The 55,439-nt window shown below is 38.2% G+C and carries 60 protein-coding genes and 2 pseudogenes; 9 read left to right on the forward strand and 53 right to left on the reverse strand.

Going from position 1 to position 55,439, the window contains the following annotated elements; genetic code table 11:
- From EHW90_RS13940 to EHW90_RS09030, 5 genes and pseudogenes are all read right to left on the reverse strand, one after another.
- Positions 1-110 (reverse strand): annotated as a pseudogene (locus tag EHW90_RS13940) (transposase); the annotation flags it as partial.
- Positions 111-256: 146 nt separating this feature from the next.
- Positions 257-1,372 (reverse strand): polyamine ABC transporter substrate-binding protein, encoded by a 1,116-nt coding sequence (locus tag EHW90_RS09015; protein ID WP_124952430.1) that lies wholly within the window; start codon positions 1,370-1,372, stop codon positions 257-259.
- 32 nt (positions 1,373-1,404) lie between these two features.
- Entirely contained in the window at positions 1,405-2,172 is a 768-nt protein-coding gene (locus tag EHW90_RS09020) for an ABC transporter permease (RefSeq protein WP_124952431.1), read from the reverse strand.
- A complete protein-coding gene (locus EHW90_RS09025; RefSeq protein WP_124952432.1) occupies positions 2,169-3,023 on the reverse strand; it encodes an ABC transporter permease in 855 nt (284 codons plus the stop codon). The genes EHW90_RS09020 and EHW90_RS09025 overlap by 4 nt, the downstream gene beginning before the upstream one ends.
- Complete coding sequence (locus EHW90_RS09030; RefSeq protein WP_124952433.1) at positions 3,013-3,981, reverse strand: ABC transporter ATP-binding protein; 969 nt, start codon at positions 3,979-3,981, stop codon at positions 3,013-3,015. Before EHW90_RS09030 ends, EHW90_RS09025 begins: the two co-directional genes overlap by 11 nt.
- 158 nt (positions 3,982-4,139) lie before the next feature.
- On the opposite strand from EHW90_RS09030, the gene EHW90_RS09035 reads away from it, so the two are divergent.
- Entirely contained in the window at positions 4,140-4,448 is a 309-nt protein-coding gene (locus tag EHW90_RS09035) for a YerC/YecD family TrpR-related protein (protein ID WP_124952434.1), read from the forward strand.
- 24 nt (positions 4,449-4,472) lie between these two features.
- On the opposite strand, the gene EHW90_RS09040 is transcribed toward EHW90_RS09035, so the two are convergent.
- Genes EHW90_RS09040 through EHW90_RS09050 form a run of 3 tightly spaced genes read right to left on the reverse strand, consistent with a single transcriptional unit; the run spans position 4,473 to position 7,048 of the window.
- Positions 4,473-5,075: a ribonuclease H1 domain-containing protein gene (locus EHW90_RS09040; protein WP_207667039.1), complete on the reverse strand. Its 603-nt coding sequence runs from the start codon at positions 5,073-5,075 to the stop codon at positions 4,473-4,475.
- Positions 5,076-5,083: 8 nt separating this feature from the next.
- Complete coding sequence (locus tag EHW90_RS09045) at positions 5,084-6,073, reverse strand: aromatic acid exporter family protein (RefSeq protein WP_124952436.1); 990 nt, start codon at positions 6,071-6,073, stop codon at positions 5,084-5,086.
- Between the two features lie 12 nt (positions 6,074-6,085).
- On the reverse strand, positions 6,086-7,048 hold the full coding sequence (locus EHW90_RS09050; protein WP_124952437.1) for a glycosyltransferase: 963 nt from the start codon (positions 7,046-7,048) through the stop codon (positions 6,086-6,088).
- A 187-nt stretch (positions 7,049-7,235) separates the two neighbouring features.
- Here EHW90_RS09050 and EHW90_RS09055 point away from each other — a divergent pair, with 187 nt between their 5' ends.
- On the forward strand, positions 7,236-8,183 hold the full coding sequence (locus EHW90_RS09055; RefSeq protein WP_124952438.1) for a putative ABC transporter permease: 948 nt from the start codon (positions 7,236-7,238) through the stop codon (positions 8,181-8,183).
- A gap of 26 nt (positions 8,184-8,209) precedes the next feature.
- Here EHW90_RS09055 and EHW90_RS09060 read toward each other — a convergent pair whose 3' ends face one another.
- The 26 genes from EHW90_RS09060 to pyrF form a co-directional block, all read right to left on the reverse strand.
- Positions 8,210-9,418, reverse strand: a complete 1,209-nt coding sequence (locus EHW90_RS09060; protein WP_124952439.1) for a CCA tRNA nucleotidyltransferase — start codon at positions 9,416-9,418, stop codon at positions 8,210-8,212.
- A 2-nt stretch (positions 9,419-9,420) separates the two neighbouring features.
- Positions 9,421-10,860: a proline--tRNA ligase gene (gene proS, locus EHW90_RS09065; protein WP_124952440.1), complete on the reverse strand. Its 1,440-nt coding sequence runs from the start codon at positions 10,858-10,860 to the stop codon at positions 9,421-9,423.
- 6 nt (positions 10,861-10,866) lie between these two features.
- A complete protein-coding gene (locus EHW90_RS13280) occupies positions 10,867-11,022 on the reverse strand; it encodes a hypothetical protein (protein WP_167345161.1) in 156 nt (51 codons plus the stop codon).
- Positions 11,000-12,031: a hypothetical protein gene (locus tag EHW90_RS09070; RefSeq protein WP_124952441.1), complete on the reverse strand. Its 1,032-nt coding sequence runs from the start codon at positions 12,029-12,031 to the stop codon at positions 11,000-11,002. The genes EHW90_RS13280 and EHW90_RS09070 overlap by 23 nt, the downstream gene beginning before the upstream one ends.
- Before the next feature lie 4 nt (positions 12,032-12,035).
- Positions 12,036-12,749, reverse strand: a complete 714-nt coding sequence (locus EHW90_RS09075; protein ID WP_124952442.1) for a LytR/AlgR family response regulator transcription factor — start codon at positions 12,747-12,749, stop codon at positions 12,036-12,038.
- An 18-nt stretch (positions 12,750-12,767) separates the two neighbouring features.
- Positions 12,768-13,940, reverse strand: a complete 1,173-nt coding sequence (locus EHW90_RS09080; RefSeq protein WP_124952443.1) for a ribose-phosphate pyrophosphokinase — start codon at positions 13,938-13,940, stop codon at positions 12,768-12,770.
- A gap of 10 nt (positions 13,941-13,950) precedes the next feature.
- The gene (locus tag EHW90_RS09085) at positions 13,951-14,976 is read right to left on the reverse strand and encodes an ATP-binding protein (protein ID WP_009444610.1); all 1,026 of its coding nucleotides are present in this window, start codon (positions 14,974-14,976) and stop codon (positions 13,951-13,953) included.
- A gap of 20 nt (positions 14,977-14,996) precedes the next feature.
- Positions 14,997-16,208 carry a DnaD domain protein gene (locus tag EHW90_RS09090; protein WP_124952444.1) on the reverse strand — a complete coding sequence of 404 codons (1,212 nt, stop codon included), beginning with the start codon at positions 16,206-16,208 and terminating at the stop codon, positions 14,997-14,999.
- Positions 16,209-16,244: 36 nt separating this feature from the next.
- A complete protein-coding gene (gene murC, locus EHW90_RS09095) occupies positions 16,245-17,627 on the reverse strand; it encodes a UDP-N-acetylmuramate--L-alanine ligase (RefSeq protein ID WP_124952445.1) in 1,383 nt (460 codons plus the stop codon).
- Positions 17,628-17,643: 16 nt separating this feature from the next.
- Positions 17,644-18,213, reverse strand: coding sequence for a flavin reductase family protein (locus EHW90_RS09100; RefSeq protein WP_009444613.1), 570 nt, complete (start codon positions 18,211-18,213; stop codon positions 17,644-17,646).
- Positions 18,203-18,964, reverse strand: coding sequence for a shikimate kinase (locus tag EHW90_RS09105; protein WP_009444614.1), 762 nt, complete (start codon positions 18,962-18,964; stop codon positions 18,203-18,205). Before EHW90_RS09105 ends, EHW90_RS09100 begins: the two co-directional genes overlap by 11 nt.
- A gap of 7 nt (positions 18,965-18,971) precedes the next feature.
- Complete coding sequence (locus EHW90_RS09110; RefSeq protein ID WP_060930150.1) at positions 18,972-20,633, reverse strand: putative manganese-dependent inorganic diphosphatase; 1,662 nt, start codon at positions 20,631-20,633, stop codon at positions 18,972-18,974.
- A 9-nt stretch (positions 20,634-20,642) separates the two neighbouring features.
- Entirely contained in the window at positions 20,643-21,560 is a 918-nt protein-coding gene (locus EHW90_RS09115) for a nucleotidyltransferase family protein (RefSeq protein ID WP_124952446.1), read from the reverse strand.
- Between the two features lie 3 nt (positions 21,561-21,563).
- The gene (gene guaB / locus EHW90_RS09120; RefSeq protein ID WP_124952447.1) at positions 21,564-23,018 is read right to left on the reverse strand and encodes an IMP dehydrogenase; all 1,455 of its coding nucleotides are present in this window, start codon (positions 23,016-23,018) and stop codon (positions 21,564-21,566) included.
- Between the two features lie 118 nt (positions 23,019-23,136).
- Entirely contained in the window at positions 23,137-24,411 is a 1,275-nt protein-coding gene (gene purD, locus EHW90_RS09125) for a phosphoribosylamine--glycine ligase (protein ID WP_124952448.1), read from the reverse strand.
- Positions 24,408-25,004 carry a phosphoribosylglycinamide formyltransferase gene (gene purN / locus EHW90_RS09130; protein ID WP_124952449.1) on the reverse strand — a complete coding sequence of 199 codons (597 nt, stop codon included), beginning with the start codon at positions 25,002-25,004 and terminating at the stop codon, positions 24,408-24,410. Before purN ends, purD begins: the two co-directional genes overlap by 4 nt.
- A gap of 8 nt (positions 25,005-25,012) precedes the next feature.
- Positions 25,013-26,038, reverse strand: coding sequence for a phosphoribosylformylglycinamidine cyclo-ligase (gene purM, locus EHW90_RS09135; RefSeq protein ID WP_124952450.1), 1,026 nt, complete (start codon positions 26,036-26,038; stop codon positions 25,013-25,015).
- A gap of 55 nt (positions 26,039-26,093) precedes the next feature.
- Positions 26,094-26,603, reverse strand: a complete 510-nt coding sequence (gene purE, locus EHW90_RS09140; protein ID WP_124952451.1) for a 5-(carboxyamino)imidazole ribonucleotide mutase — start codon at positions 26,601-26,603, stop codon at positions 26,094-26,096.
- A 10-nt stretch (positions 26,604-26,613) separates the two neighbouring features.
- On the reverse strand, positions 26,614-28,671 hold the full coding sequence (locus EHW90_RS09145) for an aminopeptidase (protein ID WP_124952452.1): 2,058 nt from the start codon (positions 28,669-28,671) through the stop codon (positions 26,614-26,616).
- Positions 28,635-29,060, reverse strand: coding sequence for a hypothetical protein (locus EHW90_RS09150; RefSeq protein ID WP_060930157.1), 426 nt, complete (start codon positions 29,058-29,060; stop codon positions 28,635-28,637). The genes EHW90_RS09145 and EHW90_RS09150 overlap by 37 nt, the downstream gene beginning before the upstream one ends.
- A complete protein-coding gene (locus tag EHW90_RS09155) occupies positions 29,057-29,509 on the reverse strand; it encodes a VanZ family protein (protein WP_124952453.1) in 453 nt (150 codons plus the stop codon). Before EHW90_RS09155 ends, EHW90_RS09150 begins: the two co-directional genes overlap by 4 nt.
- A 1-nt stretch (position 29,510) precedes the next feature.
- Positions 29,511-29,660 (reverse strand): hypothetical protein, encoded by a 150-nt coding sequence (locus EHW90_RS13285; RefSeq protein WP_009444628.1) that lies wholly within the window; start codon positions 29,658-29,660, stop codon positions 29,511-29,513.
- A 14-nt stretch (positions 29,661-29,674) separates the two neighbouring features.
- Positions 29,675-30,346 carry an orotate phosphoribosyltransferase gene (gene pyrE, locus EHW90_RS09160; protein WP_060930159.1) on the reverse strand — a complete coding sequence of 224 codons (672 nt, stop codon included), beginning with the start codon at positions 30,344-30,346 and terminating at the stop codon, positions 29,675-29,677.
- Between the two features lie 15 nt (positions 30,347-30,361).
- Positions 30,362-31,267 (reverse strand): dihydroorotate dehydrogenase, encoded by a 906-nt coding sequence (locus tag EHW90_RS09165; protein WP_124952454.1) that lies wholly within the window; start codon positions 31,265-31,267, stop codon positions 30,362-30,364.
- Positions 31,264-32,028, reverse strand: coding sequence for a dihydroorotate dehydrogenase electron transfer subunit (locus tag EHW90_RS09170; RefSeq protein WP_124952455.1), 765 nt, complete (start codon positions 32,026-32,028; stop codon positions 31,264-31,266). The genes EHW90_RS09165 and EHW90_RS09170 overlap by 4 nt, the downstream gene beginning before the upstream one ends.
- Positions 32,029-32,038: 10 nt before the next feature.
- Positions 32,039-32,947, reverse strand: coding sequence for an orotidine-5'-phosphate decarboxylase (gene pyrF / locus EHW90_RS09175; RefSeq protein ID WP_124952456.1), 909 nt, complete (start codon positions 32,945-32,947; stop codon positions 32,039-32,041).
- Between the two features lie 93 nt (positions 32,948-33,040).
- Between pyrF and EHW90_RS09180 the strand changes: the two genes are divergently transcribed.
- Together EHW90_RS09180 and EHW90_RS09185 are read left to right on the forward strand one after the other, a co-directional pair.
- Positions 33,041-33,781, forward strand: a complete 741-nt coding sequence (locus EHW90_RS09180; RefSeq protein WP_243113951.1) for a GNAT family N-acetyltransferase — start codon at positions 33,041-33,043, stop codon at positions 33,779-33,781.
- Between the two features lie 129 nt (positions 33,782-33,910).
- Positions 33,911-34,450, forward strand: a pseudogene (locus EHW90_RS09185) (ZIP family metal transporter); the annotation flags it as partial.
- Between the two features lie 33 nt (positions 34,451-34,483).
- On the opposite strand, the gene EHW90_RS09190 reads toward EHW90_RS09185, so the two are convergent.
- Positions 34,484-34,837, reverse strand: a complete 354-nt coding sequence (locus tag EHW90_RS09190) for a DUF3796 domain-containing protein (RefSeq protein ID WP_124952458.1) — start codon at positions 34,835-34,837, stop codon at positions 34,484-34,486.
- A gap of 294 nt (positions 34,838-35,131) precedes the next feature.
- Here EHW90_RS09190 and EHW90_RS09195 point away from each other — a divergent pair, with 294 nt between their 5' ends.
- On the forward strand, positions 35,132-35,701 hold the full coding sequence (locus tag EHW90_RS09195; protein ID WP_124952459.1) for a nitroreductase family protein: 570 nt from the start codon (positions 35,132-35,134) through the stop codon (positions 35,699-35,701).
- Between the two features lie 67 nt (positions 35,702-35,768).
- On the opposite strand, the gene EHW90_RS09200 is transcribed toward EHW90_RS09195, so the two are convergent.
- The 7 genes from EHW90_RS09200 to EHW90_RS09230 form a co-directional block, all read right to left on the reverse strand.
- The gene (locus EHW90_RS09200; protein WP_124952460.1) at positions 35,769-36,092 is read right to left on the reverse strand and encodes a type II toxin-antitoxin system RelE/ParE family toxin; all 324 of its coding nucleotides are present in this window, start codon (positions 36,090-36,092) and stop codon (positions 35,769-35,771) included.
- A complete protein-coding gene (locus EHW90_RS09205) occupies positions 36,079-36,333 on the reverse strand; it encodes a type II toxin-antitoxin system Phd/YefM family antitoxin (protein WP_124952461.1) in 255 nt (84 codons plus the stop codon). The genes EHW90_RS09200 and EHW90_RS09205 overlap by 14 nt, the downstream gene beginning before the upstream one ends.
- A gap of 98 nt (positions 36,334-36,431) precedes the next feature.
- Positions 36,432-37,523 (reverse strand): ABC transporter substrate-binding protein, encoded by a 1,092-nt coding sequence (locus EHW90_RS09210; protein ID WP_124952462.1) that lies wholly within the window; start codon positions 37,521-37,523, stop codon positions 36,432-36,434.
- Between the two features lie 12 nt (positions 37,524-37,535).
- A complete protein-coding gene (locus EHW90_RS09215) occupies positions 37,536-38,327 on the reverse strand; it encodes an ABC transporter permease (RefSeq protein ID WP_124952463.1) in 792 nt (263 codons plus the stop codon).
- On the reverse strand, positions 38,324-39,145 hold the full coding sequence (locus tag EHW90_RS09220; protein WP_124952464.1) for an ABC transporter permease: 822 nt from the start codon (positions 39,143-39,145) through the stop codon (positions 38,324-38,326). Before EHW90_RS09220 ends, EHW90_RS09215 begins: the two co-directional genes overlap by 4 nt.
- Positions 39,138-40,214 (reverse strand): spermidine/putrescine ABC transporter ATP-binding protein, encoded by a 1,077-nt coding sequence (gene potA, locus EHW90_RS09225; protein WP_124952465.1) that lies wholly within the window; start codon positions 40,212-40,214, stop codon positions 39,138-39,140. Before potA ends, EHW90_RS09220 begins: the two co-directional genes overlap by 8 nt.
- A 17-nt stretch (positions 40,215-40,231) precedes the next feature.
- Positions 40,232-40,765, reverse strand: a complete 534-nt coding sequence (locus EHW90_RS09230; RefSeq protein WP_124952466.1) for a helix-turn-helix domain-containing protein — start codon at positions 40,763-40,765, stop codon at positions 40,232-40,234.
- Positions 40,766-41,076: 311 nt separating this feature from the next.
- On the opposite strand from EHW90_RS09230, the gene EHW90_RS09235 reads away from it, so the two are divergent.
- The 3 genes from EHW90_RS09235 to EHW90_RS09245 all read left to right on the forward strand — a co-directional run bounded on the left by EHW90_RS09235 (position 41,077) and on the right by EHW90_RS09245 (position 42,327).
- Positions 41,077-41,328 carry a hypothetical protein gene (locus EHW90_RS09235; RefSeq protein WP_243113952.1) on the forward strand — a complete coding sequence of 84 codons (252 nt, stop codon included), beginning with the start codon at positions 41,077-41,079 and terminating at the stop codon, positions 41,326-41,328.
- A gap of 132 nt (positions 41,329-41,460) precedes the next feature.
- Complete coding sequence (locus EHW90_RS09240; RefSeq protein ID WP_124952467.1) at positions 41,461-41,877, forward strand: hypothetical protein; 417 nt, start codon at positions 41,461-41,463, stop codon at positions 41,875-41,877.
- 30 nt (positions 41,878-41,907) lie between these two features.
- The gene (locus tag EHW90_RS09245; protein WP_124952468.1) at positions 41,908-42,327 is read left to right on the forward strand and encodes a hypothetical protein; all 420 of its coding nucleotides are present in this window, start codon (positions 41,908-41,910) and stop codon (positions 42,325-42,327) included.
- A gap of 75 nt (positions 42,328-42,402) precedes the next feature.
- Here EHW90_RS09245 and EHW90_RS09250 read toward each other — a convergent pair whose 3' ends face one another.
- The 10 genes from EHW90_RS09250 to EHW90_RS09295 form a co-directional block, all read right to left on the reverse strand.
- On the reverse strand, positions 42,403-43,311 hold the full coding sequence (locus tag EHW90_RS09250) for an alpha/beta hydrolase (protein ID WP_124952469.1): 909 nt from the start codon (positions 43,309-43,311) through the stop codon (positions 42,403-42,405).
- A gap of 20 nt (positions 43,312-43,331) precedes the next feature.
- The gene (locus EHW90_RS09255) at positions 43,332-44,666 is read right to left on the reverse strand and encodes an alpha-amylase family glycosyl hydrolase (protein ID WP_124952470.1); all 1,335 of its coding nucleotides are present in this window, start codon (positions 44,664-44,666) and stop codon (positions 43,332-43,334) included.
- A gap of 103 nt (positions 44,667-44,769) precedes the next feature.
- Positions 44,770-45,876, reverse strand: a complete 1,107-nt coding sequence (gene aroC / locus EHW90_RS09260) for a chorismate synthase (protein ID WP_124952471.1) — start codon at positions 45,874-45,876, stop codon at positions 44,770-44,772.
- Positions 45,876-46,934, reverse strand: coding sequence for a lactonase family protein (locus EHW90_RS09265; protein WP_040458270.1), 1,059 nt, complete (start codon positions 46,932-46,934; stop codon positions 45,876-45,878). The genes aroC and EHW90_RS09265 overlap by 1 nt, the downstream gene beginning before the upstream one ends.
- A 123-nt stretch (positions 46,935-47,057) precedes the next feature.
- Entirely contained in the window at positions 47,058-47,993 is a 936-nt protein-coding gene (gene metA / locus EHW90_RS09270; RefSeq protein WP_009446847.1) for a homoserine O-acetyltransferase MetA, read from the reverse strand.
- Between the two features lie 39 nt (positions 47,994-48,032).
- Entirely contained in the window at positions 48,033-49,982 is a 1,950-nt protein-coding gene (gene ligA, locus EHW90_RS09275) for an NAD-dependent DNA ligase LigA (RefSeq protein ID WP_124952472.1), read from the reverse strand.
- The gene (locus EHW90_RS09280; protein WP_124952473.1) at positions 49,975-50,703 is read right to left on the reverse strand and encodes a pseudouridine synthase; all 729 of its coding nucleotides are present in this window, start codon (positions 50,701-50,703) and stop codon (positions 49,975-49,977) included. Before EHW90_RS09280 ends, ligA begins: the two co-directional genes overlap by 8 nt.
- Positions 50,690-51,547, reverse strand: a complete 858-nt coding sequence (gene lgt / locus EHW90_RS09285; protein WP_124952474.1) for a prolipoprotein diacylglyceryl transferase — start codon at positions 51,545-51,547, stop codon at positions 50,690-50,692. The genes EHW90_RS09280 and lgt overlap by 14 nt, the downstream gene beginning before the upstream one ends.
- A 152-nt stretch (positions 51,548-51,699) precedes the next feature.
- A complete protein-coding gene (locus EHW90_RS09290) occupies positions 51,700-52,746 on the reverse strand; it encodes an exonuclease/endonuclease/phosphatase family protein (protein WP_124952475.1) in 1,047 nt (348 codons plus the stop codon).
- A 200-nt stretch (positions 52,747-52,946) separates the two neighbouring features.
- Positions 52,947-53,462: a nitroreductase family protein gene (locus tag EHW90_RS09295; RefSeq protein ID WP_124952476.1), complete on the reverse strand. Its 516-nt coding sequence runs from the start codon at positions 53,460-53,462 to the stop codon at positions 52,947-52,949.
- Between the two features lie 425 nt (positions 53,463-53,887).
- On the opposite strand from EHW90_RS09295, the gene EHW90_RS09300 reads away from it, so the two are divergent.
- Positions 53,888-54,220 (forward strand): winged helix-turn-helix transcriptional regulator, encoded by a 333-nt coding sequence (locus tag EHW90_RS09300; RefSeq protein ID WP_124952477.1) that lies wholly within the window; start codon positions 53,888-53,890, stop codon positions 54,218-54,220.
- 670 nt (positions 54,221-54,890) lie between these two features.
- Here the strand turns inward: EHW90_RS09300 and EHW90_RS09310 are convergent.
- Positions 54,891-55,415 carry a GNAT family N-acetyltransferase gene (locus tag EHW90_RS09310; RefSeq protein ID WP_124952478.1) on the reverse strand — a complete coding sequence of 175 codons (525 nt, stop codon included), beginning with the start codon at positions 55,413-55,415 and terminating at the stop codon, positions 54,891-54,893.
- Positions 55,416-55,439: the final 24 nt, after the last annotated feature.

Genomic DNA, 55,439 nt, shown 5'->3' on the forward strand with positions numbered 1-55,439 from the left:
TTTAGGGTATAGACAGGATCGTCATCAGGTAAACTCAATTCATAGAAGCTAAAGTTGATTTTCTGTTGACCTATTTCAAAAAAGTCGTTATAATAATTAACTGTAAGCATAGTTACATTATAACATGTAACGAAGAAAGATGGTTGTCGTTAGCCATCTTTTTTTATGTAAAAACTTAGGGTGGTGTGACTCAAAATGAGTCACACCACCCTTTCTTATAGCTGTCATTTCCCGACAGCCCCTAATTTATTTGAATTTAGTTTGTTTTTTGTCTGAACTCTTCCCAAATCTTGTTGTGAAGCTCATTTGCCTCATCGCTGATATTTTCAATAAGTTCTCCGTTTTCAATAAGTGAAACCTTATCCTCAGGGAATACTATAAGATCCTTCCAGTCATCGGATACATACTGCTCTGCAGCCTTGTTTGTAACAAAATAGCCGATATACTCAAAGCACTTTGCCGCAACTTCAGGCTCATTGATATAGTCAAGGAATGCATAAGCCGCTGCCGAGTTCGGTGCCTTTGAAGGTATGAAGCTTGCCATTACACCGAATCCCAGTCCCTCTTTTGGGTAAACCGTTTTAAGCTCAGGGTTTGCCTTAAGTGCCTGAGTTACCTGTGAAGTATACATAAATGCGGCTCCTACCTCACCGCTTAACAAATAGTCCTGAAGATTGTTGTCATTGATAAGACGAATATTAGGAGCAAGATTCATAAGCTTATCTCCCGCCTGCTGTATCTGTGTCAAATCGTTTGTATTGAAAGAATATCCTAAAGTCTTCAGTGCAATACCGTCTATTACACGATAATTTCCTACAATACCTACATTTCCTGCCAACTCAGGTTTCCAAAGATCCTCATAACCTGTAATCTCCGTCTTTACAGTCTCAGGATTGTATACAATAAGCGGAATTCCTGCACCGTAAGGCAGAGTATACTTGTTATCAGGGTCATAGAACTTGCTTTGGAACAGCGGATTGATATTGCCGTATGTGGAAATCTTTGACTTGTCAAGCTCGGTTACAAGACCGTCCTTTATAGCAAGCTGTACTATATAATCATCTGCCACAACTATATCGTAGTCACCTCCCTTGGTCTCTTCAAGCTTTGCAAGCATTGTCTCATCCAAGTCGAAGTTGGTGTAATTTATCTTTACACCCGTCTTTTTTGTGAAGCCGTCCAACACTTCCTGTGGGAACATACCGTCCCAAGTATACAGATTAAGTGTAGTTCCCTTAAGACTCTCATCAGCCTTACCCGCTTCGCTGCTTTGAGCCTGTGAAGAAGCCCCGGCACCGTTACCGCTCTGTCCGCAACCTGTAAGTGCAAGTATCGCACCAAGGCCCAATAAACCTAATACCTTAGATCTCATTTAATTACCTCCAAATAAATGTTGTTGAAAAGTTATTCTTTCCTTGTTTTTTCTGAAATAAATATGATCAGCACGGTAATCACTAAGATAACAGTAGCAAGAGCATTTATTTCAGGGGTAATACCGGTTTTCATCTTTGTGTATATCTTGATGGCAAGAGTATTCACAGAAGGACCGGTAGTAAATATAGATATTACCACATCATCAAACGACATTGCAAACGATAATAACAATCCGGATGCAATTCCCGGCAATATATATGGTAATGTCACATCTCTGAAAGTTTCAAATTCACTTGCGCCAAGGTCTCTTGCCGCCTCCTCAAGCGATAAGTCCATTCCCATAAGTCTGGCTCTTACAATAAGGAAGACATAGGGCACACAGAATGAGGCGTGTGCAATAGTCATTGTCACAAAGCCGAAAGGCAAGTTCATATATGAAAATATAGCCATAAAAACCATTCCGAGTATAATCTCAGGAATCATTATAGGCAGAGATGCAAAATTACTGATAAAATCGTCAAAAAACAGTTTCTTTCCTCGCATTGCAAGTGCCGCACTTACACCTATTATAAGTGCAAGCACACATGCAAGAAATGCAAGTATTATACTGTTTAAAAGTGCTTTCTTTATATCTCCGTCTCCTAAAAGCATCTTATACCAGTCAAGTGAGAAGCCTTCCCAAACACTTGAAAGCTTTGACTTGTTAAAAGAATATACCACAGTCAAAATAATAGGGAGATAATTTAAAACAGTTATTACCGCCAGAAATATAACGGCAGCTTTTGATACCTTTTTCAAAATAACCCCTCCAATTCTCCTGTACCTGAAATTCTTTTATATATCCTAAGGAATAATGTGGTGAGCAACATCAGTATCACACTGAGCGCCGCCGCAAAAGGAATATTTCTAAGCTTTGTCAGCTGCTCCACTATAACACTGCCTATCAGCACTATCTTGTTTCCGCCGAGAATATCTGAGATATAGAAAAGTCCCATACTCGGCACAAATGTAAGCACCACTCCGCTTAATAAGCCCGGCATTGTAAGTCTTAGCGTAACTGTAAGGAATGCCTCCATTTTGCTCGCACCCAAGTCTCTTGAAGCCTCTATCAGACTCCAGTCCATCTTCTCCACACTTGAGTACACCGACAGTATCATAAATGGCAGCAAAAAGTATACCATACCTACAAGTACGGCCGGATATGTATATAAAAGCTTTAGAGGCGACTTGGTTATTCCAAGAAACATCAAAACTTTGTCAAGTACACCGTTGCTTCTGAAGATAATAATCCATCCGTTCAGCCTTATCAGTCCGCTTGTCCAAAACGGAATCATAAGAAGCATCATCATCCTTCTCTTCCACTTCATATCAAGTCTGCCCATAAAATATCCGAAAGGATACCCTATCAGTATAACAAGCAGTGTAGAAGCCAGTGCAAGTTTTAAGGACTGCAAAAATATATTCAAATAAAAAGGTTCAAATACCTTCTTATAATTGTCAAGTGTAGGTGTAAGGTCAAATCCCCATGTACTTGCCTTGGTTAAAAAGCTGATTACCACCATATATACAAGCGGCAACACTACAAAAAGCAGTGTGAAAGCGTATATAGGTATTCTAAGCAGATATTCTTTTATCTTTTTATTTTTCACCTTCTACCTCCACCATATCATTCTTATTCCAGCCGATACTTATCTCATCTCCGATTTTCAGATTTATATTCATACCCATATGCGATGAGGTGATTTCCTGTCCGTCTTTTAATCTTACCTTTACTTTGGAAAGTCCTGCCGTAAAACTGTTTTCTACAACCACTCCGTCATAGTCTCCCACTCCGAGTCTTACATGCTCGGATCTTATTGCAAACAGTCTTTTACCGTCATTATACAGATTCGCTCCGCCTACAAACTCGGCTACAAAGGCGGTCTTCGGAGTGTCATATACTTCACTCGGAGTACCTATCTGCTCAATATTGCCGTTTCTCATTACCACTATCCTTGACGACATATTAAGAGCTTCTTCCTGATCATGTGTGATGTATATAAAGGTTATTCCAAGTGCCTTTTGGAGCTTTTTAAGTTCAGTCTGCATCTGTCTTCTGAGCATAAGGTCAAGGGCTCCCAAAGGCTCATCCAGTAAAAGTACACTCGGCTTATTTACAATGGCTCTGGCTATTGCCACTCTTTGTTTTTGTCCGCCTGAAAGCTGTGACGGATTTCTCTTTTCAAATCCTTCAAGCTGTACAAGTGAAAGAGCCTTTTCCACTTCAGCCTTTATCTCGTTTGCAGGCAGCTTCTTCAATTTCAATCCGTATCCGATATTCTTTTCCACATTCATATGCGGAAAAAGCGCATAGTTTTGAAATACCGTGTTTACATCTCTTTTTTCAGGTGCAAGCATTGTGATATCTTTGCCGTTTAATACCACCTTACCGCTGTCAGGTGTCAAAAGACCTGCAACTATTCTTATTGTGGTGGTCTTTCCGCAACCGCTTGAGCCCAAAAGAGTGACGAACTCTCCTCTGCCTATATCAAGAGAGATGTTTTTTAAAACCTTTTCTCCGTCAAAACTTTTTTCGATATTTTCCAAACTCAATATAGTATCTGTCATTTTTATAAATTCCCTCCGGGGTTATTCGATTTTAAACAATATTATATTATGATACCATTTTTTCAACTGTAAATCACTAAAAATATTATTTTGTCCAAACTTTACTTTTACAAGTTAAAATGCTAAAATATAAGTATTATTTGATTGGAGCATTAGTTATGAATAACAAGATTAGGACAGACGCGGTAGACCATCTATTTGACGCCATCCTTACATTAAACGATAAAGAAGAATTATATACCTTCTTTGAGGATGTTTGCACCGTAAATGAGTTGCTCTCACTCTCTCAAAGGTATGAAGTAGCAAAGATGTTGCGTGAGAAAAAGACTTATCTTGAGATTGCTGAAGAAACAGGTGCTTCTACAGCCACTATCTCCAGAGTAAATCGTTCTTTAAATTACGGCAACGACGGTTATGACATGGTCTTTAAAAGACTCGGTCTTTTTGAAAAGAATACTGTAAAATAAATCGGAGTTTTTTCTCCGATTTTTTTATATCAGTCCAAGCGCTCTCTTTGCCAGCTCATCCGCCAAATCGTTGTACTTATCTCCCGAATGCCCCTTTACCTTTATAAAATCCACATCTACATGCCTGCTTGCATCTTCATAAAACTTTACATACCTCTTTGTACCTTCTTTTTTTGCTTTCCAGTCGCCGTTGCACCACTTTTCTATTCCCTCGTAGTCATAGAAAATACTGATACTCTTTATATTATGATCAATACAATACTTCATAGCCGCCATAGAGCCTTCTATCTCACCTGCAACATTTCTCATATCGCTCATATCATCTTGTTCAAACTTTTTAAAAAAGTGAAGCTCCTCTTCTCCGTGCATCATCACCATTCCGTAGGAATATGACTTTGTGGTATCGTCATAGCTGCCGTCCACATATGCAAAGGCCTCCGACTGTTTTTCATCTTCTTTATCAGCTTTCTTTACGCCGCCGTTTACAAAATCAAGCGCATCATCTTTATTTGTAAAGCTTTTATATGCGGCACCTGAAAATCCGCTCACGGCACTTTTACACTCATCCCAGGTTGTAAATACTCCCGTCTTTCTTCCCGCTCTCACCGCATAATATTTTTTTGCCATAGTATCTCCTACTTCCAAAACATCTTCTTTTCTTCTTCGCTTATATTCTCTACAAACTCTCTTTTTATCTCCAAAAACTGCTCTATATTTACCAATACGGAACGCAATGTGGCTCTGTCTTCAAACTCCGTACCTGTTTTCGGTAATTCACTTGATCTGTGCTTTTCTTTAACAAAGTATAAGTCAAGCAGTGCATTCACGGCATTGTTAGACTCATGAAGCTTAGGTATCAAATTCTGTAGAAAATCTGCTATATCTCTTGCCTGCGCAGGTCTTGATTTCATTGTACTTCCCTGCATAAAGATATATCTTAACACCATTATCTGTGATTTTCTCATCTCCATATAGTTGATAAAATACTTCAAGTCATAGCTGAGTATATTGTCTTTATCCGTATATGACTTTGCAACGGCATCAGCTATTATCTTTTCCAATGCATCAAAATCATACTCAAGCTTTTCCTTCTCATCCTTTAAGAATACTACAAGCTTATCAAGTATAATCCTTATCTCATCTTCTATCCTTGCCTGATACTCTCTTATATGTGCAAGGTTTCTCGGCATATACATATTTAAGATTATACCTACTGAAGCGCCTATAAGCATCAGAAGTGCTTCATTTCTTACAACGCCTATATTCATATACTTTTCGGACATTATATGTGTGACCAATACCGCACATGGGGAAAGGCTCTCATACATTCCGAAAGCTATACATATAGATACAAATACCAAAAGATAACAGATAAACGCAGGCACATTATAGCCTATCAGATTAAATGCAACAAAGGCTATAAACATTGATACTACAAATCCCGCTATTCTCTTTAATGCAATCTTGATAGTGGATTTCTTTGTATCCTGTATACTGAGCAGCGTTATGATTCCTGCCGAGCTTACATATTTTAATCCCAAAAATTCGGCAATTATTATGGCAATACCTGTACCGATTGCAATCTTTAATACTTTTATAAAATTTATCTTTTTAAAAAAATCCATATACCTCCGAAATTATTTTTTCAAACTTAATGCCGTCTTTCTTACCAGATTGTATACATCCGGCAAAAAATACTCAAACTTTATAAAAAATCTCTCTCTGAAATCAAGCTCCTTATACTCATTTTTGTACCGCTTTGAAAGAATATTTTTGAAATCTCTCACATTTACATAGGTAAGGAAACGCAGTCTCTTTTTGGCAGCCTCCACCTCACTGTGAAAGCGGTAGTCGGAGTCCTTATCATATGCCTCATACATCTGTTTCATATTTTGATAGTAATCTTCCTGCTTTTTCTTATAATCTCCGCTAAACTGTGAAGCCGTCCAAGATGTAGGCACTCCCATTCTGTATACACTCATCACTCTGTCAATGTAATAAGCGTCACCGTATTTTGCAGAGATTATCTGCATAGGAATATCGCCCACCTTACAGTCAAAATAGTACTGCGGCAGGCTCTTCATATACTCACTTCTAAGCAGCAGCGATGCTGTAGGATAGTGTGTTCTTTTATTTATCACTTCCTTGGCAGTGATTCGCATACTTTTCTCATACGGTCTGATAAGATTCGGCGAAAAAGTGTTGTCCAGATTTTCAACCTTGGCCGCATGAAAACAAAAGCTTATATCCTTATTCTTATCAAGGATTTCCACCTGCATCCTAAGCTTCTCATCATCACACCAGTAGTCATCCCCCTCACACATGGCTATATACTCACCGCTTGCCCTCGGGAAGTTATATACTCCGCTCGGATTGGTCACCCCTTTTGAATACATATTTTCATCATGATAAATTGGCTTTATAATATCAGGATATTTTTTTTCATATTCTCTTATAATATCCGCAGTATCATCTGTTGATGCATCGTCATTTATCAAAATCTCTATATCAAAATCCCTTTTCTGTGCCAGAAAGGAATCTATAGCCTTTTTTATATACTTACCGTGGTTGTAGGTAATACAGCATATACTTACTTTCATATACTCACTTTCTCTTTAAAGGCAATCATGCCTGTTATAATATTCTCTCAATTTCAAGGCTTTAAACCCCGATATCATACTATAGCATAAAATAATGTCTTATAGTTAATTTTTAAAATATTTTATGAATTTTGATAACTTGTAGATATATCCCCTCTATGATATCATTACTACATTGGAGGCGGACATGACAAAATATACTTTACTGCAATGGATTGCATTTTTTTACATATACTGTTTTTTCGGCTGGTGCTTTGAAAGCGGCTATGCAAGTATCAAAAACAAAAGACTTGAAAACAGAGGATTTCTTAGAGGACCTTATATACCGATATATGCTTTCGGTGCCATATTTGTACTTATAATTACAGACTCATTTCAGGGAAATATCTTTGAGGTATATTTTTCCGGAATGATTGCCGCAACCGTACTTGAATATGTCACAGGTTATGTGATGGAAAAACTTTTTAAAGTAAAATATTGGGACTACAGTGACCATAAGATTAATTTAAACGGCTATATATCACTTTCCACCTCTATAGCCTGGGGCTTTTTATCCGTTGCACTTACAGATTTTTTGCAGGTAAATGTATACAAATTTGTCTCCTCATTGGCTGAAACCACACTGAAAACATCCGTAATTATTGTAAGTATTATCTTTTTTTCAGATTTGCTTCTGTCTGTCAAGGCGGCGTTCAGCCTTGCAAGAGCATACGCAACTCTTATGAAAGCAAAAGCTGAATTTGGCGAAGTCGGAGCGAAACTATCAGGTATGGCTGAGGGCTTTGTCAGCGAAACTCAAAGCAAGCTCACAAGTATCAGAGACAGCGTATCCAATCAGGTAAATAAAGCCAATGAATATATCTCAGGCGGCAAAGTAAGTCTGGCGGCGTTAAAATCCGATATTGAAGGGAAACTCTCATCTCTTTCAAACACTGTGGCTTCAAAATCACCTGCATATCTTGAATTAAAACGCAGATATGAAGTGGCAAGAGAAAAGTACAACCTAAACTTCCCGAAAATAGGTAAAGTGATGTCATTCTTTATCAGAAATATGATTAAGGGTAACCCGGGACTGAATAAGAAATATTTGGATCAAATGAAGGAGCTTGTTGAAATCAGAAAGAATAATAAATAAAAAACTGCGAGTGAAATCGCAGTTTTTTATATAAATTCTTTTGCCAATCTTAACAAACTTGACTTTTCATTGTTAAGCGGATTTTCTATCACTTTCTTTAAAAGAAATTCCAAAACCTCACCGATTTTGGGGCCTTTTGAGATACCGATGTCCATCAAATCCTTGCCTGTAATATCAAGCATACTGATTTCATATGCGTGGTTCTCCTTCAGTATCAGACTGTATCCGTTCTCTATAGTATCTATTTTATCAAGAATATCTTTATTCTTTTTATCAGTCTTTAAAATTTCAATATAGTCATAAAAAAGATCCGGTCCTATCCTGTGCAGCGACCATCTGATATCTTCATCCGAACTTGGCAGCGGATTTTTCAACTCTTTTACAAGCAAATATGTATTATTCCTTGTAGCATTGTCCGACTTAAGTTCAAAAAGTATCTTCTTTACAGCTTCCGTATTTTCAATATTCTCCAAAAATACAGCCCAGTACATATGTTTCTTATTGGAAAACTTTCTTGGATAAAAATCATATATACTTTCATCAAGCTTTGCAAACTCTTTTCCGATATATCTGTAGAGTCCGCTTGTATAAACCATTTTGATATTTTGTGCAAAATCTCCGCAAAGTGACTTGTTGAGCTCCACAAAGATTCTCTCTTTGCTGACATTTGATAAAAGTTTCGCTTTTTCTTTTATGGCCGCAAATGTATCGTCATCTATTTTAAACCCGAGCTGCGCTGCAAATCTGACTGCACGAAGCATTCTCAGTGCGTCTTCGTCAAATCTCTTTTTTGCATCACCTACAGCCCTTATGATACCGTTTTGCAAATCTTTTCTGCCGTCAAATAAGTCTACAATACCTTTATTATGTGAATACGCCATCGCATTTATGGTAAAGTCTCGCCTGCACAAATCCTCCGAAAGGTTTTTACTGAACGATACACTGTCAGGATGCCTGCCGTCGGAATAATTACCGTCTATTCTGTATGTGGTAAGCTCATATCCCACACCGTCCATAAGTACCGTTACAGTACCGTGTGCAATGCCCGTATCAAATGTCTTTTTAAAGATTTTCTTCATATCGACAGGAAGCGCATCTGTAGTGATATCCCAATCTTTAGGGGTCTTTTTTAGGAGGCTGTCTCTTACACAACCTCCCACCGCAAAGCCCTCAAAGCCATGCTCCTCCAGACTTCCTATGATATTTTCAACATTCTTAGGTAAATCAATTATCATCCTTAATATGCTTTTCCCCAATATACCATCTTCTTTGCCTTCTTGCCGCAGCAAACACATACATCGCTTATCTGCTCCTGTGCCTCAGGCATACATCTTGAGGTGGCACCTGCCACTTCCTTAATCTTATCCTCACAGGCTCTGTCACCGCACCACATAGCCTTTATAAATCCCGGCTTATTGTCTGCAATATCCTTGAACTCTTCCATAGTTCTTGCTTCATAGGTATGTGCGTCTCTATGTGCAAGTGCGGTCTCATACATATTTGTCTGAATATTTTCAAGGCATTCCTTAGCGTCACTTTCCACATTGTCAAGTGAAACAAAGCTCTTCTCTCCTGTATCTCTTCTGACAAATACGCATTGGTTGTTCTCGATATCCTTAGGTCCGATTTCAATTCTTAAAGGAATACCTCTCATCTCGGACTCTGCAAACTTAAATCCCGGACTCTTCTCACTGTCATCAAGCTTTACTCTTATACCTGCCGCCTTCAATCTGTCATAAAGAGCGTTTGCCGCATCAAGTACGCCTTCTTTATGTGCCGCTACAGGTATAATATTTACCTGCACAGGTGCAATATGAGGAGGCAACTTAAGTCCTGAATTGTCACCATGTACCATGATTACGGCACCTATTATTCTGGTGGTCATACCGAATGATGTCTCAAATACAGGCTTAATCTGATTGTCCTTGTCTGTAAATGTTACATTAAAAGCCTTTGCAAAGCCGTCACCGAAGTAGTGGCTTGTACCTGACTGCAATGCCTTACCGTCATGCATCAGCGCTTCTATTGTATAAGTAGCTTCAGCACCTGCAAACTTTTCCTTATCTGTCTTTATACCTCTTATAACAGGTATTGCAAGGTCTTTTTCAAAGAAGTCCGCATATACTTCAAGCATCTGTACGGTTCTGTCATGTGCTTCTTTTGCGGTAGCGTGAACGGTATGTCCTTCCTGCCATAAGAACTCTCTGGAACGAAGGAAAGGTCTTGTAGTCTTTTCCCATCTTACTACGGAGCACCACTGGTTCAAAAGTTGCGGAAGATCTCTGTAACTTTTTACAACTCTGGAGTAGTAGTCACAAAACAGAGTCTCTGAAGTAGGTCTGACACAGAGTCTTTCGTCAAGCTTCTCCATTCCGCCATATGTTACCCAAGCCACCTCAGGTGCAAATCCTTCCACATGGTCGGCCTCTTTTTGCAATAAACTCTCAGGGATAAACATAGGCAGGTAGCAGTTTTCAATGCCTGTCTCTTTAAATCTTCTGTCTATCTCGTTTTTCATATTCTCCCATATAGCATATCCGGCAGGTCTTATTACAAGGCAACCCTTTACACTGGTATAGTCCACCAACTCCGCCTTAAGTACAATATCCGTATACCACTGGGCAAAATCGACGTCCATGGAAGTAATCTCTTCTACAAGCTTCTTTTCCTTAGCCATTTTTATTTAATCCTCAATATCTTCCTTAATTTCTTTTTTCTTTCTGATTACAAGATCAGATTCGGCGTCATCAATCCTTCTCTTTAGATAAAAGTAAATAATGATGCCTACAATGAATAATATAACAATCAATGCAATCTCAATTATGTTTCTTATTAACATTGCCCCTCGATTTTTCTCTTCTCTTCTTATTTATCCATTTGAATGCATCTATCATAGGCAAAAGCACAATTGCAATCCACCATGTATATGCACCTGCAGCCAAGATTGTAACACCGTCATATCCGTTAAAGCTTCTTGAAGCCTTAGTACTTTCAGTTTGAACCGGTGTGGTATCAACCTTTTTTCCCACTACTTTTGTATTATTCTCATCTTGTTTTTGTGCGACCCTTGTCTCATCGGCGGCAGCACTTTCAGTCACCTTTGACTCATCTGTTTTTTCCGATGTATCAACTTTTGAATCGGGAGCTTTTGTCTCCGTGTTTTCACTTTCCTTTTGTGATACCGTATTTTCGGCTCTTCTTTCACTTATCTTACTCTTTCCGGTGTTACCTTCAGAGTTCTTTTCTATCTTTTTATTGTCGGCATCACTGAGAGTATTCACAGTACTGACTACAGACTGTTGTGTTGACGCTTTACTTTCCGACGGCAGTGTTTTATCACTCAAAGTTTTAGCATCACCGTTATTATTTGCTGATTCAACATTCCTTTTTTTCTTTGAACTGCCGTGATGTTTATTATTTTCAAACTTTGTGGAATTATCCGTAGGCCTTGACGGCTGTGATTCCTCCGGTAATGACGGTCCGGGCTGTGAAGGCTCAGGTTGTGGCGGTACTACAGGTAAAACCGGCGTCGGCATAAGTCTTTGAATACTTTCAAACTCAACATGAAAAACTCCGTCATCAGATGTGTATCCTCTTTTTCTCAGTCCGTCTTCAGTATATGTAGGTTCCTTTACAATCACCCACTCGCCATGTGTATCGTCTGCTGTCCTGGGTATCTCATTACCGCCTGTTGTATTATCATGTGCAGCGTTGCTGCCTGTATGTACATCCGCTCCGACATAATAGTTATTAGTTCCAAGCGGTGACGCATCGGCAATTACACCGTTTATCGCTATAAACGCCGTTGCAAGAGCCAACGCCCCCATCGCTTTATATTGTTTTTTCATTCTATCACCCTACTGCATTTTCTTTCATTGCCTCTTTCAATCCGCCGTAATACTTTCTTCCAACCGGAATCTCCTTGTGATCTATCAGTGTAAGTCCGTCATAAGCGAATGTCTTTATATACTGCAATGCTACTAAAAATGATCTGTGCACTCGTATAAAACCTTTTGTAAACAACAAGTTCTCCAGCTTTCCTATGGTGGAAATAAACTCAAAACTTTTGCTTCCATAGTACACGGTTATTATTTTTCCTCTAACTTCAAAATATTTTATATCGTTGATTGCGATATTCCTATACTCACCTATACCTGTAAAGAGCATATACTCTTTTGACTTTTCGGATGCCGTCTCAAAAACATCCTTTATTATCTTTACAGTCTTGGTGCTTTCAGTCTCACCCTTCACAATATAATTAAAAGCTCTTACATCAAATGCTCTCAATATATGTTCCTTTGAGACTGTAGTAAACACTATTTCGCCGATATATCCTTTAGAACGAAGTTTTGATGCTGCCTCCATACCGTCAGGTCCCGGCATATTTATATCCAAAAACATAACATCAATAAGTTCCAACTTATCTTCCAGTTCAAACAGCATCTGCTTGGCGGTTTCAAAAACCTCAAACTCCGCATCATAGCCTTCAGACTTTGATATATGTGTGGCGATTTCTAACAAATTGTTTCGTTCTATTGGATTATCATCACATATCACTACTCTCATAATCCAAAACCTTATATCTTATTTATTTTTTACCTTTTCCAAGAAGTTGTTGATTCTGTTTGTAGGTGTCAACAGGCCGCTTATAGTGGAATCATGGTTCAGATTGTCAATAATAAGCGCTACATACTTGCTCATCTCAATACTGTGATAATAAGGTCTGCTCAAAAGGTCCGGTGACTGATATACCAGGTTGGTTGTAAATATACCGTCTATAATACCGTCCTCATAGTACTGGTCAAATCTTGCAAATCCGTTTGTAAAGAGTCCGAATGTGGCACATACAAAAACTCTTCTTGCTTTTCTCTTTTTGAGTTCCTTTGCCACTTCCTGTACGCTCTCTCCTGATGATATCATATCGTCAATTATTACAAGGTCCTTGCCCTCTACATCTGCACCCAAAAACTCATGTGCGATAATCGGATTTCTGCCGTCTACAACCTTGGTGTAGTCTCTTCTCTTATAGAACATACCCACATCCAGCTTAAGCATATTTGCAAAGTAGATGGCTCTTCTCATACCGCCCTCATCAGGTGAAATAATCATCATATGTTCTGAATCCACCTGAAGGTCAGGGAAATTTTTTAAAAGTCCCTTTGTATACTGATATATAGGCTGAACGGTCTCAAATCCCTTAAGAGGAATTGCATTTTGTACTCTCGGGTCGTGTGCATCAAATGTTATGATGTTTTCTACGCCCATATTTGTCAGCTCCTGCAGTGCCAATGCACAGTCAAGTGATTCTCTGCCTGTCTTTTTATGCTGACGACTTTCATATAAGAAAGGCATTATTACATTTATTCTTCTTGCCTTTCCGGCTATTGCCGCAATGATTCTCTTCAAATCCTGAAAATGGTCGTCAGGTGACATATGATTTATCCTTCCTGAAAGTGAGTATGTCATAGAATAATTACATACATCTACAAGCAAATATAAATCGTCGCCTCTTACAGACTCCTCAATAGTTCCCTTCGCCTCACCCGAGCCGAATCTTGATATGCTTGATTTTATAATATAGTTGTCCTTTTCGTACTCAGAGAATAAAAGTGTACCCTTATGCTCACTTTTTCTCTCCTTACGCCATTCAACCAGGTAATTATTTACTTTTTTTGTGAACTCCTCCATACCCTTAAGCGGTATAAGCCCAAGCGGACCTACAGGAACAGTATCTATTTTTTTATCTTCGTATAGCATTTTTCCTCCATCATAACCTTGCTCTAATATCATTTCCGTACAACCTGATATAGATGAAACTTTTCCTTATACGGGATGTAACTCTCTCACTATAGGTGTCTCTCATCTTGTCAAGACTTAAGTTTGTCGATATTATAGTAGATTTTTCGGTGTTAATCCTACGGTTTATTATATGGAAAAATTCACTGGTTGTAAAGTGATTGAAAAGTTCCGAGCCCAAATCGTCAATTATCAGCATATCACATTCATAAACTTCCTTTACAAGCAGCAAATACTTCTGTTCTTCACTTTTTTCTATATTTACCTTTACCAAGGTCTCAAACAGCTCTTTGGCACTCAGATAAATAACCGAATAGTATCTGTCAAGCAGTACTTTTGCTATGCAGTTACTCAGATAAGTCTTTCCGACTCCCGTACTTCCGCTAAATACAATACTTCTTCTGTCATTTTCACCCTGTTTGTTTGAAAATACTTCATTCTTTGTTCTGTCAGCGTTAAAATATTTATCCGTAAACGCTTCACAGAATTTTTTTACTCCGTCCATATACTTGGCATTTGTAATATTTTGTGAAGGCAAAAGATACTTATCATCGTAGTACTTAAACGAAAAGTTGTCGAAATTTTCTTTACTCACTATATGTTCCAAGTTCGATTGCGCATATAAAAGCTTTCTTATCTTTGCCTGCAGGCAGTGACATTTCTTACCCTCTATATAGCCCGTATCCTTACAGTCGTTGCAATCGTACTCCATCTCCATATAGTCTACAGGGAAACCGGCTTCTTTTAAAAGTATCTCTTTTCTTTTTTTAATATCATCAATATCTTTTTTAAGATTGATACTTGAAAAACCTCCGGACTTTAAGCTTTCTTTATACCTTGATACCGCAAGGCTGCCGGTTGAAGAATTGAGTTCTTTCATCTTGGGTATCTTTTCATATACCTCCTCTATTCTTCTGACCTGTGCAGCCCTGTTGTTTGCTCTTATGTTTTCATATTCTCTCATTATTGCATTATATGAGGAATTGTCTATAGCCATATATCTCCTTTACGCCTACACTACAGCTTGTTCAGCTCATTCATAAACTTATCCTGCATATCGGAGTCTATATTGTCATTTCTTTGTTCAAAGTTGTTGAACTTGGATGTGGAAGCTCCTCCTGCCGGTCTGTTTGTACTCTTTACTTTCTCGCCATGCTTCTCATCAAGTGCCTTTATATCGGCAAGTGTGCGAACATTCTCCTTATACCATCTGGTAAGTATACCGTCCGCATAGGTAAAGCTCTGTGAGGAAGTATTAAGTACGGTTCTGCTGATAGCTTCCACCACTATTTCAGGGCTGAAGCAGTACTCATCAAACCACTTCTTTACAAACCTTGACTCTACAGGTGCCAAAACTCTGTCATAAATTCCGAACGCCTTAAGCACCGCTCTGTTCTCGTTATAGAACTTTACATTGTCCTCTTTGGCTTCCTCCACTGTGGTAATTCCCTTCTCGTGTAAAGAAAGTGCTATCTTTTCAATATAGCTGATATTCTTCTTTCCCTTTTGTACGGAAATCTCCGCTATATATTCCAAAAGATCCTTTGACATTCCGATAACATCATAAAGATAAGCAAGCTTCTCGGTATCTGTAGGTGTAAAGATCTTCTCCGTATATGTCTGTACACAAAAAACCAGCTCCTGAAAGTCCTCATCACTTCTTAACTTCGTCAAATCCACAAGACTTCTGTCAGGAAGCTTAGGAGGCTCAGGTTTAGGAGGTTCAGGCTTAGGTTCTTCTTTTTCTTCGACTCTTTCCTCTGTTTGTATCTCCTCTAAAGCCTCTGACTCATTCTTTGTTATGTCCGACTCACTTTCACCTTCCTGCGTACTTTCATCTGCCTCTTTATTTATCTGCCTTCTTTTATAGATTTCATTTGCGGCGTTTAAGATACGCCTTGCCTCTTCAAGTTCTTCTTTAGAAGGAAGGTTCTTTGTAAGAAGAATCTCTTCAAAGTCGTCTTCCTTGCCGAGCTTTGCGATATTTTCTTCCCTCTCAATCAGTATACCGATTTTACACCAATACGCTATCGCTCTTTCAACATCTTTTATGGTAAGTTCAAGGGCGTCAGCTATGATCTCGGGATTTATCAATCTGTCAGCATTTCTCAGCATAAAAAGATACACTTTTATATAATCGCCGTTTGCCTTTAGCATATATTTATCTATAAATTCTGACGGCAAACTTACAATACTTGTTATGTCCGCCTTTAAAAAATCGTACTTCATAGCTCTCCCTTTGTTTTAAATCTATAACTTTATAAATTATTTTCCAAGTAAAAACTCGCCCACTCTTAAGATATCTCCGGCACCCATGGTGATAAGCAAATCACCCTTTTTAAGCTCCTCCAAAAGATAATTTTCTATCTCATCAAAAGTCTCAAAACTTGTAGCATTTCCGCCGAGTTCATTTATCCTCTTTGAGAGAAGATTTGAACTCATACCGAGATTGTCCGTCTCTCTGGCAGGATAAATCTTTGCGATTATTACCTCATCCACATTCTTTAATACATTTGCAAAGTCGTCAAAGAATGCCTTTGTTCTGGTATATGTATGCGGCTGGAATACCACAACAAGTCTGTCATGAGGATATCTCTTTGCAATATTCAATGTGGCCGATATTTCACTTGGGTGATGTGCATAGTCGTCAACTATTGTGATTCCGTCAAGCTTTCCCTTGACCTCAAATCTTCTGTCCACACCCTTAAACTCCAAAAGTCCTTTTCTTATATCTTCGATACTTACTCCAAGTTCAAAGGCAACACAAATAGCCGCCAGGGCATTATATATATTGTGGTTTCCTCCTACACAAAGCTTTACATCCTCATATGTTTCTTCTTTATGTACAAGGTCAAATGTAGGATATCCCAAAGCGTCGTATCTTATATTTGTTGCATAGCAGTCACTGTTTTCGGTTCCGTATCTTACTACATTGCCCTCAAACCCATGTGTAATTTCTCTGTTGTTTTTAATCTTGTCATTTATTATTATACAACCCTCAGGACTTGTATTTTTTACGAAATTCTTAAAAGAGTTCCTGATATCGTCCAAATCCTTAAAGAAATCGAGGTGATCCTCTTCTATATTTAATATAACACCTACTGTAGGATATAACTCAAGGAAACTGTTTGTATATTCACAGGCCTCCGTAACAAACGTGTCACCCTTACCTATATAAATATTTCCCTTTATCTTCTTTACAATGCCGCCTACAGAGATGGTAGGGTCAAGTTTTGTATCAAGTAATATATATGACAACATAGAGGTTGTGGTGGTCTTTCCATGTGTACCGCTTACTGCTATGCTCTCTTTAAACTTTGACATTACATAGCCGAGAAGCTCTGCTCTGGTCATCATCTTTATATTCTTTTCTTTAGCCGCAATAAACTCAGGGTTGTCTTTATGTATGGCAGCCGTATATACAAACAAGTCTATATCATCGCCGATATTCTCTCTTTTTTGTCCTACTAATATTTTTACGCCTCTGTCTTCAAGATCCTTTGTCCTGTTGTTTGCCTTTGTATCGGAGCCGCTCACTTCAAAGCCCTTTTCCAATAGTACTCTTGCAAGTCCGCTCATACTTATACCGCCGATACCGCAAAAATATATATGCTTTATATCATCAAATCTAATTTCTTTCAAAATCATGCCTCCCGGGTTTATCTTATTTTCTTGTTTTCTTCTTTTTCACACTGTAACCGAAAGTACCGAGTACCTTTGACAGCCCTATGTATTCTCCATGATTATATACTACCATGTCGGCTTTTGTCAGGTCAAATTTGTTTTTTTCATCCATATATTTTCCGTCCACATTCACAGCAACCACTTTTGCTATAAACATATGATGTGAACCGAGCTCCAAGATGTTTTCCACCTTACACTCTATACATACGGGACTTTCCTTAACAGACGGAGCAGCTACCACTTTTGATGGCAACTGCTCTATCTTCATAACCTTCCATTTATCAATATCTCTACCTGATTTTACGCCACATTCATCTGCCGTCTTTGCCAACTTTTCATTTGTGAGATTGATGACAAACTCACGTGACTTTTTTATTATATCATACGAATATCTGCTTGGTCTAAGAGAAATATACACCATAGGCGGATTTGTACATATGGTACCTGTCCAAGCCACTGTGACAATATCACTTCTTTCACCGTCGCCACAACTTACCATTACCACCGGCACCGGATACAACATATTTCCCGGTTTAAAATCAATTCTCATTATTCTTAAAATATCTCTTCTTATTTTTTCTTTGATTGTTATCTGTTTTTTTATTGTTTTTTTGTAATGCAGAGTTCTTGGCAAATCTTTCCTTTTTTGATACATCCTTTGAAAGTTTCTCATTTGCCGTCTTTTCTTTAGATTTATCTTTATTTAATCTGCCGCCATTATCTCTTACATTCTTTTCTTTGCCGTTCTTGTTTTTTGGAAACCTTCTACTCTTAAAGTTTCTTTTTTTCTTCGGCTTTTCACCCAAAATCTCACAGATTTCATCAATGGTCTTTGACAAAGTTTTTTTCATCTCGTTGACTGTGATATCCGCATACTTTGCATAAAGCGGTGTTCTCTCAAGGTAGAGGTCTTTTAAAGTCTGGCCTTCTTTTAAAGTGATTCCTCTTTCCCTCAAATCTCCGAGTCTTGACTTTATAGCGGTATATGAAAGTTCCAAGTATATCACAACACTGATTTCTTTCAGATGTTTCATGGCCTTCTCGCCGTATACCACACTGCCTCCCGGGGATATGATACTGTCCGTCACATCAAGTGAAGCATTGACCTCATCTTCTATTTCTCTGAAGCCGTCATCACCATGCTCCTCTATAAGCTCCTTTAAAAGTTTACCGTACTTTTCCTGAATCACTATATCTGTATCTACAAACTTTTTTCCAAGTCTCTTAGCCAAAACCACTCCGACAGAAGATTTACCTGATGCAGGCATACCGATCAATGTAATATTAGTCTTTCTTCCCATATCTCTCCTACATCTGTATTCCCACTACAAGACTCGGTACAAGCTGTTTCTTTCTTGATACCACCGATGTAAGTTCTATAACCCCCGCATCGCTGACATCATAACTTCCCTCTTCCAGTCTGAACGCCTTCATTACAAGTGACATAGCACCCTGACCTACACATATAAGTCTTGTAGACTGCTCCAATATATTGGTCAACATAAAGAACATCATATCTTCTTCGCTGTTTTCGTGAAGCTTTATAAGGAAAGGCATCAGTCTGCTTTCTATCTCACTTAACTCTTCTTCATTAAGCGAGCTTATCTGACCTATTCCTATAGTACTCTTTCCAAGTGCAAATGTCTTATAGTCCTGATGGAAAATCTGTTCGTCAGTCTTTCCCTTTAAGTTGCTTGCCGATGCAAACATCTGATTTGCATACTTTTCTATATCTATACCTGCAATCTTTGCAAGTGCAAGTCCTGCCGCCTTGTCAACGGCCGTACAGGTAGGCGATCTGAAAAGCAATGTATCTGAAATGATTGCGGAGCACATAAGACCGGCTATATTCGGCGGTATCTCAACTCCTTTTTCCTGATACATCTGATAGATAATTGTAGATGTACAACCAAGCGGCTGATTTCTGAAATAAACAGGTCCGATAGTCTCTATGGTGCCCAGTCTGTGGTGATCGATAATCTCAAGCACATTTGCATGCTCGATTCCGTCCACCGCCTGACTTCTTTCATTGTGATCAACCATTATAACTCTCTTACCCTTGGCTCCAAGTAAGTTTCTTCTTGAAAACATACCCAGATACTTTCCGTGCTTATCAAGAACAGGGAAGTCTCTGTGTCTTACATTTGCCATTACATCCCTTACATCATCCAGATAATCCTCATTTTCAAATGTAATAAGATTTTCAGTCTTCATAAAGTAGTTTATCGGCATGGACTGATTGATAAGTCTTGCAACGGTAAAACTGTCATATGCTGTTGTAATAACTGTGGTACCATGGTCTTTTGCAATCTTTTGAATAGTCTTTGAAGCACCTGCACCTTCACATACTATTATACAGGCCGCTCCCATCTCAATAGCACAAAGCTGCATCTCATATCTGTTACCCAGTATTACAAGGTCGTCCTTTTCGATATAAAACTCCATCATATCGGGATTTGCGGCTGCCACTACCACCTTGCCTTCATTAAAGTATGCTTCTTTATCTCCAACTACCAAAGTGCCGTCCAAAGTCTCAATGATATTTGAATATCTGGTATTTGCTTTTGCAAGTATTCTGCTGTCATAGATATTCATATATGAGTTTGCAATATCACTTACCGATATTATTCCCTCAAGGTCACCGTCCTCATTTACTGCAGGCAAGGTCACAACATCAAGTTCCTGCATCAGTGACCATGCCTTTTTAAATGAAATATTCTTATCAACACCCTTTGTATGCTTTATATCAATATCCTTTATCTGGGTCTTGACACTCTCAGTAAGCTTAGGCGGTTTAACCTTGAAATAATTCAATACAAATTTGGTTTCCTCATTGATTTCTCCGGCACGCCTTGGTGAAAATTCCCCCTCTTCAGTTTTTGACTTTAGATCGGCATAACTGATAGCCGCACAAATTGAATCTGTGTCCGGGTTTTTATGACCCAATATCAATGTTCTAAGCTTTGACATAATTTCCTCTTAACTAAATATTTTTTCAGGGTATACTCCCTTGTCCACTAAGGCTCTTATTGAATTTACAACAAGCTCCTTGTCTTCTTTATAGGTTACTCCGAACCACTTATCGTGGCTCTTTAATACCTCCACACTCGCCTTTCCGGATTTAATTGCTTCATCTATTACTGAAGGCAGGAGGTATTCGCTTTTTAACTCATTTGTCATACTCTTTAAAAACTTCGGAAAGCCTTCTTCAAGAATATCCAAGAATTTCGGTGTAAGCCCCCACATATTCATTGAAACAATATCGTTCAAATCCACATCTCTTTTTTGCTTATTTTCATCCACAGCACTCAAAACGCCGTCCTTTAACTCTATATCAAAGGTTTCCGTCACATCTACAAGCTTGTTGTCCGCATCAGCCTTACAAACTCCTCTTGTGACTCCTCCGTTATCTGAGAGAGTGTTCTTTAAAACAAACCCTGCCATACAAAGGTCAAGCTTCTCACCGTTTTCCTTCATATGATTCTTCATATAGTCATACACTACCTTAAAGCCCTCTTTGCCGTAGTAATCATCCGCATTTATCACTATAAAAGGCTCATTTACAAGTCCCTTTACAGATAACAGTGCCTGTCCCGTACCCCACGGCTTAGTCCTGTCTTTCGGACAGGTGAAGCCTTCCGGCAAGTCGTCAAGCTCTTGGAAAGCGTAGTCCACATCTATATATTTTTTTATTCTGTCTCCGATAATCTCTTTAAAATCTTTTTCAAGATCATGGCGTATAATGAAAACCACCTTGTTAAATCCCGCTTCTTTTGCGTCATATATTGAATAGTCCATTATAATCTCGCCGCCCGGCCCTACAGGTGCCAGCTGTTTTATGCCGCCTCCAAATCTTGAACCGATACCTGCCGCCATAACCACTAATGTTGCGTCCATGTTTTACTCCTCTGATGAATAGTTAGGTGCCTCTTTTGTTATATGTATATCATGCGGATGACTCTCTCTTAAAGATGCCGCACTTATCTTTATAAACTGTGCGCTCTCCTGCAATGTAACGATATCCTTTGCACCGCAGTAGCCCATACCTGAACGAAGACCGCCAAGAAGCTGGAATACCGTATCTTCCACAAGCCCCTTATATGCAACTCTACCTTCTACACCCTCAGGCACAAGCTTCTTCGCGTCGGTCTGGAAATATCTGTCCTTGCTGCCCTTTTCCATAGCCGCAAGTGAACCCATACCGCGATAAACCTTATACTTTCTGCCCTGATAAAGTTCAAAATCTCCCGGAGACTCGTCACATCCTGCAAACAGTGAACCCATCATACATACATTTCCGCCTGCCGCAAGCGCTTTTGTAATATCTCCCGAAAACTTGATTCCGCCGTCCGCAATAATAGGAACACCGTATTCCTTGGCTACGGCGTAGCAGTTCATTATTGCACTTATCTGCGGCACACCTATACCTGCCACAACTCTGGTGGTACATATTGAACCCGGTCCTATACCGACCTTAACACAATCGGCACCTGCCTCTATAAGAGCCTTTGTGGCCTCACCTGTAGCCACATTTCCCGCTATGACCTGAAGAGTAGGATATTTTTCTTTGATTTTCTTAACACAATCTATTACATTCTTTGAATGTCCGTGTGCCGAGTCAAGTACCACAACATCCACCTTTGCCGCTACAAGCGCATCACATCTGTCAAGCACATTTGCAGTGATTCCAAGTGCAGCACCGCAAAGCAGTCGGCCTTGCGAATCCTTTGCGGAATTCGGATACTTTATCTGCTTTTCAATATCCTTTATGGTAATAAGTCCCTTAAGGTTTCCGTCTTTATCGACTATCGGAAGCTTTTCCACTCTGGCCTTTGCCAAAATCTTCTTGGCTTCCTCCAATGTAGTTCCCTCAAGTGCCGTAACCAAATGTTCCTTAGTCATACACTCCGATATCTTCTTTGTATAATCTTCCTCAAACTTTAAATCTCTGTTGGTAATTATACCTACCAATTTCTTTCCTTCGGTTATCGGAACTCCTGAAATTCTGTATCTGGCCATAAGTTCATTGGCATCAAAAAGAGTATGCTTTGGCGAGAGATAAAAAGGATCTGTAATAACGCCGTTTTCCGAACGCTTTACTTTATCCACCTCACCTGCCTGTTCCTCAATACTCATATTTTTATGGATTATTCCGATACCGCCCTGTCTGGCCATGGCTATTGCCATTCTATGTTCTGTAACTGTATCCATTCCTGCACTCATCAAAGGAATATTTAATTTAATATTCTTTGTTAAATATGTAGAAATATCGATCTGATTTCCTATAACTTCCGAATATGCCGGTTGCAATAATACATCATCAAATGTGATGCCTTCCCCTATGATTCTTGCCACTGCTTTTTCTCCTTTTTCGGATACAATAGTACCGGTCTTTAGTGATACTTAAAAGACCGAAAGTACTAATAAACAATATTTATTTTTCTCATTAGTCTAACAAATACAAACTATACTGTCAATCTTTAGAGTCTATACTCATTCCGATATCATTTCTCATATATTTGTTCTCAAACTCTACTAACTTTGTTGCCTCATAGGCCTTATCTCTTGCCTCTTTTAAAGTAGGAGCCGTTGCCGTAACGCCTAGAACCCTGCCTCCGTTTGTAAGCACATCACCGTTTACTTTTTTTGTACCTGCGTGAAATGCAAATATATCAGTCTTTCCTTCAAAGTTTTCAAGTCCCGTTATTTTCTTGCCCTTTTCATACTTAAGCGGATAACCGTCACTTGCAAGTACTACACAGACTGCCGCATTGTCCTCAAACTTAAGATCAATCTTATCAAGACATCCGTCAATACATACCTCAAATACATCTATAATGTCGTTTTCCATCCTAGGAAGCACTACCTGAGTCTCAGGGTCTCCGAATCTGGCATTGTACTCAAGCACCTTTACACCGCTCTTTGTAAGCATCAGTCCGTAGAAGATAATTCCTTTAAACTCTCTGCCCTCTGCTCTCATAGCATCCACAGTCTTTTGATAGATATGTTCCTTACAGTATCTGTCCACCTCCTCGGTATAGAAAGGACTTGGGCTGAAGGTTCCCATTCCGCCTGTATTAAGTCCCTCGTCGCCATCCTTTGCTCTCTTGTGGTCCTGTGCCGAAGTCATAAGGGCATAGTGAGTACCGTCTACAAATGAAAGTACACTCACCTCTCTGCCCTGTAAGAACTCTTCTATAACTATAGTATTTCCGGCATCACCGAAACTCTTATCAATCATAAGCTCTTCGATACCGGATTTTGCTTCTTCAAAAGTTTTACAAATCAGCACTCCCTTACCCAGAGCAAGTCCGTCAGCCTTTAAAACTATAGGATAATTTGCCGTTTCCAAATATTTAATTGCTTTTTGCGGATCGTTAAAGTTTTCATATGCCGCTGTAGGTATACCGTATTTTTTCATAAGGTCTTTTGAAAACGCCTTTGAACCCTCCAATATGGCGGCATTCTTTCTCGGACCGAATACCCTAAGTCCCTCAGCTTCAAACCTGTCGACTATACCGCCTACAAGCGGGTCGTCCATACCTACTACGGTCAAATCAATCTTTTCTTTCTTTGCAAAGTCGGCAAGTGAGTCAAAGTCCATAACTGATATTGCGACATTTGTTGCAATTTCTTCCGTGCCTGCATTTCCCGGTGCCACATAGATTTTATGATTTTTCTTACTCTGTGCCAATTTCTTTACGATAGCGTGTTCCCTTCCGCCGCCGCCTACAACCAATATCTTCATAAAACTTCTCCATTTGCAATCATTTCAACAGCTTTCGGTAAAATAATCCACTCCGCCTCTTCCATCACTCGTCTTTGTAAGGTTTTCGCATCATCACCCGGCAATACATTTACCGCCTTTTGAATTATTATCTTACCCGTGTCTATTCCGGCATCTACAAAATGCACTGTGGCACCTGTTACCTTAACACCTCTTTTTAATGCAGCCTCATGTACCTTAAGTCCGTAGTAGCCCTTACCGCAAAAGCTCGGTATCAGTGAAGGATGTATATTGATTATCTTATTTTCAAATGCATCCACTATATCTTTTGAGATATTTACCAAAAATCCTGCCAGTACTATAAGGTCGGGATTCAGACTTTTAAGTTCATCAAGCAGTGCCTTATTAAAATCATCCCTGTTTGAAAAGCTCTTCGGCGATATACATTTACTCTCTATCCCTGCACTCTTTGCTCTTTCAAGCGCATAGGCATCGGCATTGTTTGAGATAACCGACTTTATTCTTACATTTTTTATACTGCCGTCTTCTATTGCCTTTATAATGGCGGCAAGATTGGTGCCGCCACCTGAAACTAAACATACGATATCAAACATAGACTCTCCTATATAAGCTCTACACCCTTTGTTCCTTTATCAATATATCCTATTTCAAAGGCTTTCTCTCCGGCCTTATTTATTGCATCCAAAGTTTTTTCAACATCACCTTTATCTACCGCTATCACCATACCGAGTCCCATATTGAAGGTATTGTACATCATCTCTTCACTTATATTTCCCTTTTTTGCCATAAGTTTGAATATGGCAGGTACTTCATAAGAATCTTTTTTCACTACCGCTCTTTTTTCTTCCGTCAACATTCTCGGAATATTCTCATAGAATCCGCCGCCTGTGATATGTGAGCAGGCCTTTATCTTTACACCCGATTCTCTTACAGACTTTAATGCCTTAACATAGATTTTTGTAGGAGCCAAAAGTGCCTCTCCCAAAGTCTTATCAAGTTCTTTGTAGTAGGTATCAAGTGATTGTCTTGTCATATCGAAGACCTTTCTTACCAAAGAAAAGCCGTTTGAATGCACTCCGCTTGAGGCAATACCGATAAGTGCATCTCCCTCCTTCAAGTCCTTACCGTCTATAAGGTCACATTTATCGGCCACTCCTACGCAAAAGCCTGCAAGGTCATATTCATCCACAGGATAAAATCCCGGCATCTCTGCAGTCTCACCGCCTATCAATGCGGCACCTGACTGTACACAGCCGTCTGCAACTCCTTTTACAATGGTAGCTATCTTTTGCGGTTCATTCTTACCGCAGGCTATATAATCAAGGAAGAATAAAGGCTCACCGCCTGCACAGGCCACATCATTTACACACATAGCCACACAGTCAATACCTATAGTGTCATGCTTATCCATAAGAAAAGCCAGCTTAAGCTTGGTACCTACTCCGTCGGTTCCTGAAAGAAGCACAGGTTCTTCCATATCCTTAATCTTACTAAGTGAAAACGCACCTGAAAAACCTCCAAGCCCTCCAAGGACTTCGGCTCTCATAGTCGACTTCACATGCTCCTTCATCAACTCTACAGCCTTATAACCTGCTTCGATATCCACACCGGCACTCTTGTAATCCATATTACCTCCAATATACAAAACAAAAACTTACAAAGAAACAACTGCTATATAAAGTTTAGCCCTTCAAAAAAGCATCCACTCCAACACTCTTTAACTTACCGTCCTTAGCCTCAACTTCTTTTGCCATCTCATCACTGAATTTTTCAAGCTTCTCAAAAAGCTCATTATCATTAAGAGCAAGCATCTTTGTTGCAAGTATTCCCGCATTTTTCGCTCCGTTGATTGCCACGGTTGCCACAGGTATACCTCCCGGCATCTGCACTATTGAGTAAAGTGAGTCCACTCCGCCAAGGTCCGATGTCTTTATAGGTACTCCTATTACAGGAAGCGGTGTAAGTGCCGCGCACATTCCCGGAAGATGTGCAGCCTTTCCGGCTCCTGCAATCACCACCTTGATACCTCTGTTTCTCAGCTCTCTTGCCCATTTAAAGAATATATCGGGTTCACGGTGTGCGGATATTATATTGTACTCATACTCTATCCCCATCTTTGTAAGGAAATCTCCTGCAGCTCTCATTGTCGACAAATCGGAATCACTGCCCATCACTATTGCTACTTTGCTCATAGTTCCTCCTTTATTCATTCAATATTTCACTACCTTCAAGCACAAACTTTCCGTCTCTTATAATATATGTGTGAGAGCCTTCAGGCTCGTTGGTATATATATCTCCCAGCTCTGCAAGAGGGATTGTTATATCGGTGTGGCAGTTAAAGTATGCCTTTTTGATGTCGGTCTTTCTTCTTATAGAGCATTCATTGTCTCTTGCCGTTATCGCCTTGCCGTCAGGATTGTATGTGATATTGTCCTCCTCATGTGAATAGCAGGTATCACCGAAGGCAAAATGCGGGCCCATCTTTTCCGCTATCAAAATAGGCATTTTCTCAAATATGTCATATTTTTTTGCCACATTGTAGGCAACCACATTGGTACCTATAGCAAACTCACCCATCGGAAGACTCTTATGTCCCTTTAAAACAGCATCATCAATTATTCTTTTGTTGTCTTCTTCACTTTCAAAGTTTTCACAGGTATAGTCTTTAATCATTCCGTCCTCAACTTTTATGCAAAGATTCTTAAGGTGGTAACCTGAAAGAAATACATCCTTTACAAAAAGTGTACCCTCAGTACCCTTAAGCACAGGAGATGTGAATACTTCACCCACAGGAATATTTACATCCGCCACACAGTTTTCAAAGTTGGTCTCCTTAGTCGCATCTTTAAGCTCATGCAGTTTTACGGTAAGAGATGTCTTATTTCCCTCACCTCCTACAATACTTACCGTATCCGCCTTATCCAGCGCATCAATTATCTTTTGCTGTGCGTCTTTATACTTTGTAGCATCCAATGTGTTGATTCTTATAATATCATCAAAAATATTTGAATAAATCTTCTCATCTTCTGCAATACTTGGAAGCGGCCATGCTATTATACAAAATGCCGTACCTGAAGTATCTATATACTCATCCTGTAAAAGCATCATTTCATTTCTGTAATTTGTCATCAGATTGTTCTGTTTTTCACCAAATGCATTGGCACATTTTTTCTTTACAGGCAAAAACTCCATCTCGCCGAAGGATTCCATCAAAGCCGGACCGCCATACTTTGACATATTTTCCTTTATTTCTTCAAAGGTCTGCTTGCTCACTTCAAGCTTTCTGTCAAGGTATGCCTTCTTTGTAAAGATATTCATATCAAACTTGTGGTCATACTCAAACTGTCTGTTTACTCCGCCGCTGCATATTCCCCTGTTCTTTACAGGTGATATATCGGAAAGTCTGTACGGCTTTCTTTGCAATACCACTTCAAAGCCCATATCCTCAAAGAAAATAACGGCTTCTTTTACTATTCTTTCAAATCCGATATTGTAAATCAGTGATACAACACTTCTCTTTGATATATCTTTTTGCATTGCAAAAAAACCGTCTCTATAGCCGTCCACAAAAATCTTTGCACACAGTCTGACAGTCTCATTATCAAGTGAATTCAAATATTTTGCTGTATTTATCTCATTTGAGCCTATGTATTCTCCGAATTTGAAAAGATATCTAAGATCCGACAGATCGTCATTCATTATGATATTATAAAAGAACCTGTTAGAAGTGGTGAAACTTTCAATAATCCTCTTTCTTGCAGTTACATCCAGATAATCTGAAGCATACCAATATATAGCATCCGCAATCTCTTTTGCGCTTCCACCTTCCATAGCTATGCCGTAGACTTGTAAGAACAGCTCAAGTATATTTACAAACCCTTCAAGGTCTCCCTCATACACTGTAATAAGTGCGGCTCTCACCTCAAAGCCCAAACTTAATAAAGGAGAAACAAAGTCTTTATCAAACAACTTCTCCAATACATCCGGATTGTATACAGAGCCTGCATAGATATCCTCTCTCAAGTCATAGAAAAGCTCATCCTGCATATCTTTAAGCTCTTCAAAGCTTAAAGCTTCAAACTCACCGTTTTCTTTTTTTCGCCTGACATCATTTACTTTTTCCAAAAATGATGCAAGCTCGGCAAAAAAGTCCTTAAACTTGATATCTTCTTCCGCTCTTATCAAAGATATCCTGTCCATTGCAAGATTTATTCTCTCAACTATTACCCTCTTATCCCAAGAATAAATATCAAAAACCATAGTAAAAATAAAACTCCTCCAATCAATGTTGTAATCACCGAAAGTGATTTTCTGGCCACTCCGTCTTTAAAAGATTTCATAGAGTAATAAAATCCCGCTCCTGCAAATAAAAATGAACAAAGTGCAAAGGCCGACACCTGTGTACTCGGCGCCCCTTGATTTTCTACCACTTTCCTGATTGCAAATACCAAAAGCACTACCGCAACCAAATCCATAAACAGTGCGAACTTTGCATCCTTTGCAAAAGGTCTTCTCATATAGTCGACCATATCACTTCTGCTTGTAGCAAACTTTACCTTATCCTCAGCCGCCAAAAATCTGTCGGAGTCTAAGATATTTTCTTCTCTTCTAAAAGGCGTTCCTATTCTTTTTCTTTTAAAAAATCTCATTCACGTCTCCATATGATAATCTTACACAGCACAAACGCGATATATCCCAAAAATACTCCCAATGTATTTAAAATAATATCGTCCACATCAAAGCTGCCTACATTGGTCAAAAGCTGTATCACCTCAACAACACATGAGAGTAAACAGCCTTCTATCAATGTTTTAAAGAAACCGCATTTTCTTTTGCCTATTATCGGTCTGAAAAATCCGAAAGGCATAAAAGCAAGTATATTGCCGCCTAAGTTCAGCACCGATATCATACCAAGTTTATAAAAATTATCTATATATCTTCTGATTTCAAGAAAAGGTACGGTGTTATATCCATGGGCCTCCACAGCCATTCCTCTTCCGAAGCCCTCGGCAAAGAAGAGAAAATAGCATAGGATTAAAATATACAATGTAAATAACACCTGACCCAAAAATCTAAACTTAGCTTTAAGTTTATTCATATCAAAACTCTATATGATTCTTTCCGACAAGCAGCCTTGCCCCGTTTACAATGGACATTACACCTGTAGCAACACCTACAACTATCATTACCACTCCGATTGCAATACCCGCTCCGCCACAAAATTTCATAAGTTTGTATGTCTTTTCCATATTTTCACCTGTCTTTACTTTACACCGTAAATCTTATAGTAGTCGTCAATAGCCGCCTTCAACTTGTCATCAATGATGACCTTGCCGTTTATCTCTCTGTTATAGAGATACTCGACCACCTCATTCATTGTAACAATAGCTGTGGTCTTCAGACCGTACTTTTCACTTATCTCTACAAGTGCGGACTTCTCACCCTTGCCTCTTTCACATCTGTCAACACTTACTACAAGACCGAGTACATTCACATCTCCCTGTGCCTTTATTATAGGTAGAGTCTCCTCGATAGAAGTTCCGGCTGTGGTAACATCCTCTATTATAACCACTCTGTCTTTATCCTTTATAGGAGAACCGAGCAAAATACCTGTATCTCCATGGTCCTTTACTTCTTTTCTGTTTGAACAATACTTCACATCCACACCCTCATCACTGAGTGCCATAGATGTTGCAACACTGAGAGGAATACCCTTGTATGCAGGTCCGAATAAAACATCAAAGTCGTCTCCGAAAGCACCTCTTATAGCCTTTGCATAGTATTTTCCAAGTCTGCTAAGCTGTGAACCCGTTCTGTAAAACCCTGTATTTACAAAGAAAGGTGTCTTTCTTCCGCTCTTTGTAACAAAGTCTCCAAACTTAAGTACTTCACACTCTATCATAAAGTCAATAAATTCTTTTTTATAATTTTCCATCTCTACTCCGTTTCTTTACTTTACAAGACCTATAATCTCATTTACATCACTGAAGTTATTTTTTTCAAGATATTTTTCTATACCTTTTGCAACATCTATACCTGCATTCGGATTGAAAAAATTCGCCGTTCCGGCACTTACCATAGTTGCACCGGCAAGCAAAAACTCTATGGCGTCCTCAGCTGTAGCTATTCCGCCCATACCTATCACAGGCACTTTCACAGCATTTGCCACCTGATATACCATTCTGAGTGCAACAGGCTTTATCGCAGGTCCTGACATACCTCCGGTTTTATTGGCAATGGCAAAACATCTTTTATTTATATCAATCTTCATTCCTGTGATAGTGTTTATAAGAGAAAGCGCATCCGCTCCTGCATCTTCAGCCGCCTTTGCAATCTCTGTAATATCTGTAACATTCGGTGAAAGCTTCATTATAACAGGCTTTTTTGAATGTGCCTTTATCTGACTTGTAATATCTCTTACACTGTCTACATTTGTACCGAAAGCGATACCTCCATGTGATACATTCGGACAGGAAATATTGATTTCAAGCATATCTACAGCCTCATCCGAGAGTCTTTCCACAGTCTCTATATAGTCTGTAATACTTCTGCCGCAAACATTTACAATTATCTTCGTATCCTTTTGCTTAAGGAATTTCAAATCTCTTTCTATAAAGGTATCCACTCCGGGGTTTTGAAGTCCGATAGCATTTAACATTCCGCCGTAGACTTCAGCAATCCTTGGTGTAGGATTGCCCTCCCAAGGTATATTGGCTACACCCTTTGTGGTGACCGCACCGAGCTTGTTTATATCCACAAGGTCCGCAAATTCTTCACCATGTCCGAAGGTACCGCTGGCAACCGTTACAGGATTTTTAAACTCCACACCTGCAATATTTACTTTTGTACTTATCATAGTTCCACCTCTAAAGCATTGAAAACAGGGCCTTCGGTACAGACTCTTTTATTCTTCACATTGGAGTGAGAATCTACCTCACTTGACTTACAGGTGCAAGCCAGACAGGCACCTATACCGCATGCCATCTTCTCTTCCAATGACAAAAAGCACTCCGTATTATTTTCAGATGCATATTTTTTTATGGCTCTAAGCATCGGAGTAGGTCCGCAGGCAAGTATTCTGTCAGCCTTTATATTGTTCTCTCTTATTGCATCAAGAACATTTCCCTTCGTACCTATACTTCCGTCTTCAGAAGCGATAAAGACCTTGCCGTATTGCTTAAGTTCATCTGCAAGGAATGTATCACTGTCTCTGAAACCGAGTACTATCATCTTCTCACCTTCAAGACTCTTTGCAAGCTCAAGCATAGGCGGTATTCCTATACCTCCGCCTATAAGTATGCTTGACTTTGAATCTGTAGGAAAGCCGTTTCCAAGCGGTCCCAAAACCTTTATATCGTCTCCCGCTTTAAGCTTTGAAAACTCTTTTGTACCGGTATCCTCACCTGTTACTCTGTATACAAGCCTTATAGAATCCTTAGCGACCTCACATATACTTATAGGTCTCGGCAAAAGCTTGGAAGGATTTTTCGTGTAGACATTTACAAACTGTCCCGGAAGGGTGTCATTTGCTATATCTGTCTTTATCCAAACGGAAAAAATATCCTTACTTAATTCATCTTGGGAAATCACTTTCCCATTGTCCATTATCTTTGTCATCTTACTCTCTTTATAATACTCTGTTTATATCTGCTATCATGTCTTTTACAGCCGCTCTTGATGCGTCCGCAAAGTCAAGTGAAGAATACTTTTCCTGCTTGTATGCGGCTATGATTCCTCTTGAAGAGTTTACTATTGCACCGAGTCCGTCTTTATTAAAGCAAGGCTTTAAATCCTCTGCGGTTCCTCCCTGTGCGCCGTATCCCGGTACAAGGAAGAATGTATGAGGCATCTTTTCTCTGAGTATTGCACTCATTTTCGGATATGTTGCACCTACAACCGCACCTACATTTGAGTACTCTCCGTCCATGCTCATAGCACCCCACTCACAAGTCTTGTTTGCAACAAGCTCATAAAGAGGTGTACCTTCTATCAACCTGTCCTGAAACTCTCCGCTTGACGGATTGGATGTCTTTACAAGTACAAAGATACCCTTGTCCTCGCTGTTACACACATCTATAAAAGGTTTTACACCGTCTGTTCCAAGGTACGGATTCACCGTAACAAAATCCGTATCAAATCCCGACACCTTCTCGCCCAAAATCTCACTTACTCCGATATGAGCCTTGGCATAGGCAAGAGAGGTTGAACCTATATCACCTCTTTTTGCATCACCTATTACAATCAGACCCTTACTCTTTGCATACTCAACTGTATTCTTATATGCAATCATTCCGTCTATACCGAACTCCTCATACATGGCTATCTGCGGCTTCACTGCCGGAATAAGGTCATATGTCTTATCTATTATAGCCATATTGAAGTCATAGAAAGCCTCAGCCACAGCCTTTGTGCTTTTTCCGTATTTCTTTATTTTCTCATCTAATATATAATCAGGTATATGTGAAATAAGCGGGTCCAACCCGACACATATAGGGGCATTTGTTTGCTTGATTTTTTCAATAAGTTTTGCAATCATATTTTCTCCTAAAGGCCCTTTCGGGCATAATGTATTTATGAAAGTATAACACATAAACACGCATTATTTCAATAAATGCACTTGGAGTTTGAGATGAATATAATAAAAACAAAGGAACTTACACAATCTTATATAGAAAAGATAAATAATATAGTTAAATCACAGGATGAGGTCAAACATCTTCCTCTCTACTTTGACTTTAGTGACGACAGATGTACTTACTATCTCTGTTTTGAAAATGAGGAGTTAATGTCTGTAATTGCACTCTTTGAGATAGATATAGATACATATGAAGCTATAGCATATACGGATATGTCAAACAGATGCAAGGGATATTTTAAGGCCGCCTATAAGTATCTTTGTAATGACCTTGAAAGAGAATGTGATATCTCATTTATCTGTGAGAGAAACTACTCTCCTGCCGTAAAAACAGCCAAAAGTCTGTCCCTCACATATGAATGTACGGAGACCATGATGGAACTTGACCTTTCTTCATACAATGCCGAACCTGTTTTTGATATTGATATAATTAAAGAAGATGATATTTACTATATATTTCAATCCGATATTGAAATAGGATCGTTTTGCTTTTATACCTTTACATTCAACACCGACGATATATATTTTCACAGCTTCAATATATATGAAGAGTACCAAAACAAAGGGCTTGGCAAACTGTCTATGACTGCAATACTTTATTATTTAAAGAGTCTTGGAAAAACAAAAATACATTTGCAGCTTCTACTTGAAAACACTCCGGCGTATAAGATATATAAAGAACTCGGTTTTATTATCACAAGCGAGATAAGCTACTATAAAAAGATTATCGATTAACAGATTAAAGTATTTTATGCAATTTAATTTTTTTCTATTTATTTGTATTGCAAATTGTTTTTATAAATGCTATTATAGAAAATGTAGTTAGCACAACATAACTACATAAGATATATACTGATAAGAATTTTAATTTTACTCTTGCTTGACCACATTATTCCGCATCTGCATATGTATGCTGCAAAGGCTGAAGGGCGAAAGAGTAAACTTGCAAGAACCGCTATGATGTTGCTTGCCGTGAATCTTCACAATATACCTGAGGGTATGGCTGTAGGTATTGTATATGCGGGATTTTTAAACTGTAACCTCGGTATATCTGCTGGAGCCGCTCTCGCACTCTCTCTTGGTATCGCTATTCAAAACTTCCCTGAGGGTGCCATTATATCAATGCCACTTCATGCAGAAGGAGAAAGTAAAATGAAAGCCTTATTCTACGGTATACTCTCAGGTGCGGTAGAGCCTGTAGCGGCATTTATAATGCTTGGTGCATCCGCATTCTTTATTCCTATTATGCCCTATCTTTTAAGTTTTGCGGCAGGTGCTATGATGTATGTTGTAGTGGAGGAACTTATCCCTGAAATGAGTGAAGGAGAACATTCAAATATAGGAGTTATATTATTTGCCTTCGGATTTACAGTGATGATGGCACTGGATGTGGCGCTGAGCTAAATACAATAAACACTGACTCAACTTCAACTACATTCAACTTTTTCCAATAATAGTATCCACTATGACGGCTATGGCAAAAGCTACGTTGATTAAAATAGTCATAGCCGAGTATTTATCATGGATATATCCACTGTTAGTTATAACTACATTGGTTATAAATATAGCGACCAAAATACCTCTGTATAAAGTATGTCTTTTGTCATCTTTATTCTTAATACTCTGCGTATCATTCACAAAAAAATATGAAAAAAAACCATAAAAGCAAAAAAAATGAAAAAATACTACATTATCAAATACAAATCCTAAAAATCCTAAAAAACCTAACAATCCCAAGAATCCTAAGAATTTTTTAAATCTGTATATTTTTTTATTCTCCAAATTTTCCATCAAAGTTCTCCCTCATTAAATTACATATTTTCTAACCTTTATTTACATAATATTTTATAGCAGCAATTATTGCAGATACACCAAACCATATTCCGAAAACGTAAACTGCGCTTTTACCTATCATACTACCTCCTTTATTCCCAACAAACAACATATACGGTATCAGCTATATTATATCACAAACCGAAAATAAAAACACGGCTATATATTAAAAGTACCTTACTTTTAAATAACCAAAAATTATACTATAATAATAAGATATGATATACCCATTTATTATAGATTGGAGGTTTTATGAAACTTATAGACAATTTAAAACAAAGAAGAACTTACTATAATCTAAACAAAGAACTTCCTGTAGATAATGCAGAAGTTAAAAAACTTATTGAAGAAATTACAGAGCTTGTACCGGATGCCTTTAATATGAAGAGTGCCCGAGTTCTTGTAGTTATGGATGAGAAACAGGATGAGCTTTGGGATAGAATATTTGATACTTTTGAAGGCAAGGTCCCTCGTGAAAAAATCGACGGATTTAAGGCGGCGGCAGGTACAGTACTTTATTTTTATGATGCAGAAGTTGTAGAAGTACTGCAAAAAAAGTTCCCAACATATGCAGATAACTTTCCTGTTTGGGCAAATCAAGCAAACGGTATGTTACAAATAAATATCTGGGCAGGTCTTAGAGAGCTTGGAATCGGCGCAAACTTACAGCACTATAACCCTGTAATTGACAGCCTTGTGCAAGAAATGTTTGAAGTTCCTAAGTCATGGAAGTTAATTGCACAAATGCCTTTTGGCGGAATTGTTACAGAACCCGATCCTAAGGAAAAAGAAAATATCGCTGACAGAGTAAGATTTGTTTAAAACCAAATGAAACTTTACATTTATAAAACGTCCCATAGACTACACTAAGCCTGTGGGATGTTTTATATTATTTTAACAAGTTATCTTGATTTTGCAAAGAATGTCCTATTCTTACTACTACTATCATGTTCTTTCTTTTTTCAACAAAATAATACACTATATAATTTTTAACCGTTATCTTACATATATCATTTCTTTTCAAATATATATTGTTTAATCTTGAACCTATGTTTGGAAATTTACATAAATTTTCCATTTCTTTTTCAAAATGCTGAATAAATGATATTGCAGCATCATTGTTACATAACTCTCTATCAATATATTCAACTATATTATTTAAATCAATTTGTGCACGATTGGTAAGATAATATGAAAAATTATTGTATTCCATATTTATCCTTCAACTCTTTTATTACTTCTTTTCCGCCACTGACTTTCCCATTTGCAAAATCTACAATACCTTCATTAATGAAATCAGCCTCTGCAATTTTGGCAATCTTAGACTCATAGTATTCCATATTCATAACTACCAGCTTTCCATAACCGTTTTTAGTAACAAAAACCGGACCGTTCTGACATTTCTTCTCAATCTGCACAGTATCTTTTAAATCTCTCATAGGTACAATCTGCATAACCTCACCTCCAAATCATGACTAAATTATATATCAAATTTGGTCATAAGTAAATATAATAAAAAAACTGCCATGGACTGAGTCCACGGCAGCATTTTTTAGTTACCCTTCACTTCTTTCCAAAGCTCATTATAAAGATTGTCGCCATCATCTCCTATATACTTATAAACTTCACTGTTTTTAAGCATATCATCTGTCGGGAAGAGCGCCGTATTTTCCTGCAAATCCTTATCAAGTAAATCATATGCAGCCTTGTTAGGTGTAGGATATGTAATATATTCAAAGTTTTTCTTTGCAATCTCAGGTCTGTTTAAGAAATCAATCCACTTCTCGGCATTTTCCTTATTCTTTGCATTCTTCGGAATTACCCATGAATCAATCCATACATTGGTACCCTCTTTAGGTATCACATACTTAAGTTCAAAGTCTCCGCCTGCCTTTGCAACCTCATTTTGAACATAGAGCATCTCACCTGAGTAGATAACTCCGATGGCAGCCTCACCGCCGATCATCTTATCTCTAACCTGGTCCACAACATAAGCCTGAACAAGCGGCTTTTGCTCTATAAGTTTATCCTTTACCTTTTCAAGTTCCGACTTGTCGGTAGTATTCATAGAATATCCAAGCAACTTCTCACCCACCATAAAAGCGTCTCTTACAGAGTCCTGCATAAGGATATTTCCCTGATACTTAGGATTCCAAAGGTCTCCCCAGCTTGTTATATCGTCCTTTACCATGGAAGTGTTATAAAGTATACCGACAGTTCCCCATGTATACGGCACAGAGTACTTATTCTCAGGGTCGAAAGCCTTTGACATCTCCATATATTTAGGGTCAATATTCTTTACATTCGGAACATTGTTAAAGTCAATCTCTGCAAGCATATCATTCTTTATCATCTTTTCAATCATATAGTCTGAAGGACATACCACATCATAGACAACTCCGCCGGCTTCAACTACAGGATACATCTCCTCATTGGTCTCAAACATATCATAGACAACCTTGATGCCGGTTTCTTTTTCAAACTCCTCTATGACACTCTCGTCAATATATTCGCCCCAGTTATATACATATAATTCTCCTGCACTGCCTGCCTTGGCACCTGCATTACTTTTGCCGCATCCTGATAATACCGCCACAGACAGCAGGCTCATCAATGTTATTGTACTTACAAATTTCTTTTTCACGCTTATTTCCTCTTATCTTCTTTTATTTATTTTGTTTTGTGCAATATTTGATACTATAAGTAAAATCAAAACAGTACCGAATATAATGGTAGAGAGTGCATAAAGGCTCGGCTTTATACCCCTTCTTACCTCTGAATATACAAGAGTGGATATAGTATTTATACCTGCACCCTTTGTAAAATGTGTTATTATAAAATCATCAAGTGACATTGTAAAAGCAAGTAAAAATCCCGATATTACTCCGGGGAATATATCCGGGAATACCACTCTAAAGAATGCCGTAAGCGGCGTAGCTCCAAGGTCAAGAGCCGCCTCATATGTAACTCTCTCTGTCTGCTTAAGTTTCGGCATTACAGAAAGCAATACATACGGAATATTAAAAGTTATATGACTTATAAGAATAGTCTTAAATCCTAGGCTGATGCCGAATGCGATAAATCCGAGCATCAAAGAGATACCTGTTACAATATCCGCATTAAGCATCGGAATATTGTTGACCGCCATTACCACAGTCTTAGGTATCTTTCTCATATTGTTGATACCTATTGCCGCTACAGTTCCTATCAGCGTGGCAATAAGTGCCGATAAAAATGCTATCACCAATGTGTTTCTAAAGGCTGACATTATTGTGGCGCTTTTAAAAAGCTCACCATACCAGTCAAAAGTAAATCCGCCCCATCTGTTCCTTGACTTTGAAGTGTTGAAGCTTAAAATCACCAAAGTAGCTATCGGGGCATACAAAAATATCAATACGAATACAAGGTAGATATCACCAAGTACTCTTCTAATCTTTGAAAAAATCAAACGCTCATACCCTCCCCGTCTTTGTCATACTTGGCAATAAACGCCATACTGATAAGTATAAAAATCATCATAACCAGTGAAAGTCCGGAACCCAGATTCCAGTTGCTGCCCTTTGTAAACTCCTGCTCTATTACATTTCCTATCAAAAGCACCTTGCTTCCTCCAAGTATATTGCTGATAACAAATGTTGTCAGTGCAGGTACAAATACCATTGTGATACCGCTGACAATACCGGGAATACTAAGAGGTATTATAACCTTTGTGATTGTCTGCATTGTATTGGCACCGAGGTCTCTGGCGGCATTTATAGTGTTGTCGTCAATCTTTTCAAGTACATTGTATATCGGCAGCACCATAAAAGGCAGATAATTATACACCATACCGAGTACAATGGCGGCAGGTGTATTGATAATATTTAAACTCGGTAGATGCAAAAAGTTTAAAATCGTATTTATAATTCCGTTCTTTTCAAGAAGTGAAAGCCACGCCAAAGTCCTAAGCAAAAAGTTCATCCACATAGGCAAAATAAATATAAATACTATCAGACTTCCTTTATTCAGCTTCTTACCCTTTAGTGTAAGCGCCAAAGGGAATGCCATTACAAGACATATCACAGTGCTTATAACCGAAAGTGCTATTGAAAGCAAAAGTGCCTTAAAGTGGTCTTTTGCAAATATCGCGAGTACATTTGACAGTGTAAAGCTTCCGCTTTTATCTGTCAGTCCGTATATAAAGATAAGTGAGAGAGGTATTATTGTAAAACCTATCATCCACAGAATATATGGGAATGTCAACACTTTTCTGAAGTTTTTATTCATTTACTCCCACAGCCTCCTCATCCTCAGACTCAGGCTTGTTCATTATCTGTATATCAAAAGGATCCACACTGATGCCGACTTCCTTGCCTACCGGGAACATATCTGTAGAATGTACCAGCCACTCATAGCCGTTCGGCGTGGTAACTTCCATCTCATAGTGTACTCCTTTGAATATCAAATGAGTTACTCTGCCTACCAAAGTACCTTTTTCAGGCTCTACAAGATCAATATCCTCAGGTCTTATCACCACATCTACAGGCTTATTGGTGCCGAAGCCCTCATCCACACAGGCAAATTTTGCTCCGAATATATCTACAAGCTTATCCTGTACCATGGTTCCGCCGATTATATTTGATTCTCCTATAAAGTCCGCTACAAAAGCATTTTCAGGCTCATTATATATCTGCTCCGGTGTACCCATCTGCTGAATATATCCCTGATTCATAACCACGATGGTATCGGACATTGTAAGCGCCTCTTCCTGATCATGTGTGACATAGATAAATGTGATGCCAAGCTCATTTTTCAGTCTGATAAGCTCGTACTGCATATCCTGACGCAACTTAAGGTCTAAGGCCCCCAGCGGCTCATCCAGTAAAAGTACCTTCGGTTCATTTACTATGGCTCTTGCTATAGCTATTCTTTGTTGCTGACCTCCTGAGAGTGAATTTATACTTCTTTTCTCAAAGCCGTCAAGGTTTACCAGTTTCAGTGCATACTTTATCTTGTCATCAATATATGCTTTCGGCTTATTCTTTATCTTCAGTCCGAATGCTATATTTTCTGCAATACTCATATGAGGAAATAATGCGTACTTCTGAAATACTGTATTTAAGTTTCTCTTATTGGGCGGAATATTCGATATATCTTTGCCGTCAAATATTACTCTGCCGCTGTCCGCCTGTTCAAATCCACCTATTATCCTAAGGGTGGTGGTTTTACCGCAGCCCGACGGCCCCAGTAAAGTTACAAATGAGTTTTCTTTAATTGATAAATTCAAATCATCTAAAACAATCTCTCCGTCAAAACTCTTTGAGAGATGTTCCAAATCAATAAGGGATGTACCCATACTTCCTCCAAAATATTCTAAAAATTAGGCGGTGTGCTGACCCATATAAGCTTTGCACCACGCTTTGAGCTGATATAATGCTTTTTATCCGATGTAAAATAAAAAGACTCTCCTTTTTTCGCCGAGTACACATCACTTCCCCTATGTATCTCCACACTGCCTGAAAGAATATATCCGAACTCCTCACCGTCATGAGGATTGTCAGGATATGTAAGCCCTCCCGGCTCTATGATTTGCAGTATAGGTTCCATCATATTCTTTTGTGCATTCGGTATTATCCATTTGACTGTATTGTTTAGTTCTTTATCCTCTTTGATAAAGTAATCTTCTTCTGTAAAAACCACCTGTGCTTCGGTCTCTTCCTCAAAAAAATCCTTTATCTGTACTCCGAGGCATTGCAAAATATCAAGAAGAGTCGCTATGGACGGGGATGTGATATTATTCTCAAGCTGTGAAATAAATCCCTTTGACAATTCCGCCCTGTCGGCAAGCTCTTCTTGCGTAAGTCCTGCAAGCACTCTGAGTCTTTTCAGTTTTGAACCGATATCCATAAAAACCCTTCTTTGTGTTGCACACTATTTCTAATCAAAAAGTTTAGTGTTATTAAACAAAGAATATTATACATTATCTTAAACAACTGTCAAGCACTTTATTTTTATTTATCTTTTCAATTTTTACTGTTATACTAAATGAATTTTATAGCACTATGCATAAATAAATCTGTAAAGTTATATTAAACCGAAAAATAAGTTTTTACCAATTTCTTTACATTTTTTTAATTGTATTTTGATACTTGCTATGATATATTGAAGTCGGTAATGCGTAAATTATTTTATATTATATAAAGGGGGATTTATATTATATGAATAAAATTGATAATTTTAACCTTAATTTAAGCCTGTCTGTAAAAGTTGTTATACTGATATTACTGATTATATGTATACTTAACGGAAGTAAAATCTCCGATTTTATTTATTCCTTAAATACCGAAGGCTTTAGTGAATTTGAGGGAATGAGAACATATATCTCGGTACAAATCATACTAAGTATTTTATCAATCCTTGATGCATTGTTGATAGCTGTGGATTATTATAAAATTTCAAAAACTTCATAGATTATGTATTTATAAATATAGCGGGTGTAGATAGACTGTATGGGGAAGTGTTGCAGCTGTAATTACCACTATATTGTTATATCTTGCTCCTATAGTTTTATAATAGACAATTTTATAGAGGAGATTAAACTATTGCTAAAGTACTATAGTTTTGAGCTTGATGACTGGCAAGATAATGATTGGCTACTTGAAGTGTTGAAGCTGTTTTTAAATAAAGAAAGAGAAGTAGAACTAAATTGCTGGAATGATGAAATTGACGCTATAAATCTGGCAATTGATTTGGGATTTAGAGTAATTGAGATACAGCAATTCTTAATCAGACTTAGTGGGACTACAGTTATGCTCGATTTAGATAAAATCGTAAGTCTAAAAAGTTTTATTCAAATTACAGAAGAAGATGAAGAAGAAAATTTGTTACCGTTTTTCTCCCTATTTATTAAGGACGAAATATTCATTGGACACTATGCCAGAGAAAATTATGTTTATAAAAAAGAAAAGTTTGATTTGACTGTAGATATCTTGAATCGTCATAATGTAGAATTTCACTAATTTGGTATCGTAAGAAAGATATGTGTATATATGAATAATGATTTATCAAATAGTACCGCTGAAAAAACAGTTAATTTCTTGCTAATTGATGACCTGCAAGATAAAAATTTACCTGTTGAGGTATTGAAACTATTTTTATATGAAGAAAAGGAAATAGAACTTGATTGCTTAAATAATGAAATTGACACTATAAATCTGGCATTTGATTTGGGCTTTAGGCTAATAGAGATAAAACCATCTTTGATTAGATTAAAAGGGACTACAAGTATGCTTGATTTGAGAAAAATCATGAACTTTAAAGAAGATAGTTTGTTTCCATTTTTCTTTGTAAATATATACGACAGCATTATAGCCGACCAATATTTTAAAGAATTATTGATTTACAAAAAAGATAAATTTGATTTGATTACAGCTATACTAAAGAGTAATAATGTAAAGTTCCATTATTAGAGAGACTTTATATCCTGACAAGTCACAGTGCTAATGCCTTTTGCTTGTCAGGATATTTTTTAATCTCAAAAATCTTTATTTAAAGTTTATATTATTCAAAAAATCACCGATTATACCCCTGTACTCAGCTTTGCCAAGTACTTCTCTTGACTGTGCATGTGCCGCATTCGGTACCAAATGAAGCTCTGAATAACCAGCTGTGGCAGCCTTGTTTACCTGTGAATTATCAGGCAAAATAAAGGTATCCGCCTCGCCGTGTATAAAGCATACAGGTACTTCATTTCCGACAAGAGCATCCTTTGGAGAAGTCTTTTTCATATCATATCCGTATCTTAACTTCATAACCGCATTTACACTCGGCAATACAAAGCCCACCTTTGCCACACTGTAGCTTGTGTGAATAAGATCGTAAAGATTGTCAAAACCGCAATCCGCCACCACAAAATCCACCTTCGGCTTTTTAGCAAGCACCATCAGCGAAGTCGCTGCACCCATTGACTCACCGTGAAGCCCAAGCTTTATATTGCCGTATCTGTTATATGTGTCTTCAATAAGCTTATATAAGTCCTCAGATTCAAACTGACCAAGACTTACTGTCGCTTTTGCATTCTCACCATGGTCTCTCATATCATAGATAATGCAGTTGAATCCAAGGTCAATATATGAATCCACATACTTCACCGCACCGTATCTGTTTGACTTAAAGCCGTGGCTGATTATCACATACTTATCACTCGGTATAGGATTTTTTACCAAGGTTACATGGAGGTCATAGTCATTAAGACCCTTTACTATATAATCCTCTTTCTCATAATCGTCATAATCTCCCCAAAGCTTATGCTCCTTCTCCCAAGACATCTCCTTTTCCAACGTTGAGACCTTCGGGTCTGCCATCTGCGATGCAAGCCCCAGAACGAACTTGCAATAGATTGCAATGATAACCAAAATCAATATCACTACAACCATTATTATAATCTTTTTCATTTGTATTGCCTTTCAAAATATCAATTATCCGAAATCCAAACCTGACCTGAATTACCTGCTATATTCACATGCATATTTCCGTCAAAATCTCTTGTCTCCCCTGAGAATATTTCAGTGAACCTGCCGCCTATATTAAGATTGATACCGGCATTATTGTCATCATTATTTACTATGGCAACAAGTCTCTTATCTCCATATTCTCTTAAAAAGGCATACTGTCTGTTTGTAAGCAAAAGTTCTCTGTAGCCTGCTTCTCCTACCCACTGATTATTAAGTCTCATATTGCCAAGAGCTGCAATCCTTTTTGTATTCTCATTTGTATTAACGGCATCCTTATAATCTTCTATCTTCAGCTCAGGTCTAAGAATTTCATCCGCATAAGGTTTCTTCTCGCCCTCAATTGCAAACTCCGAGCCGTAGTATATTGACGGCTTTCCCGGTAATGTATACAAAAGTACATGAACAGGGAAGAAATGTGCCTTGTTGTTGAGTTTTGTGATAATTCTTGCCACATCATGGTTGTCAACAAAGTTATAAAAAGCATTGGCGATATGCATTCCCATATCTGTGCAGCGTTTTACAGTATGTGCAATTTCAAAATAGTTGTGGTCATTGTGTCCTGAATAAAGAGCCTTGTGCAGCCAATAGTTGGTTACCGAATGAAGCATCTCATTATTTACCCATCTAGTATAGTCACCGTGAATAACTTCTCCCAGAAGCCAAAAATCTTGCTTACATGAATCAGTCACCGACCTTAACTCTCTCATAAATGTAAAGTCAAGTACATCAGCCGCATCAAGCCTTATTCCGTCTATATCAAACTCGCTTATCCAAAATCTTGCCACATCCAAAAAATACTCTCTTACCGCCGGATTTTGATGATTCAAATTTACAAGGGTACCGTGTCCGTCCCAGCTGTCATAGTATAGGCCGTCATTGTAGTCATTGTTCCAATCAAAATGTATATTTTTAAACCAGTCTCTGTAAGCACTGTTTTCTCTATGTTCTTTCAAATCCTTAAAAGCGAAGAACTCTCTGCCGACATGATTGAAAACTCCGTCCACTATAACCTTTATACCGATTTCATGGCATACCTTTACAAAGTTTATCAAGTCATTATTGTCTCCGAGCCTTGAATCAAGCTTCTTATAATCAGCCGTCTCATAACCATGAGCCACAGACTCAAAAAGCGGACCGATATATATTGCATCACAGCCGATTGCCTTTATATGCGGTAACCAATCAAGCAACTTATTAAGCCTGTGCTCACCCGCTTCAAAAGTATTTGTCCTTGGCGCTCCCGTCATTCCTATAGGGTAAATATGATAAAATACCGCACCGTCATACCATTTCATAAAACCTCCTCCAAATATTCGAGGCTTTTAAACAAAACCTTTGCACTGCATCCTGTCATACAAAGATTGTGATTAAAAGCCCCCTAAACATTCTTTATAAAAATTATTTTTTATATATCTTCAGTACATTGTCCATTCTGGATTTCATGTTTTCAAGTACCATATCAAAAAGTGTGATTGCAACCATGCTCTCCACTACTACCACCGCTCTCGGCACAACCACAGGGTCATGTCTGCCCTTTATTTCAAGCTTCACTTCCTCATTTATAGCATTTACAGTGTCCTGTTCCTTGGCAATTGAAGGAGTAGGTTTCACCGCCGCATTGATAATAATGGGTGAACCGTCACTGATACCGCCTAATATACCGCCCGACATATTCGTCCTTTTTCTGATATGCAGCCCTTCATCGTCCTCATCTATATAAAAAGGATCGTTGTTTTGTGAACCTGTCATAGTGCTTACATGAAATCCTGCGCCGAACTCCACACCCTTTATAGCACCGATACTCATAATAGCGGCTGAAAGTCTTGCATCAAGCTTATCAAATACCGGTTCACCAAGCCCCGGCATCACACCTGTAGCTATACATCCTATGATACCGCCAAGTGAATCCTTATCCGACTTGGCTTCTTTTATAAGCTCTATTGCTCTAACAGCTGCATCTTTGTCAGGCATATATACCGCATTTTCACTGCATTCATCCAAGTTCAGTGACTGTGCATATACATTTCCTATACTCTGTGTAAATGCCTGCACCTTAATACCAAGCATATCAAGTGCCTTTATAGCTATTGCACCGGCTATTACTCTTCCTATGGTCTCTCTGCCTGAGCTTCTTCCGCCGCCACGGTAGTCTCTGAATCCGTACTTGGAATCGTAGCCGAAATCGGCATGTCCGGGTCTGTATGTGATTGCCAGTTCATCATAGTCCTGTGATCTTTGTGAAGTGTTTTCTATCATCACCATAACAGGTGTACCTGTAGTCAATCCTCCGAATACACCTGAGTAAATCCTACATTTGTCGCTTTCATTTCTTGAAGTTGTCACAGTGCTTGTACCCGGTCTTCTTCTGTCCAAGTACTTTTGAATGTCCTCTTCACTTAAAGATATGCCCGCAGGTACTCCGTCCACAATCGCTCCCAATGCCGCTCCATGTGACTCCCCGAATGTCGTCACTCTGAAACTTTTTCCAAAACTTGAACCTGCCATTAAACCTCCACTATGACACAGCAATTCGGTTGATTTACTTTTACCGAGTTTGCACACATTACAATAAGCCCGGTCTTATAATCTATCTTAAAGAATGTGATGGTTCCGCTCTCATGATTTATAGATGCTATGTGCTTATTATCCGCAAAAACCGCTATATCCTTAGGATACTCACCGCTTATCGGTAAGCACATCTTCTCCTTCAAAAGACCTGTATCCGCATCTCTTTCATATAGGCAAACCGATTCATCTCCTGCATTTGATACAAATATGAACTTATCATCGGCGCTAAATGAAAGTGCGGTTGCGGCTGTCAGTTCTGATGACTTACTGCTGCCTGTTGTAGGTACTGTTTGAATCTTTTCAATACTCGGTACTCTACATCCCGGTTTGGCTTCATATGAGAACACATCTATAACATTTTTCATTTCATACATCAAATACAGATACTTTCCGTCCTTTGAAAACTCAAAAAATCTCGGTGCCGAATTGATTTTGCATGAAATCATATCTACAAGATTGAGTGTCTCATCCTTGTCATCAAAGTGATATATCTTTACCTGGTCTATGCCGAGGTCCGCCGCCATTACAAAATGTCCGTCAGGTGTTGTTCTGGTACAGCTTACATGAGGTCTGAAGTTTCTCTCCGCAATAGAGCCCAGTCCTTTGTGATATACCTCATCCACTATATCTCCCACACTTCCGTCTTCATGCAATCTGAGCACTGTAATCTTTCCGTCATGATAGCCCGATACGAAGATATATTTGTCGTCAACATCTGTAGAAAGATGACAACCTCTCATTCCGTTTATCTTCACACTGTTAAGTCTTTCAAGCCCTCCGTCAGGCAATATATTAAATGAGACTATGCCTTCATCCGCTATAGAGTACAATACCTTTTGATTTCTTGACTTAATGACATAAGAAGAGTTGTCGACATCCACCTCACCTTTTTTCACAAAACAACCCTTATCCGGATTCACATCATATATTGTGATGCCCTTTGCCTTACCGGTATATGAATAAGAACCTACATAAGCAACATATTTTCCGCTCATAGCCATACTCCTTTAAACTTAAAATATATGTTATCAGGCGGTATTACTCTACAATCCGCCTGAAAGCTTAATCATATTTTATCATAAAATCAAACCACTTTGAACTTATTTATAAAATATATACTATATTACCCAATCAAAGTTGTTACTAAGTTCGTACGGAGTATTCTGGTACACATAGAAGTTGAGCCAATTGGCATACAGTGTATTTGAAAAGTTCCTCCAACAAAGCACAGGCCTTGAAAACGGATTATTGTCTGTAAAATAATTCTTCGGCAGCGCAGGATTAAGTCCCTTTGCCACATCTCTGTGATATTCATTGCTAAGAGTCATCCTGTCATACTCGGGATGCCCTTGTATAAAGACCTGTGAACCGCTGCCGTATTCATTCAGTACCAAAAGCACTCCGGCCTCATCAGACTTTGCAAGCACTTCAAGTTCAGGATGCTTTAATATATCCTCAAGTCTGACCTCAGTATTCCTTGAATGCGGACAATTCACATAATCGTCCATACTTCTTACAAGCGGTACCTTTTTCTTTAAAATCTCATGTGTAAAAACGCCTGTAAGCTTCTCATCCCTATCATACTTCGGTACACCGAAATGATAGTAAAGTCCCGCCTGTGCAGCCCAACATATATGAAGAGTGGATGTGACATGAGTCTTTGACCACTCCATTATCTCACACAGTTCATCCCAGTAATTGACCTTGTCATAGTCCATACATTCCACAGGTGCACCTGTAATAATCATTCCGTCATATTTCTCAGTCTTTATATCGTCAAAGAATGTATAAAATTTATTCAAATGACTTTGGCTTGTATTCTTTGACTGATGACTCTTCATCATAAGGAATGAACAGTCCACCTGTAACGGAGTATTTGAGAGCGCTCTAAGTATCTGTGTCTCCGTATCCTCCTTTATAGGCATCAAATTAAGTATCAAAATCTGCAAAGGACGAATATCCTGTGATATGGCTCTGTCCTCGTCCATAACAAATATATTTTCAGACTCAAGTATCGCCTTTGCAGGCAATCCTTTCTGTATTTTTATCGGCATATTACCTCTTTTCCGGTAGACAATGTCTACAAAAAATCATTATTCCAAAAGCTTCAGAAAATCTTCTTCAGATATTATCTCCACTCCAAGCTCCTTGGCCTTTTTATTCTTTGAAGAATTGGAGGCGGTATCATTATTTATAAGGTAGTTTGTCTTACTTGACACACTGCCTGACACCTTACCGCCGTTCTTTTCTATAAGCTCCTTTAATTCATTCCTGTTTGAGAAATGTTGCAGCGAACCGGTGATTACACATACCTTTCCCGATAATTTATCACCGCCACCGCTCTCCTCTTTTTCAAATTTCAGAATCTTTCTAAGACTTTCTACATTTTCAATATTTTTCTCAGACCTGAAAAAATCCGCTATTGAGTTTGCAAGCACCTCTCCGATTCCCTCTATCTCAAGCAAATCATCCTTACTTGCAGATATTATCCTGTCAATATCATTGTCAAAATACTTTGCAATCATCTTTGCATTGGCACTTCCGATTCCCGATATACCAAGTGAATAGAGAAATCTTGATACGGTGGTATTTTTAGCTTCATCAAGTGCGGATATCAACTTTTCATAACTTCTTTTTCCGAAACCGTCCATATTTATGATTTCGTCCTTGAACTTATCAAGATGAAACAGATCACTGTCACTCTTTATAAAGCCCTTTGAAAGGAATTTTTCAAGTGTGGACTCTGAAAGTCCGTCTATATTGAGCGCATCTCTGGATGCCATCAGGGCATATTGCTTGATATGCTTTACCTGACAGTCAGGATTGGTACAAAGAAGTACCTTTGACTCATTGTCCTTTTTTATTGTGGTATCCTTTCCGCAGGCAGGACATATCTTCGGAACTTTTTCTGTGTTTGACTTTGTAAGATTCTCATATACCTGGGGAATTATCATATTTGCCTTATAGACTGATATCTCATCTCCCACACCGAGCATAAGCTCTTCAAAAATACTCACATTGTGAAGACTTGCTCTTGAGACTGTAGTTCCCTCAAGCTCCACAGGTTCAAATACGGCCACAGGATTTATAAGTCCGGTTCTTGAAGGACTCCATTCGATATATTTTAGTTTTGTAGTCTGTCTTTCATCACTCCATTTGAATGCCATAGCATTTCTTGGGAACTTTGCGGTACTTCCAAGTCTCTCACCCAGTGCAATATCGTCAAGTAAAAGCACAAGACCGTCAGACGGGATATCATTATCTGCTATCCTTGACTCAAAATCAGCTATATCATTTGCAAGTGACGCCCTGTTTGTAAACTTATATTCCACTACATCAAAGCCCTCATTTTTTGCCCACTCAAACTGCTTTGCTTTGGAGTTTTCAAAGTCAATATCATCAGCCTTTACAACATTGAAAACATTGAAATATACCTTTCTTTCCCTTGTAACCGCCGGATTCAACTGCCTTACGGAACCTGAACAAAGGTTTCTCGGGTTTTTATATTTGGCATCTGCATCACTGATACTCTCATTTATTCTCTTAAAGTCCGAATATTTTATAACAGCCTCACCTCTAAGTATAAGCTCTCCCTTATATTCAATCTTTAAAGGAACATTTTGAAAGTTCTTTGCATTGTTTGTGATAACCTCTCCTATGATACCGTTTCCTCTTGTAACGGCTTCCACAAGCTCACCGCCTATGTATGTGAGTACGATAGTAAGTCCGTCCATCTTCCATGACAACAGCGCCTCATTATCCCCAAGCCAGTCCTCCAGTTCAGTCACGCTTTTTGTCTTATCAAGTGAAAGCATTGGGCTCTCATGTGCCTTCTTAGGCAGTTCGCTTGCCGTCTCATAGCCTACATTTTGAGTCGGAGAATTGGATAATACAACATTTGTTTCTTTTTCAAGTTTTACAAGCTCGTCATAAAGCTTGTCATACTCGATATTCGGCATTATCTCAACCGCATCCACATAGTAGCTTTTTGCAGCCTTATTCAAGATTTCCACCAACTCTTTGATTCTTGCCTTTTTATCCATTATCTCTTATCCCCAATTCTTTATACAATCTTCTGGTCTCTTCTTCGCTTAAGTTGCGATAATCTCCTACAGCCAAACCGTCAAGCTTTATATTCACTATCCTGACTCTGTTGAGCTTTTGTACTTTTCTGTCGCAGGCCGCACACATTCTTCTTATCTGTCTGTTAAGTCCCTGAGTAAGCACAATGCTGAAGGTGTTTTTATTTAATTTTTTAACCTTACACTTTCTTGTCTTTGTCTTAAGCTCATAAAGATAGATTCCGTTTGACATCTTCTCTATAAACTCATCATCTATATCCTTATTTACCTTTACTATATATTCCTTCTCGTGATAATTTGCCGCCTTCAGCAAGGTATTTGTGAGTGCACCCTGATTTGTGAGAAGCAAAAGTCCGCTTGAATCCTTATCAAGTCTTCCTACAGGATAGATTCTCTCCTTCATTCCTATATAGTCCACCACATTCATTGCACCGTCATTGTCCGATGTGGTACATACTACACCCTCAGGCTTATTAAAAGCGATGATTATAGGCTTTACCTTTTCGACATCTTTACCTGTCGCAATATATTTCCCGTCTAGACTTACAAGGTCTTTTTCTCCTACCATGGCACCAAGACTTGCGATCTCGCCGTTTATCATGACTCTGTTCGCTTCTATGGCTCTGTCAGCTTCTCTCCTTGAGCAGACTCCGATGCTTGCCAAAAACTTATTCAGTCGCATTCTTTACTCTCTTCCTTCCCACTGTTATACATATGATTGACACTATAAAACATATACCTGCAAGTAACTGTGATACCGCTATATTTGTATGAGGCAACAAAAGGCTGTCTGTGCGAAGTCCCTCTATAATCATTCTTCCAAGACCGTATCCTCCAAGATAGATAAAGAATACCTCACCGTCAAACTTCTTTCTTTTCCTGTACCATAACATAAAGACAAGTACCAAAAGATTCCAGCAGCTCTCATAAAGGAATGTAGGGTGAACCTGAATATATTTCACTCCGTCTATATCCATAACATGGCTCAGTACATTATCATTTAACATTCCGGAGCCTACTATATCAAGCTTATACCTTAGTGCAAAAAGTGAGTTCGTATACCCTCCGAATGCCTCCGCATTGAAAAAGTTACCCCACCTTCCAATAATCTGACCTAAAACAAGTCCCAAAACTCCGCTGTCCGCCATAGAAAAGAATGACTGTTTTTTTACCTTACAGTATACTATAAGTGTGATTACCGCAGCTATCACACCTCCGTATATTGCGAGTCCTCCTGCTCGTAAGTTGAATACCTGCAAAAGATCGTCTTTATACACATCCCACTCAAATATTACATAATAAGTTCTTGCACCTATTATCGAAAATATTATGGCATACATTGCAAAATCAAGATAAATTTCCGGATTCTGCCCCCTTCTTTTGGCATCGGCACAGGCCATATTGATGCCTGCCAGCATTCCAAGTGCTATGATTATCCCGTAAAAGGCAATCCTGAAGCCGAAAATATTGATATGATTTACCAAATGATTTATATAAATCCCCAAATGTGGAAACGAAACGTCCATCATAACCTCCTAAATATTTTTATTTTCATAGTATAGCATATCGGAGGGGATATGACAGCGAAAATCGGTATAAAATATATTAAAGAAATTAATATGAAAACTTTGCAAAGAAAAACACCCTAAGTTTTTACATAGAGTGCCTATCACTTGATTTAGTCTGCGATTCTTATAACTCTTCTAAAGAAATCATAGCCGCCGTTTATATACTCACCTGTCTCTTCATCCTTATTTTCAAAATATGGCGAAACCGGAAAATATCCCCAAACAGGCCCCAGTCCTCCGCATATATTGCGTCCTCCGTCTCCGCCTTTATATGAAAACACTCCGTCATCATATACAATCTCTCTGCAGTAGGGATCAAAAGCTATATGCAGCCCGAAGAAGTTTTCTTTTTCTAAAGTGTACTCGTCATAATTATCAGTCCACTCCATATGTCTAAGCTTCATGGAAAAATCCATATCGTTACCCCAAGGAAATATGCTTCTGCATCCCTTTCCTACCAAATACTCCCATTCTCTTTTTGTTGGAAGAGAATATCCTTTATCTTTTATATCCTGAAGCAGGTTGTTAAATGTAGTTTCTTTATACAATTTACCGTGCCAACTTTCATTTTCTTTATATAGACAAATACTCTTATGAACTGTTATTTCAGATATACCATTCTTTTCGGCACTTTCAATCTTTGCTTGCCATTCTTTGTTTTCTTTAAGTTCATCATCCGAAACATCCTCCCAACAGGTTTCACTGTAGTCTTTTTGTACTAACATAGGATGTATTAAAATAGTCTCCTCATTACTGAAATTGTTATTCAGATAGTCTTCTATTGTTGATACAAATTCATTATCTTCAAGCTTTTCTTTTATCTTATCTTCAATAGAGCTGTCGGTCTCATCTTCCTCATCTATAAATACATATACAAGGTACTCCAAATTTTCCTTATTGAAAATTTCAGAAGGCTTTCTACCTTTGAAGTCAATTCCAAGCTTAACACGCTCTCCCGGAACAAAAACAAATTCGATACCGTCTTTTGAGATAAACTCTGCCGTATATGTGGACTTTCCAAAAGCTGAAAATTCTTTAAAACAAAGTATTTCCAAATTATAGATACCTGCTATATTATTTAATAATTCCTGCTTTTCAAAGACAGAAAGTGAGTCGTATATGGGATTGTATAATTTTTCTGTTGATATACTGTTCATTGATTGGTTCTCCTTCAAATTTAGTAGACAGCTTTAAACTATTTTTATTAACTTATATATACTTACTTATCTAATTATATGTAATATGTGATATTTCATCAATATTATATATTCTCATATGATATTTATAAAAAAAGACAGGATCATTTTAAAACCCTGTCTACAAAAATATATAAACTTATTCAATATAAGAATTTCATTTATAAGGTCTTTACCATCTCTTCAATAGGTCTACATTTTTCATGCATTGGAGAAGATTTCACATCATCTGCAGCATATCCCATAGGCATCAAACAAATCAGCTTTACAGACTTTGGCAGATTAAATACTTCTGCAGTCTTTGTATTTGGAAATCCGTCAACCCATACAGAACCAATACCCAGTTCTGTTGCTTCAAGCATCATATGTGTAGCTACAATAGAGGCATCCTGTTGCCCCGAAACGATTCCTTCTTCCATTTCATTAACATACTGTTCCGACTCCTCATAACCTATCATCATAACAGTCGGCGCATTATATACACATCTTGTAAGTGCCCTAAGTTTTTCAATTCCTTCTTCACTTTGAACCACATAGACTCTGGCAGACTGTTTGTTTTTTGCACTTGGTGCAATATATGCCGCCTCTAAAATTTTATTGATTTTATCCTTTTCAATCTGTTTCTCACTGTAACTACGCACTGAATAACGATTCTTTGCCAATGTTATAAAATCCATGATTTGTCCTTCTTTCATTCACTACTACACTTGTATTTAAACTATCGTATTATATAATTCTATATCTGAAACCCAAATTAACGTATCAATCAGATCCTCAAATACATCTTTTGCTGTAATTACTTTTGCAGTTATCTCATTCGATGCAAAGTTGTCTGTTGTACCCGGTAATTAGCCCTCCGGCCATTTGATTTCATTAACATTTTTATTACCTCATTTCTTTCTGAATTAATAATTTATTGATAAAAATCATTATCTATCAACTTGATGATGTCATATTAAGCCATTATGATGTTTTCGACAAGAACGCACTTTTTAGTAAAATAGTAACTTTTTTGAAAGATACTTACTTTTAGGTAACTATCACCCGGTATTGATTTTATAGAATTTTTTGTGTTATATTAATGTAAAAATGGAGATAAAAAATGTCAGAAAAAAAATCAAAATTTCATTGTCCTGTAGAAGCAACTCTGTCTCAGATAGGCGGAAAATATAAAATGATTATCCTATGTCATCTAATTCATGACGGTACTTTAAGATACAATGAGATACAAAAACACATTCCTCAAGCTACTGCTAAAATGTTGGTACAACAGCTAAAGGAACTGGAATCAGACGGTTTAATTAACAGAAAAGTATATCCTGTAGTCCCACCAAAAACTGAATACTCTATTACAGAGAGAGGTAAATCTTTAACAGAAGTTATAGATTCTATACGTGATTGGGGACGCAATTATATGTCAGGTACATTTGAATAATAAAACCTCTTAATTTTCGGGACACTGTCCGGAAAATTGGGTGATTTATATATAAGAGTCTCATATTGTATAGATTAGATAATGAAAATCCCTACAGAACCTTATCTAACAGGTTTTTAGTTAAATCTTCTACATCCAGCCTAGTAATTCCAAAACTCTTCTTCCCGGCATCTTTAATGGATGCTCCTATATGGTAAACCTCTTTTCTATCTATAATAATAAATCTATCTCAGAATATTAAGAGTATTTACATCAACATAATTATCTATAAGTATAAGCTCTCCAATTGCTTTAACTCAACTCTGTCCAGTCGAGCAAACATTTCTCTATCAGAAAGCATGGCGATACCTTGTTCTGTAAAGGCATAAGGGTTTGAAGATGAATGTTTCAAAGTTTTGAACCGGTCACAATTTTTGACCGGTTAATCTTTCTCATCATCACTTATTTGAAATCTAAAGCTTTCATAATCCGTTATCAACTTTTACAAGAGCTTTATCCCCTACCATAAGTACCTCCATTTTCCCTTTGAATCATTTGCAATCTAATACCGGTTAGATCTTGTTTATTTTTATGTCGTGTTATACAGGCGGTTCATTTATTTTAAGTTTTCAATCTACAAACTGGGATTTGTTTGTACAATGTTCAATATATAACTGTTATTATGTCTTGATTAGAGTACAAACTCATATAAGAGGAACTTCCTCGGTACTCCAATATCAACATATGTGATTTCAACCTTATCCACATACTTAAATCCAAACGACATATACATTTTCTGTGGAATATCATTTCCCTCTATGCAATCAAGACGAATTGATTTAAGGTTTCTTTCCCTTGCTGTGTCTATTGCGTGTTGAACTAACTGCTTCGAGTATCCACGACCTCCATATTCCGGAAGGACACGCAAGGCATGAAGAACCACTGTATCGTTATCATTTGCATCAATAAGCCATTTAACTGCGTGATACGCCTCATCACGATCATGATTCATAATATACGCCGCAACAATTCGACCATCTTCAATACCGATAAACTGATTTCTCTCTTTGATTGCATCTTTGATCATTTCATCTGGAGGGAAACCACCTTTATCTCCCTCCGGCAGAAAATCTTTTCCACTCAAAACTTTACACATACCGTCATAAAACTGTCGCAATTCTATAAAATTTTTCTCTTCTGCATATCTGATAATCATAGAAATCTATCCCTCCAACTTCTA

The sequence above is a fragment of the Lachnoanaerobaculum orale genome, assembly GCF_003862485.1.
Taxonomy (GTDB): Bacteria; Bacillota; Clostridia; order Lachnospirales; family Lachnospiraceae; genus Lachnoanaerobaculum; species Lachnoanaerobaculum orale.

Excerpts from the sequence above, each read along its gene's own strand:
- EHW90_RS09295 (WP_124952476.1), bottom strand. The coding sequence starts at position 53,462 with ATGGATTTTATAACATTGGCAAAGAATCGTTATTCAGTGCGTAGTTAC.
- EHW90_RS09255 (WP_124952470.1), bottom strand. The coding sequence starts at position 44,666 with ATGAAATGGTATGACGGTGCGGTATTTTATCATATTTACCCTATAGGA.
- pyrF (WP_124952456.1), bottom strand. The coding sequence starts at position 32,947 with ATGATTGCAAAACTTATTGAAAAAATCAAGCAAACAAATGCCCCTATA.
- purD (WP_124952448.1), bottom strand. The coding sequence starts at position 24,411 with ATGAAGATATTGGTTGTAGGCGGCGGCGGAAGGGAACACGCTATCGTA.
- purN (WP_124952449.1), bottom strand. The coding sequence starts at position 25,004 with ATGTTTGATATCGTATGTTTAGTTTCAGGTGGCGGCACCAATCTTGCC.
- EHW90_RS09245 (WP_124952468.1), top strand. The coding sequence starts at position 41,908 with ATGAATAATGATTTATCAAATAGTACCGCTGAAAAAACAGTTAATTTC.
- EHW90_RS09205 (WP_124952461.1), bottom strand. The coding sequence starts at position 36,333 with ATGCAGATTGTACCTATGAGAGATTTAAAAGATACTGTGCAGATTGAG.
- lgt (WP_124952474.1), bottom strand. The coding sequence starts at position 51,547 with ATGGACGTTTCGTTTCCACATTTGGGGATTTATATAAATCATTTGGTA.
- EHW90_RS09230 (WP_124952466.1), bottom strand. The coding sequence starts at position 40,765 with ATGGATATCGGTTCAAAACTGAAAAGACTCAGAGTGCTTGCAGGACTT.
- EHW90_RS09045 (WP_124952436.1), bottom strand. The coding sequence starts at position 6,073 with ATGGATTTTTTTAAAAAGATAAATTTTATAAAAGTATTAAAGATTGCA.
- EHW90_RS13285 (WP_009444628.1), bottom strand. The coding sequence starts at position 29,660 with ATGGAAAAGACATACAAACTTATGAAATTTTGTGGCGGAGCGGGTATT.
- EHW90_RS09055 (WP_124952438.1), top strand. The coding sequence starts at position 7,236 with ATGACAAAATATACTTTACTGCAATGGATTGCATTTTTTTACATATAC.
- EHW90_RS09145 (WP_124952452.1), bottom strand. The coding sequence starts at position 28,671 with ATGGTTTTTGATATTTATTCTTGGGATAAGAGGGTAATAGTTGAGAGA.
- EHW90_RS09155 (WP_124952453.1), bottom strand. The coding sequence starts at position 29,509 with ATGAATAAACTTAAAGCTAAGTTTAGATTTTTGGGTCAGGTGTTATTT.
- EHW90_RS09030 (WP_124952433.1), bottom strand. The coding sequence starts at position 3,981 with ATGACAGATACTATATTGAGTTTGGAAAATATCGAAAAAAGTTTTGAC.
- EHW90_RS09060 (WP_124952439.1), bottom strand. The coding sequence starts at position 9,418 with ATGATAATTGATTTACCTAAGAATGTTGAAAATATCATAGGAAGTCTG.
- EHW90_RS09235 (WP_243113952.1), top strand. The coding sequence starts at position 41,077 with ATGAATAAAATTGATAATTTTAACCTTAATTTAAGCCTGTCTGTAAAA.
- purE (WP_124952451.1), bottom strand. The coding sequence starts at position 26,603 with ATGAGCAAAGTAGCAATAGTGATGGGCAGTGATTCCGATTTGTCGACA.
- EHW90_RS09070 (WP_124952441.1), bottom strand. The coding sequence starts at position 12,031 with ATGAAAAAACAATATAAAGCGATGGGGGCGTTGGCTCTTGCAACGGCG.
- EHW90_RS09035 (WP_124952434.1), top strand. The coding sequence starts at position 4,140 with ATGAATAACAAGATTAGGACAGACGCGGTAGACCATCTATTTGACGCC.
- murC (WP_124952445.1), bottom strand. The coding sequence starts at position 17,627 with ATGATTTTGAAAGAAATTAGATTTGATGATATAAAGCATATATATTTT.
- EHW90_RS09100 (WP_009444613.1), bottom strand. The coding sequence starts at position 18,213 with ATGAGAATTGATTTTAAACCGGGAAATATGTTGTATCCGGTGCCGGTG.
- proS (WP_124952440.1), bottom strand. The coding sequence starts at position 10,860 with ATGGCTAAGGAAAAGAAGCTTGTAGAAGAGATTACTTCCATGGACGTC.
- EHW90_RS09080 (WP_124952443.1), bottom strand. The coding sequence starts at position 13,940 with ATGCTATACGAAGATAAAAAAATAGATACTGTTCCTGTAGGTCCGCTT.
- EHW90_RS09170 (WP_124952455.1), bottom strand. The coding sequence starts at position 32,028 with ATGACAAAGATAATGGACAATGGGAAAGTGATTTCCCAAGATGAATTA.
- EHW90_RS09110 (WP_060930150.1), bottom strand. The coding sequence starts at position 20,633 with ATGTCAAAGCTTAGAACATTGATATTGGGTCATAAAAACCCGGACACA.
- EHW90_RS09085 (WP_009444610.1), bottom strand. The coding sequence starts at position 14,976 with ATGGCTATAGACAATTCCTCATATAATGCAATAATGAGAGAATATGAA.
- EHW90_RS09290 (WP_124952475.1), bottom strand. The coding sequence starts at position 52,746 with ATGAACAGTATATCAACAGAAAAATTATACAATCCCATATACGACTCA.
- EHW90_RS09280 (WP_124952473.1), bottom strand. The coding sequence starts at position 50,703 with ATGCGACTGAATAAGTTTTTGGCAAGCATCGGAGTCTGCTCAAGGAGA.
- EHW90_RS09150 (WP_060930157.1), bottom strand. The coding sequence starts at position 29,060 with ATGAGATTTTTTAAAAGAAAAAGAATAGGAACGCCTTTTAGAAGAGAA.
- EHW90_RS09165 (WP_124952454.1), bottom strand. The coding sequence starts at position 31,267 with ATGATAAGTACAAAAGTAAATATTGCAGGTGTGGAGTTTAAAAATCCT.
- EHW90_RS09250 (WP_124952469.1), bottom strand. The coding sequence starts at position 43,311 with ATGAAAAAGATTATAATAATGGTTGTAGTGATATTGATTTTGGTTATC.
- EHW90_RS09180 (WP_243113951.1), top strand. The coding sequence starts at position 33,041 with ATGAATATAATAAAAACAAAGGAACTTACACAATCTTATATAGAAAAG.
- EHW90_RS09200 (WP_124952460.1), bottom strand. The coding sequence starts at position 36,092 with ATGGAATACAATAATTTTTCATATTATCTTACCAATCGTGCACAAATT.
- purM (WP_124952450.1), bottom strand. The coding sequence starts at position 26,038 with ATGGATTACAAGAGTGCCGGTGTGGATATCGAAGCAGGTTATAAGGCT.
- EHW90_RS09220 (WP_124952464.1), bottom strand. The coding sequence starts at position 39,145 with ATGAATAAAAACTTCAGAAAAGTGTTGACATTCCCATATATTCTGTGG.
- EHW90_RS09115 (WP_124952446.1), bottom strand. The coding sequence starts at position 21,560 with ATGGACGCAACATTAGTGGTTATGGCGGCAGGTATCGGTTCAAGATTT.
- EHW90_RS09265 (WP_040458270.1), bottom strand. The coding sequence starts at position 46,934 with ATGAGCGGAAAATATGTTGCTTATGTAGGTTCTTATTCATATACCGGT.
- EHW90_RS09040 (WP_207667039.1), bottom strand. The coding sequence starts at position 5,075 with ATGGCAAAAAAATATTATGCGGTGAGAGCGGGAAGAAAGACGGGAGTA.
- EHW90_RS09190 (WP_124952458.1), bottom strand. The coding sequence starts at position 34,837 with ATGGAAAATTTGGAGAATAAAAAAATATACAGATTTAAAAAATTCTTA.
- EHW90_RS09015 (WP_124952430.1), bottom strand. The coding sequence starts at position 1,372 with ATGAGATCTAAGGTATTAGGTTTATTGGGCCTTGGTGCGATACTTGCA.
- pyrE (WP_060930159.1), bottom strand. The coding sequence starts at position 30,346 with ATGGAAAATTATAAAAAAGAATTTATTGACTTTATGATAGAGTGTGAA.
- EHW90_RS09105 (WP_009444614.1), bottom strand. The coding sequence starts at position 18,964 with ATGGGAAGAAAGACTAATATTACATTGATCGGTATGCCTGCATCAGGT.
- metA (WP_009446847.1), bottom strand. The coding sequence starts at position 47,993 with ATGCCGATAAAAATACAGAAAGGATTGCCTGCAAAGGCGATACTTGAG.
- ligA (WP_124952472.1), bottom strand. The coding sequence starts at position 49,982 with ATGGATAAAAAGGCAAGAATCAAAGAGTTGGTGGAAATCTTGAATAAG.
- EHW90_RS09050 (WP_124952437.1), bottom strand. The coding sequence starts at position 7,048 with ATGAAAGTAAGTATATGCTGTATTACCTACAACCACGGTAAGTATATA.
- potA (WP_124952465.1), bottom strand. The coding sequence starts at position 40,214 with ATGGGTACATCCCTTATTGATTTGGAACATCTCTCAAAGAGTTTTGAC.
- EHW90_RS09310 (WP_124952478.1), bottom strand. The coding sequence starts at position 55,415 with ATGATTATCAGATATGCAGAAGAGAAAAATTTTATAGAATTGCGACAG.
- EHW90_RS09090 (WP_124952444.1), bottom strand. The coding sequence starts at position 16,208 with ATGAAGTACGATTTTTTAAAGGCGGACATAACAAGTATTGTAAGTTTG.
- EHW90_RS13280 (WP_167345161.1), bottom strand. The coding sequence starts at position 11,022 with ATGTTAATAAGAAACATAATTGAGATTGCATTGATTGTTATATTATTC.
- EHW90_RS09300 (WP_124952477.1), top strand. The coding sequence starts at position 53,888 with ATGTCAGAAAAAAAATCAAAATTTCATTGTCCTGTAGAAGCAACTCTG.
- EHW90_RS09075 (WP_124952442.1), bottom strand. The coding sequence starts at position 12,749 with ATGAGAGTAGTGATATGTGATGATAATCCAATAGAACGAAACAATTTG.
- aroC (WP_124952471.1), bottom strand. The coding sequence starts at position 45,876 with ATGGCAGGTTCAAGTTTTGGAAAAAGTTTCAGAGTGACGACATTCGGG.
- EHW90_RS09195 (WP_124952459.1), top strand. The coding sequence starts at position 35,132 with ATGAAACTTATAGACAATTTAAAACAAAGAAGAACTTACTATAATCTA.